Source organism: Pseudomonas sp. (assembly GCF_002796985.1).
Taxonomy (GTDB): Bacteria; Pseudomonadota; Gammaproteobacteria; order Pseudomonadales; family Pseudomonadaceae; genus Pseudomonas.
Window position 1 is genome coordinate 344,283 of record NZ_PEKX01000020.1, and the last position, 56,131, is coordinate 400,413.

50 protein-coding genes (2 of these 50 only partly in view) are annotated in these 56,131 nt (G+C 65.7%); 15 read left to right on the forward strand and 35 right to left on the reverse strand.

Annotated features, from left to right (window positions below):
• Positions 1-778 carry the 5' portion of a prolyl aminopeptidase gene (pip, locus tag CTR55_RS23915; protein WP_296289988.1) on the reverse strand. Its footprint begins 194 nt before the window's first position, so only the first 778 of its 972 coding nucleotides appear in the window; it begins with the start codon at positions 776-778; its stop codon lies beyond the left edge, outside the window.
• A gap of 178 nt (positions 779-956) precedes the next feature.
• On the opposite strand from pip, the gene CTR55_RS23920 reads away from it, so the two are divergent.
• Entirely contained in the window at positions 957-1,385 is a 429-nt protein-coding gene (locus tag CTR55_RS23920) for a hypothetical protein (RefSeq protein ID WP_296289990.1), read from the forward strand.
• Entirely contained in the window at positions 1,382-1,858 is a 477-nt protein-coding gene (locus tag CTR55_RS23925) for an NUDIX domain-containing protein (protein ID WP_296289992.1), read from the forward strand. Before CTR55_RS23920 ends, CTR55_RS23925 begins: the two co-directional genes overlap by 4 nt.
• 5 nt (positions 1,859-1,863) lie before the next feature.
• On the opposite strand, the gene CTR55_RS23930 is transcribed toward CTR55_RS23925, so the two are convergent.
• The 3 genes from CTR55_RS23930 to CTR55_RS23940 are packed head-to-tail and all read right to left on the reverse strand — an operon-like array spanning position 1,864 to position 4,425.
• Positions 1,864-2,763 carry a transporter substrate-binding domain-containing protein gene (locus CTR55_RS23930; protein ID WP_296289994.1) on the reverse strand — a complete coding sequence of 300 codons (900 nt, stop codon included), beginning with the start codon at positions 2,761-2,763 and terminating at the stop codon, positions 1,864-1,866.
• A gap of 41 nt (positions 2,764-2,804) precedes the next feature.
• Positions 2,805-3,155 (reverse strand): RidA family protein, encoded by a 351-nt coding sequence (locus CTR55_RS23935; protein WP_296289995.1) that lies wholly within the window; start codon positions 3,153-3,155, stop codon positions 2,805-2,807.
• 25 nt (positions 3,156-3,180) lie between these two features.
• Complete coding sequence (locus CTR55_RS23940; protein WP_296289997.1) at positions 3,181-4,425, reverse strand: D-amino acid dehydrogenase; 1,245 nt, start codon at positions 4,423-4,425, stop codon at positions 3,181-3,183.
• Between the two features lie 132 nt (positions 4,426-4,557).
• On the opposite strand from CTR55_RS23940, the gene CTR55_RS23945 reads away from it, so the two are divergent.
• Positions 4,558-5,469, forward strand: a complete 912-nt coding sequence (locus CTR55_RS23945; protein WP_296289998.1) for a LysR substrate-binding domain-containing protein — start codon at positions 4,558-4,560, stop codon at positions 5,467-5,469.
• Between the two features lie 97 nt (positions 5,470-5,566).
• On the opposite strand, the gene hutG is transcribed toward CTR55_RS23945, so the two are convergent.
• The 9 genes from hutG to CTR55_RS23990 all read right to left on the reverse strand — a co-directional run bounded on the left by hutG (position 5,567) and on the right by CTR55_RS23990 (position 16,846).
• Positions 5,567-6,370: an N-formylglutamate deformylase gene (gene hutG, locus CTR55_RS23950; RefSeq protein ID WP_296290000.1), complete on the reverse strand. Its 804-nt coding sequence runs from the start codon at positions 6,368-6,370 to the stop codon at positions 5,567-5,569.
• A 134-nt stretch (positions 6,371-6,504) separates the two neighbouring features.
• Positions 6,505-7,701 carry an imidazolonepropionase gene (hutI, locus tag CTR55_RS23955; RefSeq protein WP_296290001.1) on the reverse strand — a complete coding sequence of 399 codons (1,197 nt, stop codon included), beginning with the start codon at positions 7,699-7,701 and terminating at the stop codon, positions 6,505-6,507.
• A complete protein-coding gene (gene hutH / locus CTR55_RS23960; protein ID WP_296290003.1) occupies positions 7,698-9,230 on the reverse strand; it encodes a histidine ammonia-lyase in 1,533 nt (510 codons plus the stop codon). Before hutH (CTR55_RS23960) ends, hutI begins: the two co-directional genes overlap by 4 nt.
• Positions 9,231-9,298: 68 nt before the next feature.
• Positions 9,299-10,114, reverse strand: a complete 816-nt coding sequence (locus CTR55_RS23965; protein WP_296290004.1) for a glycine betaine/L-proline ABC transporter ATP-binding protein — start codon at positions 10,112-10,114, stop codon at positions 9,299-9,301.
• Positions 10,111-10,965: a proline/glycine betaine ABC transporter permease gene (locus tag CTR55_RS23970; protein ID WP_296290005.1), complete on the reverse strand. Its 855-nt coding sequence runs from the start codon at positions 10,963-10,965 to the stop codon at positions 10,111-10,113. Before CTR55_RS23970 ends, CTR55_RS23965 begins: the two co-directional genes overlap by 4 nt.
• 65 nt (positions 10,966-11,030) lie before the next feature.
• Entirely contained in the window at positions 11,031-12,002 is a 972-nt protein-coding gene (locus CTR55_RS23975) for an ABC transporter substrate-binding protein (protein WP_296290006.1), read from the reverse strand.
• Between the two features lie 79 nt (positions 12,003-12,081).
• A complete protein-coding gene (locus CTR55_RS23980) occupies positions 12,082-13,494 on the reverse strand; it encodes a cytosine permease (RefSeq protein ID WP_296290007.1) in 1,413 nt (470 codons plus the stop codon).
• Between the two features lie 213 nt (positions 13,495-13,707).
• Positions 13,708-15,390, reverse strand: coding sequence for a urocanate hydratase (gene hutU / locus CTR55_RS23985; protein WP_296290009.1), 1,683 nt, complete (start codon positions 15,388-15,390; stop codon positions 13,708-13,710).
• A gap of 442 nt (positions 15,391-15,832) precedes the next feature.
• Positions 15,833-16,846, reverse strand: coding sequence for an ABC transporter substrate-binding protein (locus tag CTR55_RS23990; protein ID WP_296290010.1), 1,014 nt, complete (start codon positions 16,844-16,846; stop codon positions 15,833-15,835).
• Positions 16,847-17,080: 234 nt separating this feature from the next.
• Between CTR55_RS23990 and hutH (CTR55_RS23995) the strand changes: the two genes are divergently transcribed.
• Complete coding sequence (gene hutH, locus CTR55_RS23995; protein ID WP_296290012.1) at positions 17,081-18,610, forward strand: histidine ammonia-lyase; 1,530 nt, start codon at positions 17,081-17,083, stop codon at positions 18,608-18,610.
• A 449-nt stretch (positions 18,611-19,059) separates the two neighbouring features.
• On the opposite strand, the gene CTR55_RS24000 is transcribed toward hutH (CTR55_RS23995), so the two are convergent.
• Both CTR55_RS24000 and hutC read right to left on the reverse strand, forming a co-directional pair.
• Positions 19,060-19,650 (reverse strand): HutD family protein, encoded by a 591-nt coding sequence (locus tag CTR55_RS24000; protein ID WP_296290015.1) that lies wholly within the window; start codon positions 19,648-19,650, stop codon positions 19,060-19,062.
• Positions 19,647-20,357 carry a histidine utilization repressor gene (hutC, locus tag CTR55_RS24005; protein WP_296290363.1) on the reverse strand — a complete coding sequence of 237 codons (711 nt, stop codon included), beginning with the start codon at positions 20,355-20,357 and terminating at the stop codon, positions 19,647-19,649. Before hutC ends, CTR55_RS24000 begins: the two co-directional genes overlap by 4 nt.
• A gap of 236 nt (positions 20,358-20,593) precedes the next feature.
• On the opposite strand from hutC, the gene CTR55_RS24010 reads away from it, so the two are divergent.
• Positions 20,594-21,958, forward strand: coding sequence for a formimidoylglutamate deiminase (locus CTR55_RS24010; RefSeq protein WP_296290017.1), 1,365 nt, complete (start codon positions 20,594-20,596; stop codon positions 21,956-21,958).
• Between the two features lie 131 nt (positions 21,959-22,089).
• On the opposite strand, the gene CTR55_RS24015 is transcribed toward CTR55_RS24010, so the two are convergent.
• The 9 genes from CTR55_RS24015 to thiI form a co-directional block, all read right to left on the reverse strand.
• Positions 22,090-22,359 (reverse strand): lipocalin family protein, encoded by a 270-nt coding sequence (locus CTR55_RS24015; RefSeq protein WP_296290018.1) that lies wholly within the window; start codon positions 22,357-22,359, stop codon positions 22,090-22,092.
• A gap of 12 nt (positions 22,360-22,371) precedes the next feature.
• Positions 22,372-22,626: an outer membrane protein assembly factor BamE gene (bamE, locus tag CTR55_RS24020; protein ID WP_296290020.1), complete on the reverse strand. Its 255-nt coding sequence runs from the start codon at positions 22,624-22,626 to the stop codon at positions 22,372-22,374.
• 73 nt (positions 22,627-22,699) lie between these two features.
• On the reverse strand, positions 22,700-23,305 hold the full coding sequence (locus tag CTR55_RS24025; protein WP_296290022.1) for a DUF924 family protein: 606 nt from the start codon (positions 23,303-23,305) through the stop codon (positions 22,700-22,702).
• Entirely contained in the window at positions 23,305-24,318 is a 1,014-nt protein-coding gene (locus tag CTR55_RS24030) for a class 1 fructose-bisphosphatase (protein ID WP_296290023.1), read from the reverse strand. The genes CTR55_RS24025 and CTR55_RS24030 overlap by 1 nt, the downstream gene beginning before the upstream one ends.
• A 267-nt stretch (positions 24,319-24,585) precedes the next feature.
• Complete coding sequence (gene estP / locus CTR55_RS24035; protein ID WP_296290024.1) at positions 24,586-26,493, reverse strand: esterase EstP; 1,908 nt, start codon at positions 26,491-26,493, stop codon at positions 24,586-24,588.
• A 100-nt stretch (positions 26,494-26,593) separates the two neighbouring features.
• On the reverse strand, positions 26,594-27,958 hold the full coding sequence (locus CTR55_RS24040) for a DUF3999 domain-containing protein (protein WP_296290025.1): 1,365 nt from the start codon (positions 27,956-27,958) through the stop codon (positions 26,594-26,596).
• Positions 27,955-31,674, reverse strand: coding sequence for a DUF2339 domain-containing protein (locus CTR55_RS24045; protein WP_296290027.1), 3,720 nt, complete (start codon positions 31,672-31,674; stop codon positions 27,955-27,957). The genes CTR55_RS24040 and CTR55_RS24045 overlap by 4 nt, the downstream gene beginning before the upstream one ends.
• A 508-nt stretch (positions 31,675-32,182) precedes the next feature.
• Complete coding sequence (gene typA, locus CTR55_RS24050; RefSeq protein ID WP_296290029.1) at positions 32,183-34,000, reverse strand: translational GTPase TypA; 1,818 nt, start codon at positions 33,998-34,000, stop codon at positions 32,183-32,185.
• Positions 34,001-34,168: 168 nt separating this feature from the next.
• A complete protein-coding gene (gene thiI / locus CTR55_RS24055) occupies positions 34,169-35,623 on the reverse strand; it encodes a tRNA uracil 4-sulfurtransferase ThiI (protein WP_296290030.1) in 1,455 nt (484 codons plus the stop codon).
• Positions 35,624-35,954: 331 nt separating this feature from the next.
• On the opposite strand from thiI, the gene glnA reads away from it, so the two are divergent.
• Positions 35,955-37,364, forward strand: coding sequence for a glutamate--ammonia ligase (glnA, locus tag CTR55_RS24060; protein WP_296290032.1), 1,410 nt, complete (start codon positions 35,955-35,957; stop codon positions 37,362-37,364).
• Positions 37,365-37,554: 190 nt separating this feature from the next.
• On the opposite strand, the gene CTR55_RS24065 is transcribed toward glnA, so the two are convergent.
• Positions 37,555-39,723, reverse strand: coding sequence for a mechanosensitive ion channel family protein (locus CTR55_RS24065; RefSeq protein WP_296290364.1), 2,169 nt, complete (start codon positions 39,721-39,723; stop codon positions 37,555-37,557).
• Between the two features lie 233 nt (positions 39,724-39,956).
• Between CTR55_RS24065 and CTR55_RS24070 the strand changes: the two genes are divergently transcribed.
• The 4 genes from CTR55_RS24070 to ntrC all read left to right on the forward strand — a co-directional run bounded on the left by CTR55_RS24070 (position 39,957) and on the right by ntrC (position 43,805).
• Positions 39,957-40,505, forward strand: a complete 549-nt coding sequence (locus CTR55_RS24070; protein WP_296290033.1) for a DUF4124 domain-containing protein — start codon at positions 39,957-39,959, stop codon at positions 40,503-40,505.
• 2 nt (positions 40,506-40,507) lie between these two features.
• Positions 40,508-41,089, forward strand: coding sequence for a DUF4124 domain-containing protein (locus CTR55_RS24075; RefSeq protein WP_296290034.1), 582 nt, complete (start codon positions 40,508-40,510; stop codon positions 41,087-41,089).
• A 206-nt stretch (positions 41,090-41,295) separates the two neighbouring features.
• The gene (gene glnL / locus CTR55_RS24080; RefSeq protein WP_296290035.1) at positions 41,296-42,372 is read left to right on the forward strand and encodes a nitrogen regulation protein NR(II); all 1,077 of its coding nucleotides are present in this window, start codon (positions 41,296-41,298) and stop codon (positions 42,370-42,372) included.
• Between the two features lie 2 nt (positions 42,373-42,374).
• Complete coding sequence (gene ntrC / locus CTR55_RS24085) at positions 42,375-43,805, forward strand: two-component system response regulator NtrC (RefSeq protein ID WP_296290037.1); 1,431 nt, start codon at positions 42,375-42,377, stop codon at positions 43,803-43,805.
• Between the two features lie 401 nt (positions 43,806-44,206).
• Here ntrC and trmL read toward each other — a convergent pair whose 3' ends face one another.
• Positions 44,207-44,668, reverse strand: a complete 462-nt coding sequence (gene trmL / locus CTR55_RS24090; protein WP_296290038.1) for a tRNA (uridine(34)/cytosine(34)/5-carboxymethylaminomethyluridine(34)-2'-O)-methyltransferase TrmL — start codon at positions 44,666-44,668, stop codon at positions 44,207-44,209.
• Between trmL and CTR55_RS24095 the strand changes: the two genes are divergently transcribed.
• On the forward strand, positions 44,667-45,119 hold the full coding sequence (locus tag CTR55_RS24095) for a hypothetical protein (RefSeq protein WP_296290040.1): 453 nt from the start codon (positions 44,667-44,669) through the stop codon (positions 45,117-45,119). The two genes, trmL and CTR55_RS24095, sit on opposite strands and share 2 nt — an antisense overlap.
• A 593-nt stretch (positions 45,120-45,712) precedes the next feature.
• Here the strand turns inward: CTR55_RS24095 and secB are convergent.
• The 3 genes from secB to CTR55_RS24110 are packed head-to-tail and all read right to left on the reverse strand — an operon-like array spanning position 45,713 to position 46,911.
• Positions 45,713-46,195 (reverse strand): protein-export chaperone SecB, encoded by a 483-nt coding sequence (gene secB / locus CTR55_RS24100; protein WP_296290042.1) that lies wholly within the window; start codon positions 46,193-46,195, stop codon positions 45,713-45,715.
• A 37-nt stretch (positions 46,196-46,232) separates the two neighbouring features.
• Complete coding sequence (gene grxC / locus CTR55_RS24105; protein WP_296290043.1) at positions 46,233-46,487, reverse strand: glutaredoxin 3; 255 nt, start codon at positions 46,485-46,487, stop codon at positions 46,233-46,235.
• 1 nt (position 46,488) lies between these two features.
• On the reverse strand, positions 46,489-46,911 hold the full coding sequence (locus CTR55_RS24110; RefSeq protein ID WP_296290045.1) for a rhodanese-like domain-containing protein: 423 nt from the start codon (positions 46,909-46,911) through the stop codon (positions 46,489-46,491).
• 146 nt (positions 46,912-47,057) lie between these two features.
• On the opposite strand from CTR55_RS24110, the gene gpmI reads away from it, so the two are divergent.
• The 4 genes from gpmI (at position 47,058) to CTR55_RS24130 (ending at position 52,145) form a co-directional block, all read left to right on the forward strand.
• On the forward strand, positions 47,058-48,593 hold the full coding sequence (gene gpmI / locus CTR55_RS24115) for a 2,3-bisphosphoglycerate-independent phosphoglycerate mutase (protein ID WP_296290046.1): 1,536 nt from the start codon (positions 47,058-47,060) through the stop codon (positions 48,591-48,593).
• Positions 48,594-48,731: 138 nt separating this feature from the next.
• Positions 48,732-50,021 carry a murein hydrolase activator EnvC gene (locus CTR55_RS24120; protein ID WP_296290048.1) on the forward strand — a complete coding sequence of 430 codons (1,290 nt, stop codon included), beginning with the start codon at positions 48,732-48,734 and terminating at the stop codon, positions 50,019-50,021.
• 27 nt (positions 50,022-50,048) lie between these two features.
• The gene (locus tag CTR55_RS24125) at positions 50,049-51,359 is read left to right on the forward strand and encodes a S41 family peptidase (protein WP_296290050.1); all 1,311 of its coding nucleotides are present in this window, start codon (positions 50,049-50,051) and stop codon (positions 51,357-51,359) included.
• Positions 51,360-51,362: 3 nt separating this feature from the next.
• A complete protein-coding gene (locus CTR55_RS24130) occupies positions 51,363-52,145 on the forward strand; it encodes a divergent polysaccharide deacetylase family protein (protein ID WP_296290052.1) in 783 nt (260 codons plus the stop codon).
• Positions 52,146-52,271: 126 nt separating this feature from the next.
• Here CTR55_RS24130 and CTR55_RS24135 read toward each other — a convergent pair whose 3' ends face one another.
• The 6 genes from CTR55_RS24135 to hisH form a co-directional block, all read right to left on the reverse strand.
• Complete coding sequence (locus CTR55_RS24135) at positions 52,272-53,027, reverse strand: ABC transporter substrate-binding protein (protein WP_296290365.1); 756 nt, start codon at positions 53,025-53,027, stop codon at positions 52,272-52,274.
• 152 nt (positions 53,028-53,179) lie between these two features.
• Positions 53,180-53,938, reverse strand: a complete 759-nt coding sequence (locus CTR55_RS24140; protein ID WP_296290053.1) for an ABC transporter substrate-binding protein — start codon at positions 53,936-53,938, stop codon at positions 53,180-53,182.
• A 227-nt stretch (positions 53,939-54,165) separates the two neighbouring features.
• Positions 54,166-54,936: an imidazole glycerol phosphate synthase subunit HisF gene (gene hisF / locus CTR55_RS24145; protein ID WP_081515340.1), complete on the reverse strand. Its 771-nt coding sequence runs from the start codon at positions 54,934-54,936 to the stop codon at positions 54,166-54,168.
• Between the two features lie 112 nt (positions 54,937-55,048).
• Positions 55,049-55,786, reverse strand: a complete 738-nt coding sequence (gene hisA / locus CTR55_RS24150; protein WP_088420217.1) for a 1-(5-phosphoribosyl)-5-[(5-phosphoribosylamino)methylideneamino]imidazole-4-carboxamide isomerase — start codon at positions 55,784-55,786, stop codon at positions 55,049-55,051.
• A 40-nt stretch (positions 55,787-55,826) separates the two neighbouring features.
• The gene (locus CTR55_RS24155) at positions 55,827-56,087 is read right to left on the reverse strand and encodes a DUF2164 domain-containing protein (RefSeq protein WP_296290058.1); all 261 of its coding nucleotides are present in this window, start codon (positions 56,085-56,087) and stop codon (positions 55,827-55,829) included.
• 3 nt (positions 56,088-56,090) lie between these two features.
• Positions 56,091-56,131, reverse strand: partial view of an imidazole glycerol phosphate synthase subunit HisH gene (hisH, locus tag CTR55_RS24160; RefSeq protein WP_081515338.1) — the end only. Its footprint extends 598 nt past the window's final position; 41 of the gene's 639 nt are visible here — the last part of the coding sequence; its start codon lies off the right edge, out of view; its stop codon occupies positions 56,091-56,093.

The following is a 56,131-nucleotide window of genomic DNA, read 5'->3' on the forward strand; positions in this document are numbered from 1 at the left end:
CGATCACGCCCGGCAGGTGGGCGATCTTGTGCATGTCACGCAGCAACTGGTTGGGTTCCAGGAAGCCGTCGTTGACGAAGTAGTGGTTCTCGATGCGGGCGATGGACAGCGAGCGGTGCGGGTCGGCGAAGCGTTCCACCACCGCCGGATTCGGCCGCAGCGTGGCGGTGCGCCCCTCCCACGTGGACCAGGCGCGCGCGGCGTGCATCTGGGCGATCTGATCCGGGCCGGTCAGACGGCGATGGAAGGCGTGCAGCAGGTCGTCATGTTCGTCGGCCGGAATCGGCGCCAGGTAGTCCTCCCAGTAATCGGGGAACAGGCGGCTCGCGCCCTCCTGGTAGAACCAGCGGATTTCCTGCGGGCGGCAGAGGAAAATGCCACGCACGATCAGCGCCAGCACACGCTCGGGATGGGTCTGGGCGTAGGCCAGCGACAGGGTCGAGCCCCAGGAGCCGCCGAACAGCACCCACTTGTCGATGCCCAGGTGCTCGCGGATGCGCTCGATGTCCTGCACCAGGTGCCAGGTGGTGTTGTTCTCCAGGCTGGCGTAAGGCGTGGAGCGGCCACAGCCGCGCTGGTCGAAGGTGACGATGCGATACAGGTTGGGGTCGAAGAAGCGCCGCGACATGGCATCGCAACCGGAGCCCGGGCCGCCATGGATGAACAGAACCGGCAATCCGTCGGGTGTGCCACTCTCATCCACATAGATGACGTGCGGCTCCTCGACGGCCAGTTCATGGCGGGCGTAGGGCTTGAGTTCCGGATACAAAGTTTGCATGGCTCGCTCCTGGATCAGTGCGTACGGTCGCTCCGGACCAGTAACCATCCTAGGGCCTGTCGCCTACTTATAGAAAGTCGCGTTGCCGCAGCACGACTTCCATCGAAAGTCTTCGGCCCCCACGGTGTCGGGCATGATACTCGGGCCAGCGAAAAACCCATAAGGGAGTTAGTGAGCCATGCCACGGAAGTTGTTTCTTTCTCTGTTCCTGCTGCTGTTCGCCCTGAGCGGTTGCGGCCGGGACGACCCGCGCACGCAACAGGACGCCGCCGTCAAACAATTGCAGGACAACCTCGAAGCCAAGAATAGCGGGGCCGTGATCGATCAGCTGGCCGGCGATTTCCGCGCCAACGGCGAGTTCGACCGCAACTGGGCCAAGCGCACCATGACGCTGATGTTTCTGCGCCACCAGCAGGTCAAGGTGATCCTGCTCAGCAGCGAGAGCCGGATCGACCCGACCTACGCCAATCGCGGCCACACCGACGCGCAGGTGGCCCTCACCGGCGCCGAGAACCTCATCCCCGACAGCGCCGGGCATTACGCCGTGAAGCTGGAATGGTGGCGCGACGGCTCAGACTGGAAACTGGCGAGGCTCGACTGGCAATGACTTCCCCCCTGCAACACCGAATCCGCGCCGCCGGCCTGCTGCTGCGCAACGACGAAATCCTGCTGGTGCGCCACGAGGTGGCCGGCGACGTGTACTGGATTCCGCCGGGCGGCGGCTTCGAGTCGGACAAGGACGACTCCACCCGCGACACGGTGCGCCGCGAGTGCCGGGAGGAAACCGGGCTGGCGGTGGAAGTTGGCCCGCTGGTCTACGTGCGCGAGTTCGCCGAGCCGGTGGCCGGGCGCTTCCACATGGAACTGTTCTACCGCGTAGATGCCTGGGACGGCCGGGTCAGCCTGGACAACCTGCGCGGCATGGGCGGCGACGAATTCGACATCCGCGAGGTCGCCTGGGTGCCACGCCAGGAGCTGCCGCGCCTGCCCTCCTACTACCCCGCCGAATTGCTCGACGACGTCTGGGAACGCCTGGCCGAGGCGCAGCCACTGATCCGCCACCTCGGCCTGCAACGCTAGCGGCGTTACTGCACCGGCTCGCTGGTGGGCTTGGCGATGATCGCCTGCAGCTCGGCGGTCATGGGGAATTCCAGGTTGAGGTTCTTCGGCGGGATCGGCTGCTCGAACCAGCGCTGGTAGATGCCCTTGATCTCGCCAGACGAATACAGCTCGGCCAGGGTCTGGTTGACCAGGGCGAGGAACTGCGGATCGTCCCTGCGCACCATGCAGGCGTAGATTTCCCGCGACTGCGGCTCGCCCACCACTACCCACTGGTGCGGATCGCGAGCCTTGGCCTTCTCGCCGTAGAGCAGCGCGTCATCCATATAGAAGGCCACCGCGCGGCCGGACTGCAGCATGAGGAAAGCTTCGCCGTGGTCCTTGGCGCTGACCACGTTCATGCCCAGCTTGTGCTCGGCGTTGTAGGCCTTGAGGTAGCGCTCGTTGGTGGTGCCGGCGGTGGTCACCACATTCTTGCCCTTGAGATCGTCGAACCCCTGGATGCCGCTGTCCTTGGCGGTGAGCAACTGCCCCTTCACGTAGATGAAACCGTAGGAGAAGGCGACCTGCTTCAGGCGCTCGGCAGTGACGCCGGTGGAACCGCACTCCAGATCGACGGTGCCGTTCTGCACCAGTGGGATACGCGTCTGCGAGGTCACCAGGTTGTACTTCACCGCCAGGTCAGGCTTGTCGAGCTTCTGCCGGATGCGCTCGACCACCTTGCCGGCCAGGTCCACCGAGTAGCCCATGGGCTGGCCGCTGTTGTCGCCCAGGTAGGAAAACGGCACCGAGGCGTCGCGATAACCCAGGGTTATCGTGCCGCGATCGGCGACTTTCTTCAGCGTGCCGTCCAGCGCTTCGTTCGCCTGCGCCAGCGCGCAGACCAGGCTGGACGCCGCCAGCATTCCCAGTGCAAGTCGTTTCATGGATTGCGTGCCTCTCTTGTTGTTGTCAGTCGGATTGAGGTTCAGGGCCGCGCGGCGATCACCGTGATTTCCACCAGCACTGAAGGTCGCGCCAGCAGCGCCTGCACCGTGGTACGTGTCGGTGCGCAGCCTTCGGGCAGCCAGGCGGACCAGACACCGTTCATGGCCTCGAAGTCGGCCGCGATGTCCTTCAGGTAAATGGTCGCGCTGAGGATGTTCGCCTTGTCGGTGCCGGCTTCGGCCAGCAATGAGTCGATCTTCGCCAGCACTTCGCGGGTCTGGCCCTGGATATCGGTGGCCTGACCGGGCACCTGCCCAGAGAGGAACACCAGCGAGCCGAAGACCATAGCGCCGGAGAGGCGGTCGTTGGTGGCGATGCGTGTGAGTTGCATGGTGAGTCTCCTAAATCCGATGGAATCAGCCAGCCAGCCGCTCGGGCGTCAGGCCGCTGGTGTCGATAGCCGGCCGGCGCCCGGCAATCTGCGCGGCGATCAGTTGCGCGCTGCCGCAGGCCAGGGTGAAGCCCAGCGCGCCGTGGCCGAGGTTGAGCCAAAGCCCGCGCGGCCCGCAGGCACCCACCAGCGGCACGCCGGTGGGCGTGGCCGGGCGCATGCCGGCCCATTCGATGGCCGCGCCGTAGTCGCAGGCATCGGGCAGGGTGTCCGCCGCCTGCTGGCGGATCAGCGCCAGCCGCTTGGGCTCCAGGCGCGGGTCGAAGCCGACGATGTCGACCATGGCGGCGATGCGCAGTTGCTCGCCAATGCGCGCATAGACCACCTTGCGGTCGTAGTCGGTGAGGCTCACGTCCGGCGCGTGGTCGCCGCTGCGGATCGGCGCGGTCAGGCTGTAGCCCTTCAGCGGATACAGCGGCAAGCGCGGCCCACCCGGCAGCAGCGCGGCGCTGCGGTAGCCGGCGGCGAGCACGACGTGATCGGCCTCGAAGCTTTCCACACCCGCCTCCACGCCCGCCACGGCGCCGTTGCGCAGGATCAGCCGGGACGCCGGATGGCCGTAGACGATGCGGCAACGACCGGACGCCTCAAGCCGCTCGGCCAGCCGCTGGCAGAACAGGAAGCAGTCGGCGACCTCCTCGTCCGGCGTGTGGATGCCACCGACGAAGGGCGCGCGCTCCAGCGCCGGGTCCAGCTCGCGGCACTGCTGCGCCGAGAGCACAAACTGCTCGGAGGGATCGGACAGGTTCTGCCGCGCGCTGCGGAAGCTGCCTTCATCGCGGAAGGCCACCAGCTTGCCGTTGCGCCGCCAGTCGAAACCGTCCAGCCCGTCTTCGCGCCACTGCGCCAGCGTAGCCTGGCTGAACAGCGCGAGACGCAGCAGGTGTTTGGCATTGGCCTGGTTCACCGAGCGCCGGCAAGCGGCAGTGAACTCCAGCAGCCAGCGCCACTGCGCCAAGTCCAGGCGCGGGCGCAGGCGCAGCGGCGAGTCCCCACGCAGCAGCCAGCCCAGCGCCTGCTGCGGCACGCCGGCATCGGCCAGCGGCGCCACGTAGCGGTACGACAGTTGGCCGCCGTTGGCGAAGCTGGTTTCCAGCCCGGCCCGATCCCGCGCTTCCAGTACGGTCACCTCGAAGCCTTCGAGGACCAGCGCCTGCGCCGTGGCCAGCCCGACCACGCCCGCGCCGATGATGCAAACCCGCTGTGCCATTGCCGTCTCACTGCCAATCCAATCCTGGCCTCGACCTTAGGCCCGGGTGACAGACGGCGAACAATGAATAAACATGGGCAACCCATAACCTTGCGTTATACGCGCAGGTCACTCACACAAGGGAAGACGCCCATGCGCCTGCGCCATATCGAAGTGTTCCAGGCCATCCGCGAGACCGGCTCGGTCAGCGGCGCCGCGCAACTGCTACACGTCTCGCAGCCGGCGGTGACCAAGGTGTTGCAGCACGCCGAGCAGCAACTGGGCTTCCCACTCTTCCTGCGCGTGCGCGGAAAGTTGCAGGCGACGCCCGAGGCGCTGGAACTGGAGCGCGAAGTGGCCAAGGTCAGCGAAAGCCTGCAGGGCGTGCGCCGCCTCGCGCAGAGCCTGCGCGGCCAGCCGGAGAATCGCCTGCGCGTGGGCGCCACACCGGCCATGGCGCTGTCGCTGCTACCGCCAGTGATCCGCGAATGGACCGACCGCTACCCGCAGAGCAGTTGCGAGCTGGCCACCCAGCACTCCCGCGAACTGGTGCAGAACCTGCTGATGCGCGAACTCGACCTCGCCCTGACCCTGCAACAGACCGACCACCCCGGCCTGCGCTCGCAGCCCATCGCCAGCGGCCCGCTGGTCGCCCTGGCACCGCGCGGCCACTGGCCGGCGGAGCGTTTGGGGCAGCCGCTGACGCTGGACGAACTGGCCGGCGAACCGATGATCGGGCTGTCCACTTCCGACCCGCTGTCCGCCCGCCTGGAAAGCCATCTGGCCAACGTCGAACCGCCACCGCGCGTGCGCATCGCGGTGCAGACCTATGCGCTGGCGCGCACGCTGGTGGAGGCAGGAACGGGCTTGGCACTGGTCGACCCCTTCACCGCGCTGGGCGCCGACGAACGCCTGACAGTGCAGCGCACCCTGACACCCGTTGTGAAGGTCACGCTCTACGCCCTGACCCGCGCCGACGAAACGCCGCCGCACACCCAGGCGCTGCTGCTGGAGATGCTGGTGCGGCACGCTGAGAATCAGCTGGCGCAGCACCGCTTCGAATAAAAGACAGCCCCCTGCCACACCAGGGAAGCGCCGCCGGGATGCGTGGTCCGGCGGCGCCGCGCCGACAATCCCGGCGCGGCAGGAAGCTGCGTAAAACTCAGCGGCCGTAGCGCTCGCGGCCCCAGGCGATGAAGGTTTCCAGCATGCGCCGGAGTACCTGGGCGGTCGGCGCGGCGAGGTCTTCGCGGTAGCCGAAGGGCGCCTGTTCATCCATGTAGTTGCACTGCGCGAGTTCCAGTTGCACCGCGTGCACGTTGTCCTGCGGCTGGCCGTATTGACGAGTGATATGCCCACCCTTGAAGCGGCCGTTGAGGATGTGCCGGTAGGCCGGGGCATCGGCGCACACCGCGACCAATCGCTCGGCCAGCTCTGCATCGCAGCTCGCGCCGCTGTTGGTGCCGATGTTGAGGTCCGGCAGCTTGCCGTCGAACAGGTGCGGGATCACCGAGGCGATGGAGTGGGCATCCCACAGCAGTGCGTAGCCGAACTCGGCCTTCAGGCGCGCCAGCTCGTCGGCCAGGGTGCGATGGTAGGGCGTCCAGATTTCGGCGAGGTAACGCGCGCGCTCTTCGGGCGAAGGCGTCTGGCCGCCCTTGAATAGCGGGCGGCCGTCGAACAGGGTGTCCGGGTAGAGGCCGGTGGTGGCGGTGCTGTACAGCGGTTTGTCGTCGGCCGGGCGATTGAGGTCGATGACGTAGCGCGAGTAGCCGGCGGCCAGGGTGCTGGCGCCCAGTTCCTCGGCGAAGGCGTAGAGCTGCGGGATGTGCCAGTCGGTGTCGGCCAGTTCGCGGGCCTCGTCCACCAGGCCGTTTTCCACCGCTGGGGTCAGGCGGATGCCGGGGTGCGGCATGCTGATCAGCAGGGGCACGCGGCCGCGTTTGAATTCGAGAACCTTGTCCATGAAGGGCTATCTCCAATACGGGCGAGATGTACGCATTGCGTGTAGGAGCGAGGGGGACGCCATCGTTATTGCTCGCGAACCGGACTCCGCAGCGGGGCTGTTCGCGAGCAAGCTCGCTGCTACTAAGAGCAGATTCACAGCTCTTCGCCGTGACGAATGACGCGCTTGGGCAGGTCGCCGCCGAGCCAGTAGGCGAGTTCGGCGGGGCGCTGGATGTCCCAGGCGATGAAGTCGGCGACCTTGCCCGCTTCCAGGCTGCCGTGGCTGTCGGCCATGCCCAGCGCCCGCGCGGCGTTGAGGGTGACGCCGGCCAGTGCTTCTTCCGGAGTCAGGCGGAAGGCGGTGCAGGCCATGTTCAGCATCAGGCGCAGGGACAACGCTGGCGAGGTGCCGGGGTTGAGGTCGCTGGCGATGGCGATGTGCACGCCGTGCTTGCGCAGGGCATCCATCGGCGGCAATTGGGTTTCGCGCAGGACGAAGAAGGCTCCCGGCAGCAGCACGGCGACGGTGCCGGCCTCGGCCATGGCGATGGCGTCGCTCTCGTCCATGAATTCCAGGTGATCGGCGGACAGCGCGCCATAACGTGCGGCAAGGCTGGAGCCATGCAGCGAGGACAGTTGTTCGGCGTGCAGTTTCACCGGCAGGCCCAAGCGCTCGGCAGCCTGGAATACTCGCTCGACCTGCGCCGGGGAGAACGCCAGGTGCTCGCAGAAGGCGTCCACGGCGTCCACCAGCCCCTCTTCGGCCAGCGCCGGGAGAATGTGATTGCAGACCTGCTCGATGTACTCGTCGGCGCGGCCGGCGTATTCGGGTGGCAAGGCGTGGGCAGACAGGCAGGTGGTGCGCACCGTCACCGGCAGCTCCTGCTCCAGGCGGCGGGCCACGCGCAGCATGCGCCGCTCGCTGTCCAGGTCCAGGCCGTAGCCGGACTTCACTTCCAGCACCGTCACACCATCGGCCAGCAGCGGGCGGGCACGCTTGATCGCGCTGGCCAGCAGTTCGTCCTCGCTGGCCTCGCGGGTGGCGCGCACGGTGCTGGCGATGCCGCCGCCAGCTGCGGCGATCTCGGCGTAGCTCACGCCATTCAGGCGCTGCTCGAATTCGCCGCTGCGGTCGCCGCCGAATACCAGGTGGGTATGGCAGTCGATGAAGCCGGGCGTGACCCAGGCGCCGCCCAGGTCGGTGCTCTGCACCGGGCGCTCGGGCAGTTCGGCGCGCGGGCCGATCCAGGCGATGCGCTCGCCTTCGGTGATGATCGCGGCGTCCTCGATGATCGAGTAGCGCCCGTCTTTCAGGGTCGCCGCGTGGCAGTGCTGCCAGAGGTGTTTCATTGCAATCTCCCGATGCTCGCGCCGACGCTGTGCAGCGCCGCCGGGTTGGCCAGCAGCTCGGCCGCGCGGGCGATGTCCGGCGCCAGCCAGCGGTCGCTGTCATAGGCCGGCACCTGCTCGCGCAGCAGGCTCCAGGCGCAGTCGGTGCCGCTGCCGAAGCGCTGCGGCTTGAGGAATTCGAAGGCCTGGGCGGCCAGCAGGTATTCGATGGCGAGGATGCGCCGGCTGTTGTCCAGGGCGCGGCCGAGCTTGAGCGCGGCACTGGTGCCCAGGCTCAGGTGGTCTTCCTGCAGGCCGGAGGTGACGAAGTTATCCAGCACGGCGGGTTGCGCCAGCTGGCGGTTCTCGCCGGCCAGGGAGGCGGCGACGTACTGGGCGATCATCATTCCCGAGTTGACGCCCGGCTGGCTCACCAGGAAGGCCGGCAGGCCGCTGACCAGCGGGTTCACCAGGCGGTCCAGGCGGCGCTCGGAAACCCCGCCCAGTTCGGCCACGGCGATCGCCAGCAGGTCGGCGGCCATGGCCACGGATTCGCCGTGGGGGTTGGCCTGGGACACCACGCGGTAGTCGTCCGGGGTGCCCAGCACCAGCGGGTTGTCGGTGGCGGAATTGAGCTCGGTCTCGATCTGTTTCGCTGCGTGTTCCAGCTGGTCGCGGCAGGCGCCGTGAATCTGCGGCATGGAGCGAATGCTCAGGGCGTCCTGGGTGCGGATGCCCTTGCTGCTGGCGACGACTTCGCTACCTTCGAGCAGCGCGCGCAGGTTGGCGCCGACCTTCTGCATGCCCGGGTGCGGCTTGAGCGCGATGATCTCGGCGTCGAACGCGTCGATCTGACCGCGCAGGGCCTCGAAGCTCATGGCGCCGATCACGTCGGCCCACTGCGCGAGGCGGGTCGCCTCGTCGAGGGCAAGGCAGCTCAGGCCGGTCATGCACGGCGTGCCGTTGACCAGGCAGAGCCCGTCCTTGGCGCCCAGCTGCACCGGTTCCAGGCCTTCGTCGGCCAGGGCGCGGGCAGCGGGAACGACCTCGCCGCGATAGCTCACCTCGCCGATGCCCAGCAGCGCCACGCCGACGTGGGCCGTGTGGGTCAGGTAGCCGACCGAACCTTGCGATGGAACGCGCGGGGTAATGCCGTGATTGAGCAGCGCCAGCAGCGCTTCCACCACGCGGCGGTGCAGGCCGGATTTGCCATGGCTGTAGTTGACGATGGCGGCGGCGATGATCGCGCGGGTCTGTTCGTCCTTCAGCGGCTCGCCCACGCCGCAAGCGTGACTGAGCAGGGTGTTGCGCGAGAGCTGCGCCAGTTGCTCGCCCTGCAGCACCACGTTGCACAGCGCACCCAGGCCGGTGCTGATGCCATAGGCCCGCTCACCCCGGCTGACGATGCGCTCGACGATGCCATGGGCGTTTTCGATACGCGCCCAGGCGGCTGGCGCCAGTTGCAGTGAAGCGCCGTGGCGCGCCACTGCAACGAGATCCTGCCAGCGCAGCGGGCCGTTGCCGAAGGTGACGATGGAGGGGGACGACATGCAGAACTACTCCTTGAGATCAGCGGACAAGGGAGCACCCTCCCCCGTCCGATGGCACCGATGGGGCGTCAGATCGCCGCGACGCGACGCTGGACGAAGCGGTCGACGTACTCGTCGGCGGGCTTGTGCAGGATGTCGGCGGGCGCGCCGACCTGGATCAACTGGCCGTCCTTGAGGATGGCGATGCGGTTGCCGATGCGCACGGCTTCATCGAGGTCGTGGGTGATGAAGACGATGGTCTTGTGCAGGGTTTTCTGCAGCTCCAGCAACTGGTCCTGCATGTCCGCGCGGATCAGCGGGTCGAGGGCGCTGAAGGCCTCGTCCATGAGGATGATGTCGGTGTCCGCGGCCAGTGCGCGGGCCAGGCCGACGCGCTGGCGCATGCCACCGGAGAGCTGATGCGGGTAGGACTTCTCGTAGCCCTTGAGGCCCACGGTATTGATCCAGTGCAGCGCGCGCTCCTGGCACAGCGCCTTGCTCTCGCCACGGATCTTCAGGCCGTAGGCGACGTTGTCGAGCACGCTCTTGTGCGGCAGCAGGCCGAAGCTCTGGAACACCATGCTGATCTTGCGCCGGCGGAAGTTCTCCAGCGCGGCGGCGTCGTAGGCGAGCACGTCTTCGCCATCCACCAGGATCTGCCCGCTGGTGGGGTCGATCAGGCGGTTGAAGTGGCGCACCAGGGTCGACTTGCCGGAGCCGGAGAGGCCCATGATGACGAAGATTTCCCCGGCCTCGATGGACAGCGAGAGGTCGTTGACGCCGACCACGCAATCGGTGGCGGCGAGCACCTCGGCCTTGCTCTTGCCCTGGCGGATCATCTCCAGCGCCTTGTCGGCGCGGGCACCGAAGATCTTGTAGACGTTCTTGACCTGGATCTTGCTCATTTGCTGGCCTCATGGTGGCGCGAGCGGCCGTAAGCCTGGGTGATGCGGTCGATGACCACGGCGAGGATGACGATGGCGAGGCCCGCCTCCAGGCCCTTGCCGACGTTGAGCGTCTGGATGCCCACCAGCACGTCCTCACCCAGGCCACGGGCGCCGATCATCGAGGCGATGACCACCATCGACAGGGCCATCATGGTGGTCTGGTTGATGCCGGCCATGATGCTCGGCAGCGCCAGCGGCAGCTGCACCCCGAACAATTGCTGGCGGCGGTTGGCGCCGAAGGCGGTGATGGCTTCCATCACCTCGCGGTCGACCTGGCGAATCCCCAGGTCGGTGAGGCGGATCAGCGGCGGCGCGGCATAGATCACGGTGGCGAAGATCGCCGGCACCTTGCCCAGGCCGAACAGCATCAGCACCGGGATCAGGTACACGAAGCTGGGCATGGTCTGCATGATGTCCAGCAGGGGCAGCAGCACGGCGCGGAAGCGGTCGCTGCGCGCGGCGAGGATGCCCAGCGGGATGCCGATCAGCACCGAGATGAGGGTGGCGACCATCATCAGCGCGAGGGTCTGCATCAGCTTGTCCCACAGGCCCACGGCGCCCACCAGGAACAGCAGCCCGACGATCACCACGGTCGGCAGGATGCGCCGGGTGGCGTGCCAGGCGATACCGGCGACGATGGCCAGCATCAGCCACCAGGGAGTGGCCCGCAGCACGCTCTCCAGGTTGACGATGGCCCACAGCAGGGTGTCGGAGATGTGGCGGAACACGTCGCCGTAGTTGGTGACCAGGGCATCGACCCAACCGTTGACCCAGTCGGCGATGGAGAAGGTGAAGCGTTCGGGAAACATGGCACGTACTCGTCAGGAGTGGGCATCACCGCAAGGAGCCGGGGCTCCTTGCGGGTTCGGCAGCGTCAGAGCGCGGCCTGGACCTTCTTCGCAGCGTCCTCGCTGACCCAGGTGCTCCACACTTCCGGGTGCTCCTTGAGGAAGGCCTTGGCCAGTTGCTCGGAGGTGAGTTTCTCCTTGGCCATCTTCGCCAGGTTCTGGTTCAGCAGGTCGATGGGCAGGTTGACCTTCTCCAGCACCGCCACCAGTTCCGGGGCCTGATCGTGGAAGGCCTTGGACAGGCCGACCTGGATCTTCACGTCCTTGTTCACGCCCGGCTCCTCCAGCTTGACCAGGTCGGCCTGGCCCATCAGCGGCGTCGGCGACCAGTAGTAGAAGAGGATAGGCTCCTTGCGCTTGTAGCTCGACAGCACGGCGGCATCCAGGGCCGGGCCGGTGCCGGGGCGGAAGTTGGTGTATTTGTCCTCGAGGCCGTACTTCTTCAGCATCTCGGAGTTTTCCAGCTCACAGGTCCAGCCGGCCGGGCAGTTGTAGAAGCGGCCCTTGCCCGGCTCTTCCTGGTCGCGGAAGACTTCGGGGTACTGCGCAAGATCAGGAATAGTCTTGAGTTTCGGCGCGCTGGCTTCGATGCCTCGGGCCTTGTCGCCCTCGATCACGAAGCGCGGCACGTACCAGCCTTCGGTCGCACCAACGATGGGCGCACCCACGCCGACCACCTTGTTGGCGGCGGCGGCCTTGTTCCAGGCGTCGCTGCGGCCAACCCACTCTTCGCTGAAGATCTGGATGTCGTTGTTCGCCAGCGCCTGCTCCATGGTGATGGAGTTGCCCGGCAGGCTGTCGGTTTCACAGCCATAGCCGTTCTTCAGGATGATCTGCATGAGGTCGGTGAGCAGCATGCCGCTCTCCCAGTTCAGCCCGGCGAACTTTACCGGCTTGCCACTCTCGCACCAGCCGGCGGCCTGGGCCGAAGCCACGGTGCCGCCCAGCAACCCGGCGGACAGGAACAGGCCCAGCAACGTCTTCTTGGTGGTGTTCATCTGATGCTCCTAAACGTGAATGAGGTTGGGCAGTCCAAGGGCCGCGCGTGCTTGTGGCCGCGCGGCCGGGCCGGTCTGTTCAGGTGCGGGCCGGCAGGATCAGCCGGTCCGGTACTGCGCGCGTAACGCGGCGGGCGACCAGGTAATAGAGAACGGCCGGGACCACGAGGCCGATGATCCAGGAGATATCCACGCCGCCCAGGGCATCCACCAGCGGGCCGGTGTAGAACTTGGTGGAAATGAACGGCAGCTGCACCAGCACGCCGATCACATAGACGCTGATGCCGGGGATGTTCCAGCGACCGTAGCGGCCGTCCGGATCAGCCAGCGCCGGCACGTCGTAGTGCTCGCGGGTGATGCAGTAGTAGTCCACCAGGTTGACCGCACTCCACGGAGTGAAGAAGGCCAGCAGGAAGAGGATGAAGGACTTGAATGCACCGAGGAACGAATGCTGGCCGAGCAGCGCGATCAGGGTCGCGGCGCCGACGATCAGCAGGACGAACACCAGGCGCTGCACGCGGCTCACTTCCAGGTGGCCGCGGAAGCCGCTGATCACCGTGGCGATGCACATGAAGCTGCCGTAGGAGTTCAGCGTCGAGATGGTGATCTTGCCGAAGGCGATGCTGAAGTACAGCAGCGCGGCGACGGCGCCACTGCCGCTCAGGCCGACGATGTAGGCCACTTCGTGGCCGGCGAATTGCCCGTTGGCCCCGGCCGCGGCGAACACGCCAAAGATCATCGCCACCTGCGCGCCGATCACCGAGCCCGCACCCACGGCGAGGAAGGTCTTCACCGGGGAAGTCTTGCTCGGCAGGTAGCGCGAGTAGTCGGCCACGTAGGGGCCGAAGGCGATCTGCCAGGAAGCGGCCAGGGATACTGCGAGCAGGAAGCTGCTCCAGGTGAAGTGGCGGATTTCCAGCAGCGCGCCGACGTCGGTCTGGCTGACCAGGCGGCTGAACAGGTAGACGAAGGCGATCACCCCGATGACGCTGGCGATACGGCCGATGACGTGAATCACCCGGTAGCCGAGCACGGTCACCAGCACGATGACGCTGGCGAACATCAGGATGCCGACGCTGTCGCTGACGCCGAACAGCTGGCCCAGCGCCTGGCCGGAGAGCACCGTGCCGGTGGCGGTGAAGCCCAGGTACATCAGGCACACCAGCACGATCGGGATGGCCGCGCCATAGACGCCGAACTGCACGCGGCTGGAGATCATCTGCGGCAGGCCGAGTTTCGGCCCTTGCGCCGCGTGCAGCGCCATCACGCCGCCGCCCAGCAGTTGGCCGATGAGCAGGCCGATCAGCGACCAGAACACATCACCGCCCAGCACCACGGCCAGGGCGCCGGTGACGATGGCGGTGATCTGCAGGTTGGCACCCAGCCACAGGGTGAACTGGCTGTAGAGCTTGCCGTGGCGCTCGGCCTCGGGGATGTAGTTGATCGAACGCACTTCGATCAGGGGTTTGGAGCTATCACTGGCCTGGGACATCGTTATTGTTCTCCCGAAGGGATTTATTGTCTGTCGATGTACTGCTTCTTTAAGGACCGAGCCGCCGCACCCAGCGGTGCGGCGGCCCTTTCCATGGTCCTGATTTGCTACTGCGCTACAGGTACGTAGGACGCATAACCTGGAACAGGTTATGCGCCGTTGTTCCGGCGGATAACGCTGGCGCGTTATGCGCCCTACGTTTTTCGCCGCGCCTTACTTGCCGGTGATCATCGGCAGGTTCAGGCCCTGCTCCTTGGCGCAATCAATAGCGATCTGATAACCCGCGTCGGCATGGCGCATCACGCCGGTGCCTGGGTCGTTGGTCAGTACGCGGGCGATACGCGCAGCGGCCTCGTCGGTACCATCGCAGACGATCACCATGCCCGAGTGCTGGGAGAAGCCCATGCCCACGCCGCCGCCGTGGTGCAGCGAGACCCAGGTGGCGCCGCTGGCGGTGTTCAGCAGGGCGTTGAGCAGCGGCCAGTCGGACACGGCGTCGGAGCCGTCCTGCATGGCTTCGGTCTCGCGGTTGGGGCTGGAAACCGAGCCGGAGTCGAGGTGGTCGCGGCCGATCACGATCGGCGCCTTCAGCTCACCACTGCGGACCATTTCGTTGAACGCCAGGCCGAGCTTGGCGCGCTGGCCCAGGCCGACCCAGCAGATGCGCGCCGGCAGGCCCTGGAAGCTGATGCGCTCGCGGGCCATGTCCAGCCAGCGGTGCAAGTGGGCGTCGTCGGCGATCAGCTCCTTCACCTTGGCGTCGGTCTTGTAGATGTCCTCGGCGTCGCCCGACAGCGCGGCCCAGCGGAACGGACCGACGCCACGGCAGAACAGCGGGCGGATGTAGGCCGGGACGAAACCGGGGAAGTCGAAAGCGTTGGACACGCCTTCTTCCTTGGCCATCTGGCGGATGTTGTTGCCGTAGTCGAAGGTCGGCACGCCCTGCTTCTGGAACTCCAGCATGGCTTTGACGTGCACGGCCATGGACTGCTTGGCGGCTTTCACCACGGCAGCCGGTTCGGTCTGCGCGCGGTCGCGGTACTGCTCCCAGCTCCAGCCAGCCGGCAGGTAGCCGTTGAGTGGGTCGTGGGCGGAAGTCTGGTCGGTGACCATGTCCGGGCGCACGCCACGCTTGAGCAGTTCCGGGAGGATTTCCGCAGCGTTGCCCAGCAGGGCGATGGAGATGGCCTTGCCTTCGGCGGTGTACCGGGCGATGCGCGCCAGGGCGTCGTCGAGGTCAGTGGCCTGCTCGTCGACATAGCGGCTGGCGAGGCGGAAGTCGATGCGGCTCTGCTGGCACTCGATGTTCAGCGAGCAGGCACCGGCCAGGGTCGCGGCCAGCGGCTGGGCGCCGCCCATGCCGCCCAGGCCGGCGGTGAGCACCCAGCGGCCCTTGAGGTTGCCGTCGTAGTGCTGGCGGCCGGCCTCGACGAAGGTTTCGTAGGTGCCCTGGACGATGCCCTGGCTGCCGATGTAGATCCACGAGCCGGCGGTCATCTGGCCGTACATGGCCAGGCCCTTGGCATCCAGTTCGTTGAAGTGTTCCCAGTTGGCCCAGTGCGGCACCAGGTTGGAGTTGGCGATCAGCACGCGCGGGGCGTTGGTGTGGGTCTTGAACACGCCGACCGGCTTGCCGGACTGCACCAGCAGGGTCTCGTCTTCATTCAGCTCTTTCAGGGTCTCGACGATCTTGTCGTAGCACTCCCAGTTGCGCGCGGCACGGCCGATGCCGCCGTAGACCACCAGCTCCTTGGGGTTCTCGGCGACTTCCGGGTCGAGGTTGTTCATCAGCATGCGCAGCGGCGCTTCGGTCAGCCAGCTCTTGGCGTTCAGTTGGGTGCCGCGCGGGGCACGGATTTCGACGTCGCGGAATTTGGTCACGGAAGGCTCCTTCACTTGCTCGGATCGGTGGCCATGGGGGCGGCCTGGCGGTTCGTTCGAAGGTGCCGAGGGGCTCGCCACCATCATGTCTATGCTTGTATGTACAAGTATAAGCAAAGCAAAGGCCAACCTTGGTTGGCGGGATGTTCCACCCGCCATACTCATCGATCAACTGATTGATTTATAAGAAATAAAATATGAATAGTGAGAGTCGTGATCGACTGACAAAAACTGCCGCCTTTCAGACAACTGCACCAGAAGAAGGCTTCGCTGCACCGTTTCGTGGCGTTCGGTAACACCGCTCGCTACCGAGGGACACAGGTTGTATAGACAAGCTATTTTCGGGCAGTAAATGGGAGTCCGCAGCGGCACTGTTCGCGAGCAAGCTCGCTCCTACAGGTGTGCAGGGTGCGCTCTTTGTAGGAGCGAGCCTGCTCGCGAACCTCAATCAGAAGCGCTACTTCAACGCCGCATCGATCCTCGTCGCCGCTTCTGCCGACACCCACGTCGACCACAGCTCCCGGTGCTCTCGGAAGAACTTCGCCCGCACGTCCGCCACGTCGCGGTGGTGCTCGGCCATGTCCGCCAGCAGCGCGTTGAACATTGGCAGCGGCAGCTCGACCTTCTCGAACACCTGCACCAGCGCCGGCGCCTTGTCGTGGAAGTCGCGGGACACGCCGATGCTGATCTTCGCCGGCAGCGAGCGCGAACCCTTGGGGTTGGGATCGTTGGCGTCGGTCAGGGTCTTCCAGGCCGCCTCGCTGAACGGCGGCTCCTCCAGCTGCACCAGCTTGAAGCGCCCCAGCAGCGGCGTCGGCGCCCAGTAATAGAAGAGCACCGGTCGGCCCTGGGCGATGGCCGAGCTGATCGCCGCATCCAGCGCGGGGCCGGCGCCGGTGCGGAAGTTCACGTAGCTGTCCGTCAGGCCGTAGGCCTTGAGCTTCTGCGTGTTGACGATCTCGCAGGTCCAGCCGGTGGGGCAGTTGTAGAAGCGGCCCTTGCCCGGCTCTTCGTCGTCCTTGAACAGCGCCTTGTACTTCGGCAGATCGCTGACCGATTTCAGCTCCGGTGCGGAAGCCTTGATACCGCGCGCGGCATCGCCATGCACCACGTAATCGGGCACCCACCACCCTTCGCTGGCACCCTTCACCGTTTCGCCGACGGAAAACACCTGGCCAGCCTTCTCCGCCTGCAGCCACACGGTGCTGCGCCCGGCCCACTGCTCGCCGGTGACCTGGATATCGTTCTGCTTCAGCGCGTTCTCCATGGTCACGGTGTTACCCGGCAAGGCGTCGGTCTGGCAGCCGTAGCCCTGTTCCAGGATGAAGCGCAGCACCTCGGTGGTGAACATGCCGCTCTCCCAGTTCAGCCCGGCGAACACGACGGGTTTCGGGTAGGGGCAGGCGGCGAAAGTCTGCGCGCACAGGCCGAAGGCCAGCAGCAGCGCGAACAGGCAACGTGGGGCGGACATGGGCGGTCTCCGGGCGCGTTGGTGTCCCATTGGGTTTAGCCGCCGATCCGCGATTTGCCCACGACCATCGGACTGGAAATGCCACCGGCGGTGACATTCACTTCATTCACGCACCACCGCACACCAAGGTGAGATGCCGAACCACGCGCCCCGGCACGCATGGCACAGCGATTGCTATACCTGTATATACAGGAACGATCCACGGTAACACTTTCACCGAACCAGGATGCTGACATGTCCGAAACCCTGCTCCTGACGCCCGGCCAGTTCGACCTCGACCAGCTGCGCGCCATCTACCAGTCTCAGCCCGAGCTGAAGCTCGCCGAGGATTGTCGCGAGGCCATCCTGCGCAGCGCGCAGACGGTCAGCCAGATCATCGCCGACCAGCGCACCGTCTACGGCATCAACACCGGCTTCGGCCTGCTGGCGCGCACCTCCATCGCCGAGGGCCAACTCGCCACCCTGCAGCGCAACCTGATCCTCTCCCACTGCACCGGCACCGGCCCGCTGCTGGACGACGCCAGTGTGGCGCTGATCATGGCGTTGAAGATCGGCTCGCTGGCGCGCGGCTTCTCCGGCGTCGGTCTGCCGGTGATCGAGACGCTGCTCAAGCTGTACCGGGCGCGGGTTTACCCGTGCATCCCGTCGCAGGGCTCGGTGGGTGCCTCGGGCGATCTCGCTCCGTTGGCGCATATGTCCGCCACCCTGCTGGGCGTCGGCCAGGTACGCCATGAAGGACGCATCCTCGAAGCCACCGAGGGCCTCGCCATTGCCGGCGCCGAGCCGCTGGTACTGGGGCCGAAGGAAGGCCTGGCGCTGATCAACGGCACCCAGGTGTCCACCGCACTGGCCCTGCGCGGGTTGTTCGCCACCGAGAGACTGTTCATCTCGGCAGTGGTCGCCGGCAGCCTGAGCGTGGAGGCCCTGAAGGGCTCGTTCGTGCCCTTCGATGCGCGCATCCAGGCAGTGCGCGGCCAGCCGGGGCAGATCGCGGTCGCCGCGCTGTACCGCGAGCTGCTGCACGACAGCCCGATCAACCAATCGCACATCGACTGCAAACGTGTGCAGGACCCCTACTCGCTGCGCTGCCAGCCACAAGTGATGGGCGCCTGCCTGGATCACCTGCGCTTCGCCGCCGGCGTTTTCCTGCGCGAGGCCAACGCGGTTTCCGACAACCCGCTGGTGTTCAGCGCTGACGGCGATGTGCTGTCCGGCGGTAACTTCCACGCCGAACCGGTGGCCATGGCCGCCGACGTGCTGGCGTTGGTGATCGCCGAAATCGGCGCGCTGTCCGAGCGGCGCATCGCCCAGTTGGTGGACCCGGCGATGTCCGGGCTGCCGGCCTTCCTGGTCAAGGAAGGCGGTTTGAACTCCGGCTTCATGATCGCCCAGGTCACCTCGGCGGCCCTGGCCTCGGAGAACAAGACCTGGGCCCACCCGGCCTCGGTGGACAGCCTGCCGACCTCGGCCAACCAGGAAGACCACGTTTCCATGGCTACCTTCGCCGCCCGCCGCCTGCAGGACATGGCCGGCAACAGCGCTGGCGTGGTCGCCATCGAGCTGCTCGCCGCCGCCCAGGGCGTGGACTTCCATGCGCCTCTGCAAAGCTCACCGCAGCTGCAGGAAGTGCGCACGCTGATCCGCAGCCAGGTACCGCACTACGAACAGGACCGCTACTTCGCCCCGGACATCGCCGCGGCGCGGGCGTGGGTGGAGGATGGTCTGATGAGCCGGTGGATCGGCTATTCGCGGCTTTACACCTGATGTCGCGGTGACGCGAACGAAGCCTGCTGCCACAGGTAAATCTGCGCTCGGGACAGCCCTCACCCTAACCCTCTCCCAAGGGGAGAGGGGACCGTTCGGTGCAGAAGAAAACCACAGCATCAGCCGCCACGGTCTGCCCCCTCTCCCTGAGGGAGGGGGTGGGGTGAGGGGATGCCCAAAGCACGGATTCACCCGAAAGAAACCAAGTAGGGCGCATAACGCCTAAGGCGTTATCCGCCGCTCGGCCGTGATGGTGGATAAAGCGTTCCGCCTTATCCGCCCTACGGGTGCCCCCCGCACGAATGAACTGGACGGCGTGAAGCGCAGCGATACCCATGCGGATCGCCGTGCGCTAATTGATGGGTATCGCTTCGCTCCACGCCATCCTACGAAGAGCGCCCCCGACCACCCCCGAATAAGAAAGGGCGCCTTTCGGCGCCCTTTTCTGTTCAGCGTGCATCGAGTTCGATCACGCAGATATCCGCACTGCCCGCGACCTTCAGCCGCCACTCGCGCAGCGCGCCGTCGCCTTCGGCGATCAGCGTGTCATGCAGCCCCAGCACACCGCTGGCCGCGCCGCTCAGGCTGGCGTGGATGCCCTCGCCGGCGCTGAACAGCAGCACCGTCGAAGCGCTGCTGAAGAAGTGTGCCGAGCCATCCAGCTTCAACCACTGCAGCCGCGCCCGGTAGCGAGCGGGCGAGTAGATCAGATTGAAGTCGCGGATTGCGCCGCCCAGCAGCGTGCACTCCACTGCGCTTGCGCCATCGAAGGCGAAGGCATCGAGCGCACGCAGGTCGCGGGAGTCGGAGCCAGCCACCTTCAGCCGCATGCCCTCGCCTTCCAGCACGCTGATGACCCGCTGGTAGCCGGTGAACGCGGAGAACGGCCCCGGCGCGCCAACGTCGGCAATCGACACGCGCCAGCCGAAACCTTCCAGGCCGTCGCCGGCATCGCGGACGATCTCGCGGGTGGTGCCCGCGCCGTTCTTCCAGGGCATCGCCGGGTAGTCGGCGGCGCGCAGCAACTTCACATCGATCATGAACTGAAACGTCCTTCCAGACGGTAGCGCGAGCCCGGATAGAGCAGGCGCGCGCTGGTGACGGTATTGCGCCCCGACCAGGTGCGCCGGCGGATCAGCAGGCAAGGCTCGTGGCGGTCAATGGACAGCAGCTTGCATTCCTCGGGGCTTGGCAGCACCGCCTCGACCACGTGCTCGCCCTCGCTCAGCGGCGCGACCTGGGTGAGGTAGGCGAACGGCGTCTGCCCGGTGAAGTCCTGCTTCAGGTACTCCGGAGCGGCAGCGGCATTTACATAGCGGTCTTCGATCTGCACCGGGATATCGTTCTCGAAGTGCACGAGGATCGAGTGGAAGATGCGCTGCCCTTCACGCACGTCCAGCGCCAGCGCGCGCTCGGCGCTGGCGTTCTCTTCTTCCAGGCGCACCACCACGCAGTGATGCTTGTGGCCGCGGGCGGTGATCTCCTCGGCGATGTTCTGCACCTGGAACAGCGCCGACTGGCCCTTGGGCTCCGCCACGAAGGTACCCACGCCCTGCATGCGCACCAGCAGGCCGTCAGCGGTCAGTTCGCGCAGCGCGCGGTTGATGGTCATGCGGCTGACGCTCAGCTCGTCGACCAGCTCCGCCTCGGAGGGCACGCGGTGGTGCGGCGGCCAGGTGCCAGACTGGATCTGCTGGATGATCAACTGCTTGACGCGGGCATACAGCGGCGCGGGAATTTCCCCCATCTGCGCGGCGAGCGACGAACCCTCGGTGGGCGAGGTAGGCGTGGGCGATGCGGGCACGGGAAACTCCTTGTCTGGGCGACGATGGGCGAAGGCCTGAAGTCTGCCTCCGGCATGTACCGGATTCGACCGGTGCATACAAGTCCTCTGACGACCGTCGGGTGTCTTGCAGTTTACGGCCCCGGGAAACGTCTGTATATGTATATACAAATTCCAAGAAGCCCGCGAGGACCCCGCGCATGTCCGCCCTGTTCGCCGAATCCGCCCTGCTGCCCTCCGGCTGGGCGCGCAATGTCCGCTTCGAGATCGATGCCGACGGCCTGTTCACCGCGATCACCCCGGACGCCAGCGCGGAGGGCGCCGAACGGGTTTCCGGGCCGCTGCTGGCGGGCATGCCGAACCTGCATTCGCACGCCTTCCAGCGTGCCATGGCGGGCCTGGCGGAAGTCGCCGGCAACCCCAAGGACAGCTTCTGGACCTGGCGCGACCTGATGTATCGCCTGGTCGGCCGCCTGTCGCCCGAGCAGGTCGGCATCATCGCCCGCCAGCTGTACATCGAGATGCTCAAGGCCGGTTATACCGGCGTCGCCGAATTCCACTACGTGCACCACGACGTCAACGGCCAGCCCTACGCCAACCCGGCCGAGCTGGCCCTGCGCGTCAGCCAGGCGGCGACGGATGCCGGTATCGGCCTGACCCTGCTGCCGGTGCTCTATTCCCACGCAGGCTTCGGTGGCCAGGCGCCCAGCGAAGGCCAGCGCCGCTTCATCAACAGTACCGAGCAGTACCTGAAGCTGATCGACGGCCTGCGCGCGCACCTGGCAACGCAGCCGCAGCAGAGCCTCGGCCTGTGCTTCCACTCCCTGCGCGCAGTGACGCCGCAGCAGATTGCCGAAGTGCTGGGCGCTGATGCCAGCGGTTGCCCGGTGCACATCCACATCGCCGAGCAGCAGAAGGAAGTCGACGACTGCCTGGCCTGGAGCGGCCGGCGCCCGCTGCAGTGGCTGTACGAGAACGTCGCGGTGGACGAGCGCTGGTGCCTGGTCCACGCCACCCATGCGCAAGCCGACGAAGTGACCGCCATGGCCCGCAGCGGCGCGGTGGCCGGCCTCTGCCTGACCACCGAGGCGAACCTGGGCGACGGCCTCTTCCCGGCCGTGGATTACCTCGCCCAGCACGGCCGCTTCGGCATCGGCTCGGACAGCCATGTGTCGCTCAGCGTGGTCGAGGAACTGCGCTGGCTGGAATACGGCCAGCGCCTGCGCGACCAGCGCCGCAACCGCCTTTATGGCCAGGACCAGCCGATGGTCGGCCGCACCCTGTTCGATGCCGCCCTCGCTGGTGGTTCCCAGGCCCTCGGCCAGCCCACTGGCGAACTCGCGGTCGGCAAGCGCGCCGACCTGCTGGTGCTCGACGGCAGCGACCCTTACCTGCAGACCGCCCGTGGCGATGCCATCCTCAACCGCTGGCTGTTCGCCGGCGGCGATCGCCAGGTACGCGACGTGATGGTGGCCGGGCAATGGCGTGTGCGCGGTGGCCGGCATGCGCTGGAAGAACAAAGCGCCCGCGAATTCGCCGGCGTGCTCCGCGAGCTGCTGGGCTGACAGGACCTTGTAGGAGCGAGCTTGCTCGCGAACCTGCACGGCACGGAGCTATGCGGTTCGCGAGCAAGCTCGCTCCTACGAAAAGCACTCGAACATGCCCCATGAAAAAACGCCCCTCGGGGCGTTTTTTGTCAGGGCGCGGTAGAGGTTTCCGCCGCCCGCCAGATCAGGTCTTCGGTCTGGCAACCCCACTCGTGGGCCAGCGCCAGCAGTCGCGTGCGGGTCGTGTCCGGCACCACGGGTTTGCGCGAGAGCAGCCAGCGGTCGTCGCCAATGGGGTTGCCCACCCGCGCGGTCTGGTCGTCGTCGATACCTCGTCGTTGCCCGGCAAGACGGAGAAAGGTGCCGCCAGGCAGGCCAGGTCGCGGATCGACTGACGTATCGACGTATTCGCTCCTCACCTGCCGGGCGGGTTACTTCAGGCCCTGGGCGGAGAACAGCAGCACTTTGTCGCCAGCGTACTGGATGCTGATGAAGGCCTTGTCGTCACCCCAGGTGCAACTGGAAACGCCCAGTGCGCCGGAGCATTCGGCGGGTTTGCCGAGCAGGCTTTCCACCTCGGCCTTGGTCATGCCGGTTTTGATCTTCGAATAGTTTTCCTGGTTCACTTTGCTGCAAGCGGCCAGGGCGACACAGAACGCGACGAGCGCGAGGCGGCGGAAGGACATCGACAACTCCATTGTTTGGGGGGCAGGCCAACAAGCTTGGCACAGGGCGACCGGTTCGGCCGCCGGGTTGGAGTCAGAAACGTGAGCCAGGTTCCGTGAGGAACTGCGTTTCTTCAGCCGAGGATTGGCGGCCGAGGATAGCGTTGCGGTGGGGGAAGCGGCCGAAGCGCTCGATCACCACCTGGTGCTTGCGCGCGTAGGCGAGGTAGCCGGCGAACAGAACTTTCTCGCTGTCGCTGGATTCAGCCTGCAATGCTTCGTACAGGCGCACCGCCTCGTTCTGGCTGGCCAGGTCCTCGGCGTGTTCCAGCACGATATAGACGAATACCCGCTCGATGCGCGGCAGCTGACGGTCAAAACCAGCGGCGAGGCCCTGGCGCACCAGTTGCTGGGCACGGGCGTCACCGGCATAGGCGCGCGGGGTATCGCGGAAGATCATCCGCGGCAGCTGGTCCAGCAGCAGGATCAGCGCCAGCCAGCTCTGCGGCTCGCGCTCCCACTCCTGCAGACCACCGTCCAGGGCCTGGCGCACCAGGCCGCCGAAACGGTTGTCCGAGTCCACGTCCTGGCAGCCGCTCTTGCCGAACCACAGTGCGTTGCGCTGGGCGGCGACTTCATTGGCATCCAGCGCAGTGCCGAACCACCAGTCGAGCAGGGTCTGCCAGGGCGCGGTAGTCATCAGCCTTCCTGGTGGTAGGCGGTGGCGCGCTCGACTTCTTCCTTCGAGCCGAGGAACACCGCAACGCGCTGGTGCAGGCTGTCGGGCTGGATGTCGAGGATGCGCTGACGGCCGTTGGTGGCAGCGCCGCCGGCCTGCTCGATGATGAACGACATCGGGTTGGCTTCGTACATCAGGCGCAGCTTGCCGGGCTTCTCCGGCTCGCGGGAGTCACGCGGGTACATGAACACGCCACCACGGGTCAGGATGCGGTGTACGTCGGCCACCATGGAGGCGATCCAGCGCATGTTGTAGTTCTTGCCCAGCGGGCCTTCCTTGCCGGCCAGCAGTTCGTCGACGTAGCGCTTCACCGGGGCTTCCCAGTGGCGCTGGTTGGACATGTTGATGGCGAACTCGGCGGTGCTGGTGGGCACGGTGATGTCGTCGTGGGTCATCACGAAGCTGCCCAGCTCGCGGTCCAGGGTGAAGCCTTTCACGCCGTTGCCCAGGGTCAGGATCAGCATGGTCTGCGGGCCGTAGATGGCATAGCCGGCGGCGACCTGGGTGGTGCCCGGCTGGAGGAAGGCTTCCTCGCGCAGGCTGTCGTTCTGGCTCAGGTATTCGTGCGGGCAGCGCAACACGGAGAAGATGGTGCCGACGGAGACGTTGACGTCGATGTTGGAGGAGCCGTCCAGCGGGTCGAAGACCAGCAGGTAGGCGCCTTTGGGGTACTTGCCCGGAATCTGGTAGGGGTGGTCCATTTCCTCGGAGGCCATGCCGGCCAGGTTACCGGCCCACTCGTTGGCTTCCAGGAGGATTTCGTTGGACAGCACGTCCAGCTTCTTCTGCACCTCGCCCTGCACGTTCTCGGTTTCCATGCTGCCGAGTACGCCACCCAGCGCACCCTTGGACACGGCGTGGCTGATTTCCTTGCACGCGCGGGCCACCACTTCCACGAGGTGACGCAGGTCGGCCGGGGTGTTGTGGCTGCGGGTCTGCTCGATCAGATAGCGGCTCAGGGTAACGCGGGACATGGAAGACTCCAGGGGAGAAGATGGAAAAAATCAGGGCGCATTCTAGCGTGGAAACGAGCGCGACGCCTCCTTGCGCAGAGGCTCGCCGAATGCTTGGAGCCCGCCGGGTGCGGGCAGTTCCCCGGCGGCGACAGACGCCGCGACCTTCAGCCGCGTCCAGACGCCTGGCTGCGTCGAATTCGACTGCGCGTGGTGGAGAGAGCGAGCGAAGGGACCGGGGAGCGGGAAGCCCGGCGAGCGCCGGCACTTCCCTCCCCGTTCAGACGGTCAGAAGTCCAGGCTCAGCGCCAGGTTCACGCCCTGGGCCAGGTCGTCGCTGCTGCGGTGCGCGCTGTAGCCGCCGCGCAACGACAGCTCCGGGGTCAGCTTCTGGGCGAAGCCGATGGTGGCGCGCTGCTGATGGCTCTGCGGGGTGTAGCCCTGCAGGCTGAAGCCAATGTCCGGCAGGCTGGTGAAGTTCATTCCGACGTTCTGGGTGTCGTCTGCGTACTCACGCTCCACGGCGACCTCGCCGAACAGCTGGGTTTCCTGCGACAGGTCCAGCTTGCCCTGCAGGCCGACGCCGAGGCGGCGGGAATAGCGGTTCTGCTCCTCGAAGGCCAGCGCGGTGGAGCGCCCGCTGTCCTCTTCATAGCTATCCACTTTCACCCGAGCCCAGTCAGCGCTGACGAAGGGCGACAGGTGCCAGTTCTCGCCACCCTGGGCGATGTCGTAACCGATGCGGCCGCTGAAGGCCAGCAGGCTGCCGTCGGTGTCGGCCTTCTCCTCGACCTCGTGGTTGATGATGGAGAACTTGCGGTTGGCGTCCTCAAAGTCGAGCTTGCCGCCGGTCACCGCGGCATCGGCCCACCAGCGGTTCTGCTGGAACTGCACGAACAGGCTGCCCAGGTAGCTGTTGAGCTTGTAGTCGGAGTCGTCGGAGCCCAGCTCCAGTTTCTGCCGGTAGAAGCCCAGCGAGCCGCCGACACGCCAGGCATCATCGAGGCGGTAGCTGGTGCCCAGGGTCAGGTTCGCGCCATTGCCGTCGCCGTCGGCCGCGCTGTCCTGGTCGTCATAGTTCAGGTGCTGCGCGCCGCCCGTCACGAAGCCACGCCACTGGCCAGTGGCCTGCCAGTTTTCCCAGTCCGCCAGCCATTGGCTGCGCAGCTGGTCCTGGTAGGCGCTGTAAGTACCCAGGGCCATCTCCGGCAGCATGGTCGCTTCCCACGGCGCGGAAAGCACCGAGTAGGCGTAATCGGAGATCAGGCGCTGGCCGGCGATGGTCGGGTGCACGCCGTCGTTGAAGATCAGCTTGGTCGGATCGGGGCTGGTGCCGTGGCGGCCGTAGACCGGGTTCTCGGGGCAGTTGTTACCGCTGAAGCAGGTGCCGACCAGGTTCTGGTCGGCGGCCAGGCCGTAGGCGCCCGGACTCGCCAGCACTTCCTTGAACATCGCCGGGATGTTCAGCGGGATGACGTTGGCGTTGCTCGCCGCCAACTGGGCGGCCAACTCCTCGTTGAAGATGCCCGACAGTTGGGTGCCGAAGGATTCCAGCGCAGTGCCGTTGGTGGCCGGGGTCTGGCCGAGGTCGGGCAGCAGCCAGACCATGATGTAACGCGCGCCTGCGTTGTGCAGCGCATCGACGCTGTCCACCAGGCGGCCGGCAGCCGCGCGGGCGGTGGGGTCATCGGTGATGCGCAGCTGGAGGAAGTCGTTGCCGCCGCCGGTGAGGTAATAGAGCGCATTCGGGTCGGCGCGGTTGTTCACCAGGTAGCCGTCACGGGTGCGGCTGTCGGAGCCGGCGGTGACCACCGAGCCGCCGGCAGCGGTGATCGAATCGTAGATCTGGTCGGTGCGGTAGCCGCCAACGGCCCAGTTGTTGCCGTCCACGGTGCCGGGGACCAGCGAGGTCGAGGGGTTCAGGTCGGTGCCACTGATACCCAGCTTGCCGCCCAGGATCATCGGTGCGGTGGGGCCGAAGATCTCGCCGCTGCCGTCCAGGTAGGTCGGGCCGACGCGGTTGGTGAAGCGGGTGCTGGCGCCGGCCGGGCCGCCGGCATCGGCGAACTGTCCGGAATCGCTCAGGCTGTCGCCGAAGACGACCAGGGTGGAATACGGCGAAGGGGCTGCGGAGGCCTGCGCGGCAATGGCCAACGCACACGCAGCCGCCAGCGGGGTGAGCGCCTTTCTGATCATTCTGCTACTCCATGCTTTGTTGTTATTGGCAATCAGAACAACCAAGACAGTATCAGAATTTATACAGGCGACACCCCTATCTTGCGGCGATCCGCGTCGATCAGCTCGCCTGGCGGTTACTCCGCAGCAGGCTCAGCGCCATCAGCGCGAGCAGGCCGACGCCCGCCAGCAGCAGCCCCCACAAGCCGTAGCGTTTCCACTGGGTATCGGCTTTCGCCGCATCGGCCGGCAGTTGTGTCGCCGGCACCTGCAGAGCGCCCTTGAGCCGCGCCTCGCCCAGGCTCGCCAGGCGCTTGGGCTCGTAGCCGGGCACCAGGGTAGTCAACGGCAGGCTGCCATCGCTGATCGAGCCGTTGCCGATGGCAAGCTCATACGGTGCGCCGCCACGGGCAAGGAACACCAACTCGGTCGCACGCACGCCCACACTCAGGTGCGCCGTCGAACCGCCGAGGCCACCGCCGCGGGAGTCCACTTGCAGACGCAGCTGGCTCAGGGTGCCGCCGGGCAGCTCCAGCTCTTCCTGGGTGATTTCGCCGCCCTGCCCCGGCAGGCGATACAGCACGCCACGCGCCAGTGGCGTCCATTGCACGTTGCCGTCGTGGCGGCCGGAGATCACCACCGGGGCCAGGGTGTTGTCCTGTTGCAGCGGGATCCGCACGCGTTCCACCGGCAGCGCCAGCGGCAGGCTCCAGCTGAAATCACCATTGTTGTCGGCCTTCGCCACCAGCGGCTCGGACCAGAGCATCGGCACCGGGCCGGTGCTGCTGCGGCTACCGCTGAGCGTGGCGCCGACCAACTGCGCGGCCTGCTCCGGCGACTCCCACCACAGGCGCAGGTAGCGCGCCGTCTCACCGGGCAGCGCGATGTCGTTCTGTTCGATGCGCTGGCCGTTGAAGTCCAGCCGCGCCAGTTGTCCTTCGCCGAGGGAGCGCCAGTGCTTCAGATCGTCGCTGGCTTCGATGCGCAGGCGCTGGAAGCCGTCGCCGTCGGCCGTCCAATCAAGCTGCAGGCGGTCCAGCGGCAGGTCGCCGGAACCGGTTTCCAGCAGCCAGCCGCGCAGTACCTGGGTCTTGTCCTGGGCCGGCGCGTTGGGGGTGATTTCGAGGATGGTGCCGGTGGTGCTGCGGACGATCTTCAGGTTGTCGCCTGCCGCGCTGCCGGAGGCGCCGCGCAGCGGGAAGATGCGTGCCTGCACTTCGCTGCGCACCTGCTTCGCGCTGGCAGCACTGGTGCGCAGGCTGTAGGGCAAAGCCTCACCCTCGGCATTGAAGATGCGCACGTCGCGCAGGTCGCCCTGGCGGGCGGCGAACAGCACCTCGATGGGCAATTGCACGCGATACCACGGGCCGTTGCCGGACACCTCCAGCGGCACGCGGCTGGCGAAGTCCGCCGGAGTGGGCGCGGCACTGGCCTGGTTGCCCAGCAGGCAGGCACCCGCAAGCAGGACGAGGGTATTGAGCTTCATGCGGAGGGTTGCTCCTGTTGCGGTTGCTCTTCGGGTACCGGCCGACGCGGCGGCAGCGGCGCGAAGTAGCCGACGATCAGCATCAGTACACCGACGCCGATGAAGGAAACTATGCGTTCCAGGCTGCCACCGCTGGCGCGGTCGACCAGGAACAGCTTGAGCACGACCACGGCCAGCAGCACCGCGCCGACCAGCCAGAAGTCGCGGCGGCCGCGCAGGTGCCCGGCGATCATCAGCCCCAGGGCAATCAGCGCCCAGACGATGGACAGACCGGCCTGCACCAGCATGGACTGGCTCAGGGAGTCGAACTCGAACGGCACGCCGCCCCAATGGTGCGCGGTGCGGCACACGGCCATGGTCAGCAGGGCGAACAGCGAAGCGCCCAGCACCGCCTGCACCGGCAGGCGCAGGGTCGACTCGGCCACGCCCAGTTGCGGAAGCCCCAGGCGCGTCCACTGGAAGATCGCTGCCAGCACGATGAGCATGCCCAGTTCCAGCGGGTTCACCAGCGGCAGGTAGGGCAGCGGGTCGGCCGCGCCATTGCTGAACAGGTTGACCAGCCAGAACCAGCCCAGCAGCGCCAGGGCCACGGGCGCTGCGGCAATGGCGCGGTACTCGCGCTCGAAGGCCGCCACCGGCCACGGCAGGCGCGCGACGCCGCCCATGAGGATCAGGAACAGGCTCGGCACCAGCGCCCAGCCCAGCCAGCGCCAGGCGTTGTAGTGCTCGGCCAGGGCGAAGAACAGGTAGCGCAGCTCCAGCGCCAGCACGCCGAGTATCAACCAGCAACCCAGTACGTGGGCTGCCTGCGCGGCGACGCGCGGCAGCAGTTCATCGAGGCGGCGCAGCACCAGGAAATGCACCACGAACACCGCCAGCCAACCGAGCCAGCCCAGCTCTGCCAGCGGGTGGTACTGCAGGTTCCAGGCACTGGCCAGGGCCACCAGCGACACCGGCACCAACGCCAGGCACAGCAACGCCAGCGCGCGCCATTGCTCGCGTCGGGCCAGCAGCGACCAGAGGCCGACGCTGACCGCCGCCACCAGCAGCGCCACGTGTTCACGCATCTCGCTGGGCACAAAGCGGGCGATCTCCCACAGCGCGGTCAGCGCCCACCAGCCGGCGCCCCACACCAGCAGCAGTTGCGACAACTGCTCCAGGCCCAGGCCGCCCAGCGCCAGGTTGCGCTCGCGCTCGCTGGCCCGCTGCAGACGCCAGGCGCCTACCAGCGCGGCCAGTGCCAGCACCGCCGGAGTCCAGAAGCCCATGTGCGCCAGCGGCTTCAGTCCTTCGCTGGGCAGGTCGCCGAACAGCGCCGCGCCGCCGAAGAGGAAGGCGCCCGCGCCGATCACTTGCAGCACCAGCCCGAAGACGAAGGCTGCGCGCTGCTGCAATTGCAGGCTCAGCCAGAGGATCAGCAGGCCGCTGCCGGCCCAGACGGCGGCGGCGGTCTGCCACGGCAGCACGAACAGCACCGCGAGGTTGATAAAGGCCAGGCCGAGCAACAGGACCACACTCAGGCCGAGCATCAGCCGGCGGTCGTCGCGCACCAGGGAATCGCGCGCGGCGATCAGCATGCCGGCGATCAGCGCCAGGCCGATCAGCGAGGCGGTCACCAGCCCGCGCCAGCCGGAACCCAGGACGCTACCGCTCTCCTCTGCCCCGTTCAGCCCCAGGAGGAACACGGCGCCACCCAGCAATTGCACCGCAAAGGCGCAGGCGAGGAAGGTTCGCGAGCGCAGGCGCAGCCCGATAAATACCGTGGCAACTCCTGCCAGCGCCCAGACCGTGGCGGTGCCATCGATGCCCAGGCACAGCGGTGCGATCAGGTAGAGGAACGCCAAACCCAGGGCCGCCAGAATCGGGCACGCACGCGGTTCCCAACTGCGCAGTGCCTGCGGACCGGCATTGCGCAGGTTCCAGAAGCTGAACAGTAGCGCCGCCCCCAGCATCAGCGCACCGAGCGGCGCGCCATCGAGCAGCGGGTTCCTGATCCACGGCGACCAGCCCAACCCAGTGACAAATACCCACGCCGCCCCGCCTTGCAGCAGCAGCGCGAAAGCCCGCGCCAGCGGCCGCTGTTGGCGCAAGCCGAGCCAGAAGATGCCGGCGCCTTCCACTGCCCAGGCGGCGGAGGTCCAGCGCACATCCAGGCCCAGCGGAATCGCCAGGGTGCCGAACACCACGCCCAGCGCCAGGCAGGTTTCCACCAGCAACAGCGCGCGGCCGGCGGTGCGCCCGGCCAGCAGGCGGGCGAGGACCATGTAGAACAGGCCCAGCGCCAGCGCGCTGAAGGCCGCGCCGAACTCCAGGTGCTGGATGACCGCGTACTGCAGGCCGAAGCCCACCAACGGCGTGCCGAACAACACGGTGCCGTCGACGTAGTCGGTCTGCCGCGCCGACCAGCGCAGCAGCGCCTCGCGGGAATCATCTTCCGGCGCCCCCGCAGCCTCGCGCAGACGACGGCGGGCGAACAGCAAACCGATGGCGACGTAGGTGAGGAAGAACAGGATCAGGAACGGCTCGGTCGTCTCGAACAGCTCCGGCCTGTAGGACCGCAGCCCCCAGGCGAGGCCGATGCCGAAGGTGCCGAAGAAGCCGATCAGGTTGAGCAGCCGCCAGGCCTTGAACCAGGCGATGGCGAAGATGCCGGCGTTGAGCAGGGCGAAATAGCTGAACAGCGCGACGTGGCTGCCACCGCCGGTGGACGCCAGGATCGGCGCGGCGAAACCGCCCAGTGCCGCGGCAGCGGCAAGCCCCAGGGCGTCCTGCAGGATGGCGAGGATCGCCGAGAACAGGGTGACTGCCACCAGCAGCACGAAGCCGGCCTTCGGGTCGATCAGCACTTCGCCATGGTTCATCGCCGGGTACAGCTTGATGCTGGCGAACACCGTCAGGTAGAGCACCGCGACGCCGGTGCCCTGGAGGATCAGCGCATAGGCCGGGCGTCGCTGGCGCAGCCACCAGCCGAGCCCGAGCAGCGCCAGCGCGGCAGCGGCGGTGCCGAGGTACGGCCCCTGCGGCGGCATGGTCATGCCCTCGGTGGCGTAGCGCAGCAGGAAGGCCAGACCAAGGAACAGCAGCACCACACCGACGCGCAGCACGGTGTTGCCACCCAGCAGCCAGTCGCGGGCGGCGCCGAAAGCACGCTCGAACAGCGAAGGCATCGGTGGTGACGGCGGTACGGGGGGCGCGGCGGGAGCGACCTGCGGCTGAATCTCGGGCGCTTCGACGCGAGCCTGGGCCGCTGGCCTTTCCATTGGCTCCAGCACCAGGTCCGACCACTCGATGGGCGCTTCCGCTCGTGCAGCAGCGGCGGGAGCCGTCACGGGCTGGTCGGCAGGTAGCTCGATGTTCCAGTCCAGCTCGGTGGCCGCGGGTTCGCTGGCCGATGCTTCATCTTCTGGTGGCGCTGCATCGACTGGCGTCACCGGCATCGGCGGCGCGACGTACTCGGCGCTTGCCGGCGGCGCCGGCTCGGCGGCGCGGCGCTCCACTTGCAACAGTCGCTCGTACAGGGCTTTGGTGCCCTGGTCGAAGCGCTTGCCGAACACCTTCAGCTCACTGCGAAGGCTGGCGTTCTCCCGCTTCAGGTTTTGCAGCGCAAGGGTCTGCCCCAGCGCCAGCCCGAAGGCCGCGCCCAACACCGCCCCGGTGATCGACTCGCCCGCAGCGGCGCCGATGACCAGGCCGACCAGCATGAAAATCCATTGCATGCTTTCGAGTCCTTGAAGTTCTGTGCGAATCCATCCCGAACCGGACGGTAACGTCCGGAAAGCTGAGTATATCGGCCCGACTCCCTGGCCTGCGTCCACTATCTCTCAGCTTCACAGGATCAGACGCCGCAATCCCCCTCTCCAGCCACGTGATGCGCTTCGATTTGTTGCCGCGTGCCATCCCGTCCAGCGCCGGCGCTGTCGGGTGGTCCGTTCGCGAGCAAGCTCGCTCCTACAGGCAGCCGGACCCACTCGGCGGAAAAAAGGCCAGGCATTTGCCAGCTTTTCGCAGGAGCGAGCTTGCTCGCGAACCCGCCTAGCCCTGAGGCCTCCGGGTGATCCGCTCGCTTTTCGTAGGGCGCATCACCCGGAACGGGTTATCCGCCGGGCAACTGACGGCGGATAACGCTGGCGCGTTGTGCGCCCTACGGTCAGCCCCCGCCCAGCACCTTGCCACAGGCAAAAAAAAGCCGGGCATAAGCCCGGCTTTTTCGTGCGGCTGGTCGAGTTAGACCTTGCTGCGCTCGTAGCGCTTGCGGTCGTTCTCGTCGAGCAGCTTCTTGCGCAGACGGATCGACTTCGGCGTCACTTCCACCAGCTCGTCATCGGCGATGAATTCCAGCGCCTGCTCCAGGGTGAAGCGGATCGGCGGAACCAGGGCGATGACTTCGTCTTTGCCCGAAGCGCGCATGTTGTCGAGCTTCTTGCCTTTGGTGGGGTTGATCACCAGGTCGTTGTCGCGGCTGTTGATGCCGGCCAGCTGGCCTTCGTAGATCTCGTCGCCTGGGCCGAGGAACAGTTTGCCGCGGCTTTGCAGGGTTTCCAGCGAGTAGGTCAGCGCGGTACCGGTGGCCATGGAGACCAGTACGCCGTTCTGACGGTTGGTCACCTCGCCAGCCTTGATCGGGCCGTAGTGGCTGAAGGTCGAGGTCAGGATGCCGGTGCCCGAGGTCAGGGTCAGGAAGTTGTTACGGAAGCCGATCAGGCCACGCGCCGGGATGGTGTATTCCAGGCGCACGCGGCCCTTGCCGTCAGGGATCATGTTGGTCAGATCGCCCTTGCGCAGGCCCATCTGTTCCATCACCGAGCCCTGGTGCTGCTCTTCGATGTCGATGGTGACGTTCTCGTAAGGCTCCTGCTTGTCGCCGTCCTTCTCGATGATCACCACTTCCGGACGGCCGACGGCCATCTCGAAGCCTTCACGGCGCATGGTTTCGATCAATACCGAGAGGTGCAGTTCGCCACGGCCGGAAACCTTGAACTTCTCCGGGCTGTCGCCTTGCTCGACGCGCAGGGCCACGTTGTGCAGCAGTTCCTTGTCCAGACGCTCCTTGATGTTGCGGCTGGTGACGAACTTGCCTTCTTTACCGGCGAACGGCGAGTCGTTGACCTGGAAGGTCATGCTCACGGTCGGCTGGTCAACGGTCAGCGGCGGGCGGGCTTCGACGTTCTGCGGGTCGCACAGGGTGTCGGAGATGAACAGCTCGTCCATGCCCGAGACGCAGACGATGTCGCCAGCTTCGGCGTCGGCAACTTCAATGCGCTGCAGACCCGAGTGGCCCATGATCTTCAGGATGCGGCCGTTGCGCTTGCTGCCGTCGTCGCTGATGGCGACGACCTGGGTGTTGGCCTTGACCTTGCCGCGAGCGATACGGCCGATGCCGATCACGCCGAGGAAGCTGTTGTAGTCCAGCTGCGAGATCTGCATCTGGAACGGGCCGTTGACGTCGACATCCGGAGCCGGAACGTGGTCGATGATCGCCTGGAACAGCGCGTCCATGTTGTCGTCCATCTTCTCGTGGTCCATGCCGGCGATGCCGTTCAGGGCGCTGGCGTAGACGATCGGGAAGTCGAGTTGCTCGTCGGTGGCGCCGAGGTTGTCGAACAGGTCGAAAATCTGGTCGATAACCCAGTCAGGACGCGCGCCCGGACGGTCGATCTTGTTCACCACGACGATCGGACGCAGGCCGGCCTTGAACGCCTTCTGGGTCACGAAGCGGGTTTGCGGCATGGGGCCGTCCTGGGCGTCGACCACCAGCAGCACGGAGTCGACCATCGACATCACGCGCTCAACCTCACCGCCGAAGTCGGCGTGGCCGGGGGTGTCGACGATGTTGATGCTGTAGTCGTTCCACTTCAAGGCGGTGTTCTTCGCCAGGATGGTGATGCCACGCTCTTTTTCCTGGTCGTTGGAGTCCATCACGCGCTCGTTTTCCGCTTCTTTGCGGTCGAGGGTGCCGGACAGGCGCAGGAGCTTGTCTACGAGGGTGGTTTTGCCATGGTCGACGTGGGCGATGATGGCGATGTTGCGCAGTTTTTCGATCACAGTGTCAGTCTCGATAGTGAATCTTCGGCTGCCTTTTCGGCAGCGGAGCCGGGCCTGGGCGCGGCGGTGCAAAAGGTCTGGGCGTGAGCCTACGCACCGAATGTGTCGGGAGGTCGGTGGCGGATACTGCCGCCGAACAGTCCGGGCTGGCGGCGCTGGTCTGCGCCTTTATTGCGGACGGTAAACACGCACATTGGTGTGCCCTTCGTTGACCAGGTGGTGGGCGTGCAGGCGACTCATCACGCCTTTGTCGCAATACAGAAGGTACTGGCGGTTGGGGTCCAGTTCCTTGAATTTGCTGTTGATCGCGTAGAACGGCATGGCCAGGACTTCGATGCCTTCGATGGCCAGCGGTTCATCTTCCTGGGCATCCGGGTGGCGAATGTCCACCACGATCTGCCCGGCCAGCACTTCGTCGACCATCTCCACCGACAGGTCCTGGCCCAGTTCGTCGATCACGCGATCGACGGTCATCTGGGTGGAACGCTCCAGGGCGCGGTCGAGCACGGCCATGTCGAACTTGGTTTCTTCGTGGTCGACACGGTGCGGCTTGGCCTGGGTGGTCGGGTTCACCGAGATCACGCCGCAGTATTCTGGCATGTGCTTGGCAAACTCGGCGGTGCCGATCTTCGTCGCGGTGTCGATGATGTCCTGCTTGTGGCTGACGATCAGCGGGCGCAGGACCAGGGTATCGGTCACCCGGTCGATGACCGAGAGGTTCGGCAGGGTCTGGCTGGAAACCTGGGAAATCGCCTCGCCGGTCACCAGCGCATCGATCTCCAGGCGCTCGGCCACGCGGCTGGCGGCACGCAGCATCATGCGCTTCAGGGTCACGCCCATGTAGCTGTCGTCGACCTTGGTGAGAATCTCGCCGACCACTTCCTCGAAGGGCACGCTGACAAACAGCACGCGCTGGGAACTGCCGTACTTCTTCCACAGGTAGTGCGCGACTTCCATCACGCCCAGTTCGTGGGCACGGCCGCCGAGGTTGAAGAACACGAAGTGGCTGATCATGCCGCGGCGCATCATCTGGTAGGCCGCCACGGTGGAGTCGAAGCCGCCGGACATCAGCACCAGCACCTGCTCCAGCGCCCCCAGCGGGTAACCGCCAAGGCCATCATGCTGGGCATGGATTACATAGAGGCGGTCGTAGCGGATTTCCACGCGCACCTGCACTTCCGGGTTCTTCAGCGAAACGCCTGCCGCGCCGCAATGCTGGCGCAGGCCGCCGCCGACGTAGCGTTCCACGTCGATGGAGGTGAAGGGGTGCTTGCCGGCGCGCTTGCAGCGCATGGAGAAGACCTTGCCCGGCAGCTTGTCGCCGAAGTGGGTCTTGCACTTCTCGAGGATGTCGTCGAAATCGCCCAGCGGGTACTCGTGCACTTCGAGGAAGTGGCCGATGCCCGGCGTGCAGGTCAGCCGCTCGATCATCTCGCGCAGGACTTTCGGGTCGGTGACCTGGGTCTCGACCTCGAGGTTGTCCCATTCGCCTTCGACCAGCAGCTCAGGGTCGAGGTCGCGGAGCACCGTGCGAATATTCTTCGCCAGCTGGCGGATGAAGCGCTTGCGCACCGGCCGGCTCTTGATGGTGATTTCCTGGAAGACCTTGACGATGAGTTTCATGCGAATCGGGCGACTGCCATGGGACTGAAAAAAAGGGGCGGAATTATATCCGAAATTGCTCAAGACTTGAGCAGAAATCGGAGACTTTCTTTTTGGCGCACCAAAATGGACTCATGCACCACGATGAAGCACCGAAACAGTGCACGATTTTCGTGCAATTCCCTGTAGCAGCCACTACAGCCCCTGAAATCAGGGCCTCTGCCCGAATACGGGCACTGGCACGCAACTTGCTCTCTTGTGAGGCAGGTTGCCCTGGCCGACTATGCCGGCCGGCATCACCCGTTACTGGGGCACAGAAAGCTCCCAGCTCTAATCCCTCCTGGAGGACAGCATGTCGTACAAGTCGCAACAACTGATCAAAGATCATGACGTGAAGTGGGTTGACCTGCGCTTCACCGATACCAAAGGCAAGCAGCAGCACGTCACCATGCCCGCCCGCGACGCGCTGGACGACGAGTTCTTCGAAGCCGGCAAGATGTTCGATGGCTCCTCCATCGAAGGCTGGAAGGGCATCGAAGCCTCCGACATGATCCTGCTCCCGGACGACAGCACCGCCGTGCTCGACCCGTTCACCGAAGAGCCGACCCTGATCCTGGTTTGCGACATCATCGAGCCGAGCACCATGCAAGGCTACGAGCGCGACCCGCGCAACATCGCCAAGCGCGCCGAGGAATACCTGAAGTCCACCGGTATCGGTGACACCGTATTCGTCGGCCCGGAGCCGGAGTTCTTCATCTTCGACGAAGTGAAGTTCAAGTCCGACATCTCTGGCTCGATGTTCAAGATCTTCTCCGAGCAGGCTTCCTGGAACACCGACGCCGACATCGAGACCGGCAACAAAGGTCACCGTCCGGGCGTCAAAGGCGGCTACTTCCCGGTACCGCCAGTCGACCACGACCACGAAATCCGTACCGCCATGTGCAACGCCATGGAAGAGATGGGCCTGGTCATCGAAGTTCACCACCACGAAGTGGCGACTGCCGGCCAGAACGAAATCGGCGTGAAGTTCAACACCCTGGTTGCCAAGGCTGACGAAGTTCAGACCCTGAAGTACTGCATCCACAACGTTGCCGACGCCTATGGCAAGACCGTGACCTTCATGCCGAAGCCGCTTTACGGCGACAACGGCTCGGGCATGCACGTACACATGTCCATCTCCAAGGATGGCAAGAACACCTTCTCTGGCGAAGGTTATGCCGGCCTGTCCGACACCGCCCTGTACTTCATCGGCGGCATCATCAAGCACGGCAAGGCCCTGAACGGCTTCACCAACCCGGCCACCAACTCCTACAAGCGTCTGGTTCCGGGCTTCGAAGCCCCGGTCATGCTGGCCTACTCGGCCCGCAACCGTTCCGCCTCGATCCGTATTCCGTACGTCTCCAGCCCGAAAGCCCGCCGTATCGAAGCTCGCTTCCCGGACCCGGCTGCCAACCCCTACCTGTGCTTCGCCGCACTGCTGATGGCTGGCCTGGACGGCATCCAGAACAAGATTCACCCCGGCGATGCTGCGGACAAGAACCTGTACGACCTGCCGCCGGAAGAGGCGAAGGAAATCCCGCAGGTTTGTGGCAGCCTGAAAGAGGCGCTGGAAGAACTCGACAAGGGCCGCGCGTTCCTGACCAAGGGCGGCGTGTTCACCGACGATTTCATCGATGCCTACATCGAGCTGAAGTCGGAAGAAGAAATCAAGGTGCGCACCTTCGTGCACCCGCTGGAATACGACCTGTACTACAGCGTCTGATCCACGAATACCTATAAATAGCGGCAGTATTAAGGCCTCCTTCGGGAGGCCTTTTTTATGGGCGCAGGCAAAGCGATGTGGCAGCTAATTTTGTGGGCGCGGGCCATGCGCGCGATCACGGGCATGGCCCGCGCCTACCGGTAGGCTCAGGATTGCTCGCTCCTACGAAGGTCCGTCAGGCGAAGCGGGATCAGATCCCGCCGTCCACCGGCGCTGCGTGCTCTTCATCGTCCTCACGACGCGATTTGCGCATGCGCGAGAGCTGCACGTTGAGGCGCGGCATGGCGAGTTCCAGCCCGGCCTTGTCGAGCTTCTGCCGCAGGCGCAGGTTGAACGCACGTTGCACTTCCCACTGACGGATCGGCGCGGTCTTGAAGCGGAAGCGCAGGATCGCCTGGCCGGCGTCGAAGCTCTCGACACCCTGGATTTCCAGCGGCGACCAGATGGCGCGATTGATGGTGCGGTCGCCGCGCAGCTCGCCGGAGACTTCCTTGATCAGCGCCAGCGCGTCATCGATCGGCATGCTCGCCGGCACCGGCCAGCGGAACATGGCGTAGCCGAACTGCCGCGAGTAGTTCTTGATGCTCTTGATCTCGCTGAACGGGATGGTGTGCACCACACCGTCCAGGTCGCGCAGGCGCACGGTGCGGATGGTCAGGCCCTCGACCGTGCCGAGGTGGCCGCCAACGTCGACGTAGTCGTCGATGGACAGCGAGTCCTCGATGATGATGAACAGGCCGGTAATCAGGTCCGCCACCAGCGATTGCGCACCGAAGCCGATGGCCAGACCGATGACACCGGCACCGGCCAGCAAGGGCGTGACGTTCATGCCCATGTTGGCCAGGGCGACGATCAGCGCGATCACCGCAATGGTGACGAACAGCACGTTGCGGATCAGCGGCAGCATCGTCAGCGCGCGGGTGTTGGCGCTCTTCTTGCCGCCCAGGCCGAGGCTGTGCTGCACCGCGGTGTCGGTGAGGATCCAGACCAGCCAGGCAACCAGCAGGGTGGTGCCGAAGCTGAACAGCTTGAGGCTGATCTGCGAGCCGTCGCCCTCGGCGAAGCCAATCAGCGACATACCCCAGACGCGCAGGCCGACTTCGAGGAAGAACAGCAGGCTGGCGAGGTGCAGCAAGGTGTAGCCGAAGCTCTGCAACTGCTCGATATAAGGTGCATGACGACGCGCTCCGCGCCGCGCCGAACGCAGATGGGCACGACGGATCAGGCCGTTGGCGGTCATTGCCACCACCGCCACGGCGGCGCAGACCAGCGCACGACGCAGGGCGTAACTGCTGTCGCCGGCGGTGACGACAGTGGCGAACAGCGAGATGCCGACCAGCACCAGCACCGGCAGGAACCAGATCGAGCCGATCAGCTCGACCAACTCGTTCAAGCCCCGGCGTTTGAGGCGGCGCTCCAGCGGCTGGTTGCGGATCAGGTGGCCGATGGGCCGGCGGAACTGCAGGACGAACAAAGCGGTGAGCAGCCCCGCGCAGATGTTGGCCACCGAGCCGACGAACAGCGCGATGTTGTGCCCCAGGCTCTCGATGACACGCGGGTCGTGCAGTGCCTCGCCCAACGCCGCCAGGCTGCCGATCAGCCAGAGTGGACGGAAGGCACGGCGGCGCAGGATGTCCAGGGCGCGCATGCGGTGCGGCCCGCTGAGCAGCGAGAGGGAGATCACGCACAGCGCGGAGAACAATGTACCGCACACCAGGGTGTAGGCGATCACCATCGCCACCAGCTTGCCCAGTGAGCTGGGCAAGACCACCGAGAGGTAGACGGTGATCAGGAAGGCGACCAGCCAGGGGCCGAGCTTGCGCAGGGCGAACAGCATCAGGTCGCGGGTCTTGGGATGTTGCGGTAGTTCGCCTTCGAGGCCGAAGCGCTTGCGCATACGCCCGGCGACCCAGCGCAGGCCGATGGCGACACAGGCCCAGACGAGGATCACCAGGGCGAAGTCGAGGATCATCCCCGGCCATTCCGCCAGCGAGGGAGTGCGCGCGTCCAGCTCGTAGCCGGCGCCCTGGAACAGCTCGGACCAACGCACCAGCGGGCTGTTGGCGCCCTCGAACTGTTTCTCCAGGCTGCCCAGGGTCTCGCCGATCAGGCCGAGCACACCGCCCTGCTCGTCCGAGCTCTTCTGGGTGGCATCGCGCAGCTGTTTGAGCTTCTTCAGCAGGTCGGCGCGCTGCTGATCGTTCTCCAGGGTCATGATCACCTGATTCAGCGACTGCTCCAGCTGGGCGTCGCTGACCTTGGCATCGCCACTGCCCGTCACCCCGGCCAGCGGCCCGGGAAGCGCCGCCAGCGCGGGCCCGGCGACGGCCAAGCCGAGACCCAGACAGCACAGCAGCAGCCATTGACGAAGCAGGTAACGAATCAGAATCACAGGCACACCCCACAACGATGGAAAATGACACTCGCCCGCATCATACAGACGACGCCCCCAGGCTCGGACCCAAGCCGCACAGGAAAGGTCCGCTCACGAGCAGCAGCGCACAACGCGCGGAGCCCTGCTGAAAGACAATAGGCAACTTGCCAGCTGCCGTCGGCAATGCAACGCTTGGCTAGACCCTCCGGAGATTCTTCATGCGCCTGATCCTCACCGCCCTGCTGCTCGCCGCCGCATTGCCAGCCAGCGCGCAGATCTACAAGTACACCGACGCCAACGGCAAGACGGTGTTCACCAACCAGCCACCCACCCATGTCGACGCCAAACCGGTGGAGCTGCCACCGACCAATACCGTCGGCCCGCAGGCGCCCGTCACCTCCCCCGCCGACAGCGGCAGCGAGAACCAGGCCACCAGGGCCTATGCCATTCTCGCGCTGAGCAACCTGCCGGATGACGAAGCGCTGCGTGAGAACAATGGCACCTTCAGCGTGAACGTCGTGGTGCAGCCCGCACTGGCACCGGAGCACCAATTGCAACTGGTGCTCGACGGGCAGCCCTATGGCGCGCCAACCAGCAGCACCAGCATCGGCCTGCAGAATATCGACCGTGGCGACCATACCCTGGCCGTTCAGGTCCTGCAGGGTAGCCGCGTGATCCAGGCCAGTACCCCGGTAGGCTTCACCCTGCAGCGCATCAGCACCCACAGCCCGCAGCGGCCCAAGGTCCAGCCCAGGACGGGCGGCTGACAATGCGGCAACTGCTGATACTCCTGTTGTCGGCGCTGTGCTGCCTGTCGGCCAGCGCCGAGGTCTATACCTACATCGACAAGGAAGGCAATCGCGTCTTCACCGACCAGCCACCGCGCGGCAACGCGCAGAAGCTGAACCTGGCGCCGCCCAACGCGATGCCCAATGCCCTACCCAATGGCAAAGGCCAGTTGATCATGCCGCCGCCGCTGTACATGCCGGCGGCGCCCTCCGGCCCACCGGCCTACCAGTTGCTGCGCATCATCGTGCCGGAGCCCGATGCCACCGTGCGGGCCAATGACGGTGCGCTGATCGTCTCCGCCACCAGCGACCCCGCCCTGCTGCCCGGTCACCTCTACCGCCTGCTGCTGGACGGCAAGCCGATGGGCGAGCCGGGCCGCAGCCCGGTGTTCCCGCTGAACAATGTCGAGCGCGGCACCCATCAGCTGTCGGTGGAAATCATCGACACCCTCGGCCGCACCATCGAGCAGACGCCCAACCAGCCCTTCCACATGTTCCGCGTCTCGGTGGCCGAAGCCTCCGACCTGGACACCTCCCACCCGCTCAGCGCCGCCAGCCGCTGACGCGGCGTGCAGCTCGGCACAAATGCACCATATCGGTGCATTCGCCTGCACCACTTTCTATACTCTCCCCATTTCGGGTCACTTCCTTTGACCGGATCGGCCGCTTGCGCACCGCAATTCAGCGCAACAGGCCGGAATACGCGTCTTTTCAGGGCCTGGTTTGTTTTTTGCATTTTCCCGCACAGTCTTGGGACATCTCCTACGCCATGCCTACAGAAACCCAGCTCCGCCTGTTGCTCGACAACCTCACCACGGCGGTGATCCTGCTCAATGCCGAGCTGCGCCTGGAGTACATGAACCCGGCGGCGGAAATGCTCCTGGCGGTCAGTGGCCAGCGCAGCCACGGGCAATTCATCAGCGAGCTGTTCACCGAATCGCCCGAGGCGCTGCAGTCGCTGCGCCAGGCGGTGGAAGAGGCACACCCCTTCACCAAGCGCGAAGCGACCCTGACCTCGCTGACCGGCCAGACCATTACCGTGGACTACGCGGTGACGCCGATCCTCGACCGCCGCGACACCCTGCTGTTGCTGGAGGTCCACCCGCGCGACCGGCTGCTGCGGATCACCAAGGAAGAGGCGCAACTGTCCAAGCAGGAAACCACCAAGCTGCTGGTGCGCGGCCTGGCCCACGAGATCAAGAATCCGCTGGGCGGCATTCGCGGTGCGGCGCAGTTGCTTGCGCGCGAGCTGCCGGACGAATCGCTCAAGGACTACACCAACGTCATCATCGAGGAAGCAGACCGTCTGCGGAATCTGGTGGACCGCATGCTCGGCTCCAACAAGCTGCCGCAGCTCTCGGTGACCAACGTCCACGAGGTGCTGGAGCGCGTCTGTAGCCTGGTGGACGCCGAAACCCAGGGCAGCATCCCGCTGGTGCGCGACTACGACCCGAGCATCCCCGACCTGCTGATCGATCGCGAACAGATGATCCAGGCGGTGCTGAACATCGTGCGCAACGCCATGCAGGCAATCACCGCGCAGAACGAACTCAAGCTCGGCCGCATCACCCTGCGCACCCGCACCCTGCGTCAGTTCACCATCGGCCACACGCGCCATCGCCTGGTGTGCAAGGTGGAGATCATCGACAACGGCCCGGGCATCCCGGCCGAACTGCAGGACACCATCTTCTACCCCATGGTCAGCGGCCGCGCCGACGGTACCGGGCTCGGCCTGGCCATTACCCAGAACATCATCAGCCAGCACCAGGGCTTGATCGAATGCGAGAGCCATCCCGGCCACACCGTGTTCAGTCTGTTCCTGCCCCTGGAACAAGGAGTGCATTGACCATGAGCCGATCAGAGACCGTCTGGATTGTCGACGACGACCGCTCCATCCGCTGGGTACTGGAAAAAGCCCTGCAGCAGGAAGGCATGACCACCGTCAGCTTCGACAGCGCCGACAGCGTGATGAGCCGCCTGGGCCGGCAACAGCCGGACGTGATCATCTCCGACATCCGCATGCCCGGCGCCAGTGGCCTGGATCTGCTGGCACAGATCCGCGAAGTGCACCCGCGCCTGCCGGTGATCATCATGACCGCGCACTCGGACCTCGACAGCGCGGTCGCGTCGTACCAGGGCGGCGCTTTCGAGTACCTGCCCAAGCCGTTCGACGTCGACGAAGCCGTCTCCCTGGTCAAGCGCGCCAACCAGCACGCCCAGGAGCAGCAGGGCCTGGAAGCGCCAGCGAACCAGACGCGCACCCCGGAAATCATCGGCGAAGCGCCGGCGATGCAGGAGGTATTCCGCGCCATCGGTCGCCTTTCACACTCCAACATCACCGTGTTGATCAATGGCGAGTCGGGCACCGGCAAGGAGCTGGTCGCCCACGCCCTGCACCGTCACAGCCCGCGCGCGACCTCGCCGTTCATTGCGCTGAACATGGCGGCGATTCCCAAGGACCTGATGGAATCCGAGCTGTTCGGCCACGAGAAAGGCGCCTTCACCGGCGCGGCCAACCAGCGGCGCGGCCGCTTCGAGCAGGCCGATGGCGGCTCGCTGTTCCTCGACGAGATCGGCGACATGCCGGCCGACACCCAGACCCGCCTGCTGCGCGTGCTGGCCGATGGCGAGTTCTACCGCGTGGGTGGCCACACTCCGGTGAAGGTGGACGTGCGGATCATTGCCGCGACGCACCAGAACCTGGAAAACCTGGTGCGCGAGGGCAAGTTCCGTGAAGACCTGTTCCACCGCCTGAACGTCATCCGCGTGCATATCCCGCGCCTGGCCGACCGACGTGAGGACATCCCGGCGCTGGCCCGGCACTTCCTCGCCCGCGCTGCGCAGGAGCTGGCCGTGGAGCCCAAGCTGCTCAAGCCGGAAACCGAGGACTACCTCAAGCACCTCGGCTGGCCGGGCAACGTGCGCCAGCTGGAGAACACCTGCCGCTGGATCACCGTCATGGCTTCCGGCCGCGAGGTCCACATCGACGACCTGCCGCCGGAGCTGATGACCCAGCCGCAGGACAGCGTACCGGCCGCGAACTGGGAACAGGCCCTGCGCCACTGGGCCGACCAGGCGCTGGGGCGCGGGCAGTCCAGCCTGCTGGATACCGCCGTGCCGGCTTTCGAGCGGATCATGATCGAGACCGCGCTCAAGCACACCGCCGGCCGCCGCCGCGATGCCGCCGTGCTGCTGGGCTGGGGGCGCAACACCCTGACCCGCAAGATCAAGGAACTGGGCATGAAAATCGACGGCCCGGACGACGACGGCGAGGACTGAAGTACTTCCACGAAAAAGGGGCCGAGAGGCCCCTTTTTTTGCTCACGGCTCTTCGTAGGAGCGAGCTTGCTCGCGAATGGACTCGACGGCCGGTAGTGGAGTTGAACGGTTCGCGAGCAGGCTCGCTCCTACCCAAACGGCCCAGAGCCGAGAGCAACACTCAACACGAGCAGTCACAATCCCGCAACATCCATCCCCAGAGCCTGTGGATAACCCTGTGCACGGAACGGGGAAAGAACGTGCTACAGCCCAGAGCACGCACGGTCTGCGGGTTTGCGTGGTTTCTGTGCAGGAAATTCCAGCTTGCCCACATCCACTGTGTGCCCGCCTGTGGATAAGCTTGGGGCAAGCTGCTGCGCCACCCGCCTGGCGCGGGTTTGCGCGGGTCGATCAGAAAACACTCAATCCAGGGTGAAGCCGTGCTGACGCCAGGCTTCGTAAACGGTCACGGCCACGGTGTTGGACAGGTTCAGGCTTCGGCAGCCCGGGCGCATTGGCAGGCGCACGCGATGCTCCGGCGGCAAGGCATCGCGCACCTCCTCGGGCAGGCCCCGGCTTTCCGGGCCGAACAGGAAGGCGTCGCCGCGCTGGTAGGCCACTTCATGGAATGGCTGCGAACCCTTGGTGGTGAAGGCGAACACACGCGGCTGGCCGAGTTGCTCCAGGCATTCCTCGAGGCTCGCGTAGCGGCGCACGCTGGCGTACTCGTGGTAATCCAGCCCGGCGCGGCGCAGGCGCTTGTCGTCCAGCTCGAAGCCCAGCGGCTCGATCAGGTGCAGGCTGCAGCCCGCATTGGCGCACAGCCTGATAATGTTGCCGGTGTTGGGGGGGATTTCCGGTTGAAAAAGGATTACGTGGAACATGCAGCGCTCCGAGCCTGAGAACGGCGGGCATTCTACCTCCGCCAAGGAGCAAATGCGGCCCAGGCCCTGGCTGAAGGTGCTGGTATCGCTGTGTGTGCTCGGCCTGCTGCTGGGCCTGATGCTCGGCCGCCTGGTCAATCCGCCGCACGCGGGGCCACCGCAGATCCTTGCCGTAGAGCCCTCTGCCGATGGCTTGGTGCTCACCCTGGACGCGCAGCCCGGCGTTCGTGCCGGCCATCTGGACGGCGCCCTGGCGGTGCAGATCGACGCCAGCGGCAAGGCCCAGCAAGGCCAGTTGCGGATCGGCGATGCGCCGGTGCGCTGGAAGCTGGAGCCAAGGGAGCGCGGGGTTCTGCTGACACTGCTGTCGACCCGGCGCCTGCAGGGCACCTGGGACAGCGCCGAGGTCGGTGGCCGGTGGCGGCTGACCATCAGCACGCGGCCCGAATAAAAGCGGGGTTTTCCCGGCCTGCCTGGTCCGGGGCCCCGAAGCGGGAAGCGAACCCTCCGAGTGGGAGGGTCGCGGGCATAAAAGAGGGGTTTACCCGGCCTGCCTGTACCAGGACCCCTGAACCGGCTGCGACGGCCACCACTTCGGGCGACACGCTCGCAAGTTGTAAAAGAGGGGTTACCCAGCCTGCCTGTACCGAGGCCCCTGAAATTGCTGTTGTCAGGGGTATTGCAGAGGGCGTGCCAAGATTGTTCAAAGGGCCACCAGCTTCGATTCGAATCCACCCCATGACTGGCTGAAAGCCCCGCAGCCAAAGGCCTCCATGGATATCCAAATCCGTTCGAAGCAGCGCACGTCAGCGTCTGCGCCGGGGATTCCAGGGTCTCTCCACCGCGCCGCCTCTTGCGCCCTGCTAGTGCGCACGCACCAAACTTGAACGTCGCGCAGGAGCGGACTCTGTCCGCGACAGGTTCGCATCACGCCGGATGCCATCGCGGACGGAGTCCGCTCCTACGCCCAGGCTCGACCTCGGCAGCAAACGCCAGACAAAGAAAAAGGCGCCCGAAGGCGCCTTTCTCGTTCGGCGTCAGTGATTACTGGGCCGGGATCTCGCCGGATGCCTGCATGCGGGCGAGTTCCTGCGCGTACAGCGCATCGAAGTTCACCGGGGACAGCATCAGCGCCGGGAAGGAGCCACGGACAACCAGGCTGTCCAGGGTTTCACGGGCGTACGGGAAGAGGATGTTCGGGCAGAAGGCGCCCAGGGTGTGGCTCATGCTGGAAGCGTCCAGACCCTTGATCAGGAAGATGCCGGCCTGCTGCACTTCAACGATGAAAGCGGTTTCCTCGTTGTTCTTCACGGTCACCGAAACGGTCAGGACCACTTCGTAGAAGTCGCCATCGAGCTGCTTCTGACGGGTGTTGAGGTCCATGGCGATGCTCGGCTGCCACTCCTGACGGAAGATTTCCGGAGCCTTGGGGGCCTCGAAGGAGAGGTCGCGCACGTAGATGCGCTGCAGCGAGAACTGCGGGTTGTTGTCTTGTTCGGCTGCGCCGTTGCTGGCTTGTTCAGTCATTTCGGGACCTTCTTGTGCATCGTTTCAGAATGAGGGATTACGCCGAGAGCAGCGTATCCAGCTTGCCCGCGCGTTCCAGCGCGTAAAGATCGTCGCAGCCGCCGATGTGGGTTCCGTCGATCCAGATCTGCGGCACCGAAGTGCGACCCGCCTTGCTGGCCATCTCGGCGCGCACGCCAGGCTTGCCGTCCACGGTGATTTCCTCGTAGGCGACACCCTTCTTGTCCAGCAGGGCCTTGGCGCGGATGCAATAAGGGCACCACGCGCTGGTGTAGATCAAGGTCGACGACATCTCACTTCACCAGGGGCAGGTTGTCACCACGCCAGCTGCCGATACCACCGGAGAGCTTGGCAGCGTTGTAACCGGCCTTCTGCAGCACGCTGCACCAGGTGCCCGCGTGCTGGCCCATGCCGTCGACCACGATGAGGGTCTTGGCCTTGTGCTTGTCCAGCTCGCTCATGCGGGCGTTCAGCTTGTCCGCCGGGATGTTCAGTGCACCGACGATGTGGCCGGCGGTGAACTCCTTGGCCGGGCGGATATCCAGCACGACAGCCTGCTCGGCGTTGACCATGGCGGTCAGCTCGCGGGTGGACAGCGCGCGGCCGCCCTTGCGCATTTCGTGCAGGGCCAGCAGCACCAGCAGGATGACCAGGGCCCCCACCAGCAGGTAATGGTGGGTGGCGAATTCGATCAAACGAGGAAGAAATGAAGGCATGGCACAGGACATCCAGACGTAAAAATGCCGGCCAGTATACACGCGCGTATCTGACGGCTGTACCCTGCGAATCATGGCGTCTGTCGGCACCAACCGGTAAAATGTCGGTCCTTTTCTGACCCCTATTCTCGGAAAGAGCCGTACCTATGACTGCAACGCGCAAACCGCTGGTCCTGATCATCCTGGACGGCTTCGGCCATAGCGATAGCCCTGAATTCAACGCCATCTACGCCGCGAAGAAGCCCAACTGGGACCGCCTGCTGGCCAGCCAGCCGCACGGCCTGATCTCCGGCTCGGGCATGGACGTCGGCCTGCCTGACGGGCAGATGGGCAATTCCGAGGTGGGCCACATGAACCTGGGCGCCGGCCGTGTCGTCTACCAGGACTTCACCCGCGTGACCAAGGCCATCCGCGACGGCGAATTCTTCCACAACCCGGTACTGACCGGCGCAGTGGACAAGGCCGCCGGCGCCGGCAAGGCCGTGCACATCCTCGGCCTGCTCTCCGATGGCGGCGTGCACAGCCACCAGGATCACCTGATCGCCATGGCCGAACTGGCCGCGCAGCGTGGCGCGCAGAAGATCTACCTGCACGCCTTCCTCGACGGCCGCGACACCCCGCCCAGGAGCGCCGAGCCGTCGCTGAAACTGCTCGACGACGCCTTCGCCCGCATCGGCAAGGGCCGCACCGCCAGCATCATTGGCCGCTATTTCGCCATGGACCGCGACAACCGCTGGGACCGCGTCGAAGCCGCCTACAACCTGATCACCGACGGCACCGCCGAATTCACCGCCGACACTGCCGTGGGCGCGTTGAACGCAGCCTATGAGCGCGGCGAGAGCGACGAATTCGTCAAAGCCACCCGCATCGGCGCACAAGTACGCGTGGAAGACGGCGACGCCGTGGTCTTCATGAACTTCCGTGCCGACCGCGCCCGCGAACTTTCGCGCGCTTTCGTCGAGCCGGGCTTCAAGGAATTCCCGCGCCAGCGCGAGCTGCACCTGGCCGAGTACGTGATGCTGACCCAGTACGCAGCGAGCATCCCGGCGCCCAGCGCGTTCAAGCCTGAATCCCTGAACAACGTCCTGGGCGAGTACCTGGCCAAGAACGGCAAGACCCAGCTGCGCATCGCCGAAACCGAGAAGTACGCCCATGTGACCTTCTTCTTCTCCGGCGGCCGCGAAGAGCCGTTCGAAGGCGAAGAACGCATCCTCATCCCGTCGCCCAAGGTCGCCACCTACGATCTGCAGCCGGAAATGAGCGCGCCGGAAGTTACCGACAAGATCGTCGACGCCATCGAAAACCAGCGCTTCGACGTGATCATCGTCAACTACGCCAACGGCGACATGGTCGGCCACACCGGCGTGTTCGATGCCGCGGTGAAAGCCGTCGAGTGCCTGGATACCTGCGTCGGTCGGATTGTCGAGGCGCTGGACAAGGTCGACGGCGAAGCCCTGATCACTGCCGACCACGGCAACGTCGAGCAGATGGAAGACGCCATGACCGGCCAGGCGCACACCGCGCACACCTGCGAGCCGGTGCCGTTCGTCTATGTCGGCAAGCGCAAACTGGCCATTCGTGAAGGCGGCGTGCTCGCTGACGTGGCCCCGACCCTGCTGAATCTGATGGGTCTGGAGCAGCCAAAAGAGATGACCGGCAAGTCGATCATCACCCTGCTTTAAGGGTGACGATTCGACGGGAACGTGAGCCAGCTCCCGTCGGTCAGAGCAAACGCCCCACGCCATGCGGCCTGGGGCGTTTTTTTTAACGCCCGCCACGGGCATACTAGCCCGGTCCAGAATCCAGGTGCCCGCCACCCAATGCCTCGCGCCCTCCTCCCGCTGCTGCTGATCTGCCTCCTGTGCCCGCTCGCGGCCGTTGCCGACGAACGCGCCGACGCCCAGCGTCAGCTGGAGCAGACCCAGAAAGACATCAACGAGCTGAAGAAAAACCTGAAGAACATCCAGGACGAAAAGTCCGGGGTGCAGAAGCAGCTCAAATCCACCGAGACCCAGATGGGCGACCTGGAAAAGCAGATCAAGCAGATCCAGGACGACATGAAGAAGAGCGAGGAAGAGCTGCAGCGCCTCGATTCGGAGAAAAAAAAACTCCAGGGCGCGCGCCTTGAGCAGCAGCGCCTGATCGCCATTCAGGCCCGTGCCGCCTACCAGAGCGGCCGTCAGGAATACTTGAAGCTGCTGCTGAACCAGGAGCACCCCGAGAAGTTCAGCCGCACCCTCACCTACTACGACTACATCAACAAGGCGCGCCTGGAGCAGCTCTCGGCCTTCAACGAGACCCTCCGCCAGTTGAGCAATGTCGAGCAGGAAATCACCTCGCAGAAGGACGAGCAGGTCGCCCAGCAGACCGCCCTCGAAGCCCGCCGCCAGGAACTGGCCGACGCCCGCAAGGCGCGCCAGGAGACCCTGGCCAAGCTCAACAGCGAGCTGAAGGACAGCAGCGGCAAGCTGAAGAATCGCGAGCAGAGCCAGGAAGACCTGAACAAGGTCCTCAAGACCATCGAGGAAACTCTCGCCCGCCAGGCGCGTGAAGCCGAGGAAGCGCGCCAGCGCGCCCTCGCCGCCGAGCGTGAGCGGGTCAAGCGCGAGCGTGAGCTGGCCGCACGCGGCGAGAAGCCCGAGAGCCCCTCCAAGCGCCCCGATTACAGCGGCCCGCTGGTGTCCAGTGGCTCAGGTTTTGGCGGGGCCTTCAGTGCCACCAAGGGCAAGCTGCCCTGGCCGGTGGATGGCCGGGTGCTGGCTCGCTTCGGCAGCCCACGCGGCGACGACCCCCGCGCCACCTGGGATGGCGTGCTCATCGGCGCTTCCGCCGGCAGCACCGTGCGGGCTGTGCATGGCGGCCGCGTGGTATTCGCCGACTGGCTGCGTGGCTCCGGCCTGCTGGTCATTCTCGACCACGGTGGTGGCTACCTCAGCCTTTATGGGCATAATCAAAGTCTTCTGAAGGACGCCGGCGATACCGTCAAAGCGGGCGACCCCATTGCAACCGTGGGAGCCAGCGGGGGTCAGAGTACCCCGGCGGTGTATTTTGCCATTCGCCATCAGGGCCGCCCGGCGGACCCTTCGACCTGGTGTCGCACGCAGGGATAGGCGGCGAACACGCATTAGGAGCCAAACATGTCGCAAGCTTTCCGTCTCACTACCCTGGCCCTGGCCTTGCTGCTCGGCGTCGGTGCGGTCCAGGCCGCCGACGCGCCGGCCGCATCCCCCGCGGCCAACGGCAAGGAGGCTCCGCTGCCGCTCGATGAGCTGCGCACCTTTGCCGAGGTCCTGGACCGGGTGAAGGCGGCTTACGTCGAACCCGTGGATGACAAGACGCTGCTGGAGAATGCCATCAAGGGCATGCTCAGCAACCTCGACCCGCATTCGGCCTATCTCGGTCCGGAAGAGTTCGCCGAGCTGCAGGAAAGCACCAGCGGCGAGTTCGGCGGCCTGGGCATCGAGGTCGGCAGCGAGGATGGCTTCGTCAAGGTGATCTCGCCGATCGACGACACCCCAGCGGCCAACGCCGGCATCCAGCCGGGCGACCTGATCGTCAAGATCGACGGCAAGCCGACCAAGGGCCAGTCGATGAACGAGGCGGTGGACAGCATGCGCGGCAAGGCCGGCTCGCCGATCACCCTGACCATCGTGCGCGGCGGCGGCAAGCCGTTCGACGTCACCCTCAAGCGCGCCATCATCAAGGTCAAGAGCGTCAAGAGCCAGATGCTCGAACCGGGCTATGGCTACCTGCGCATCACCCAGTTCCAGGTCAACACCGGCGAGGAGACGGTCAAGGCGCTGTCCAAGCTGCGCAACGACAACAAGGGCAAGCTCAAGGGCCTGGTGCTGGACCTGCGCAACAACCCTGGCGGCGTGCTGCAGTCCGCGGTGGAAGTGGCCGACGCCTTCCTCACCAAGGGCCTGATCGTCTACACCAAGGGCCGCATCCCGAATTCCGAACTGCGCTTCTCCGCCGACCCGGCCGACCCGAGCGACGGCGTCCCGCTGGTGGTGCTGATCAACGGCGGCAGCGCCTCGGCGGCGGAGATCGTTGCCGGTGCCCTGCAGGACCAGAAGCGCGCGATCACCATGGGCACCGACAGCTTCGGCAAAGGCTCGGTACAGACCGTGCTGCCGCTGAACAATGATCGTGCCCTGAAACTCACCACCGCGCTGTACTACACCCCCAACGGCCGCTCCATCCAGGCCCAGGGCATCATCCCGGACATCGAGGTGGAACGTGCCAAGGTGACCCGCGAGAAGAGTGAGTTCGATGGATTCAAGGAAGCCGACCTGCAAGGCCACCTGGCCAACGGCAATGGCGGCAAGGATCGCCCGACGACCTCCGGCAAGGCGCCAGTGGATAACCCGCAGGATGGCGACTACCAGCTCAGCCAAGCCCTCAGCCTGCTGAAAGGACTCAGCGTCAGCCGCGGCAACAACTGACCGATGCGCCCGGCCCGGCTGCTGTTCGGCCTGTGCCTGGGCGCGCTGCTGTGCCTGCCGGCAGCCGCTGCGCAGCGGCCGGGCAGCCTCAAGCCGCTGGTCAGCATCGTCATCGACGACCTCGGGCAGAACCTGGCGCGCGACCGCCAGGTGCTCGACATCTCCCCCGCCATCGCCCTGGCAATCATCCCCGACACTCCCCACGCCGCCGAACTGGCGCGCGAGGCGCACCATCGCGGGCGCACCGTGATGCTGCACATGCCCATGGACCCGGCCGGCGGCGACTATGCCTGGCGCCCGGAGCTGACCCAGGAAGAACGCGCGCGCCGCCTCGACGCCGCACTGGCGAAGGTGCCCTACGTGCAGGGTGTGAACAACCACGAAGGCAGCCGCATGACCGCCGACCGCCCGGCCATGGCCTGGCTCGCCGCGGAACTGCAGCGGCGCCACCTGTTCCTGCTCGACAGTCGCACCAGCGCCGCCACTGTGGCCGCCGCCGAAGCGCAGAAGATCGGTCTCGCCAGCCTGTCGCGGGATGTGTTCCTCGACGACGACCCGAGCGAAGCGGCGGTGATGGAGCAGATGCAACGCGGCCTCGCGCTGGCACGCAAGCAGGGCACGGTGGTGATGATTGGTCACCCGAAGCCGGCGACCCTGGCCGTGCTCAAGCGCGTGCTGCCGACCTTGAAGGCCCAGGGATTCGAATTGGTGAAACCGGCCCTGATGATCGCCGAACGCGGCAACCGCGCCATGGCGGGGCATGGGCGGGACGGAATCTACCGCTAGACGCGGGCTTTTTCGTAGGAGCGAGCTTGCTCGCGAACAGCCCCGGCATCGAATTTCCCGAGAGCGGTTCGCGAGCAAGCTCGCTCCTACAAAACTGAGTCAGGCTTGGGCGCCCGGACTGCAGGCTTACAGGTAATTATTGGTCGCCTGCTCGATGAACCCATCCGCGCGCATCTCGTCCAGCGCCTTCTGCAACCTGGTCACCACCTCGTCCGGGGTGTCCTTGTTGATCGCCAGGTACAGCTGGGCCTCGTTGAAACGCAGCACCGTCTGCAGGCCGGACACGCCCTCCTGCTTGGCCAGGTAGCGGCCCACCGGGTCGGTGGTGGCCCACAGATCGATCTCGCCACTGGTCAGTTTCTTCACGTTTTCCTGGTCGCGCAGCGCGTTGAGCACCGGGATGCCCTGGCTTTCCAGGTTCTGGCTGACCGCGTCGTTCTTGTAGGCGCCGAGCTTGTACTTGGCGGCGTCCTTCAGGTCCTTGACCTTGATCGTGCTGCCCGGCGGCGCCAGCAGGACCCAGTTGGTCTTGGCGATCGGCCCGACCCACTTGAACAGCGGCACCCGCTCGGGCGTGTAAGTGGTGGAGAACAGCCCATAGTCGGGCTTGTCGAGGGCCAGCTTGTACAGGCGGTCCCAGGGGAAGCGCAGGCTCAGGCTGTACTGGATGCCGGCGCGCTTGAACATCTCGCGGACGATATCGGCGCTGATGCCGTCGATCCCGTCGTCGCGGGCGAAGTTCTTGTCGTCCACCGCCATGTTGAAGGGCGGGAAGTTCTCGGTGAGCAGCACCATCTTGTAATCGGCGGGCAACTCGGCGCGGGCCGTGGCGGCCCCCAGCAACAGACCCAGGGTCAGGGTCTTGATCAGGACTTTCAGCATGGTCATACCGCTCGCTTGGTTATCGTTATTGGGCTTGCGGCATCCCTGCAGGGGGGACGGAATACTTCGCTCGTCTGCCTTCCGTGGCAAAACCGGCGCCGAGGGATGTCGGCGCCAAACACGAAGGCCGGCGAGTGGCCGGCCTTCGGGTGTTACAGGTAACTGTTGAGCACGTCGTCGACGAAGCCCTCGGCGCGCATCTTGTCCAGCGCCGCCTGCAGCTTCTGCACCACGGCATCCGGAGTCTCGCGATTCAGCGCGAGGAACAACTGGTCGCTGTTGAAGCGCAACACGGTCTTCAGTCCAGTGACGCCGACCTGCTTGGCCAGGTAGCGGCCCGCCGGGTCACCGCTCGCCCACAGGTCGATCTGGTCGTCACGCAGCTTGCCGGCGTTCTCCTGGTCGCGCAGCGCCAGCACCGGCTCGAAGCCGTGCTCGGTCAGGTACTGGGCCATGGCATCGCCCTTGTAAGCACCGACGCGGTACTGCTTGGCTTCATCCAGGTTGTTCAGGCTGATCTTGCTGTCAGCCTTGGCCAGCAGCACCCAGTCGTCCGGGCCGATCGGGCCGACCCACTTGAACTGGCTCTCGCGTTCGGGCAGGCGCGCGGTGACGAACACGCCGTAGCCAGGCTTCTCCAGCGCCAGCTTGTAGATGCGGTCCCAGGGGAAGCGCAGGGTCAGGCTGTACTGAACGCCGGCACGCTTGAACATTTCCTTGACGATATCCACGGCGATGCCGTCGATGCTGTCTTCCTGGGCGAAGTTCTTGCCATTGATGGCCATGTTGTAGGGCGGGAAGTTCTCGGTGAGCAGCACCATGCTGTAATCCGAAGAATCCGTTTCGGCCCTTGCCGCGCTGGCCAGAAGCAGGCCGCAGCTTAGCCATGCGAGCAGAATGCGCTTCAGCATCGAGATATTCCCTGCGTATGACGTTTCTGAGAAGCCGCAGAGCTTACTCGGAGAATTGACGTCAATAAACCCTATGAATATGGCAATGAGACATGGATGCGCCAGCACCCTGACCGGAACCTTTGGCTAGCAAGCTTCGTGCGCAGAGAGAGGATGCGGCTACCGGCCGCAGCGGCGGGGGCTCGGGACAGAGCCAACGGGCCGGGAGAACCCCGGCCCGGAAAGGATCAGCGCACGACGATACCGCGGCTGGCCAGGTAGGCCTTGGCCTCCGGCACGCTGTACTCGCCGAAGTGGAAGATGCTCGCCGCGAGGACCGCGTCGGCCTTGCCCTCGATGATGCCGGCGGCCAGGTGCTCCAGGTTGCCGACGCCGCCGGAGGCGATCACCGGAACGCCCACGGCCTCACTGATGGCGCGGGTCACGCCCAGGTCATAGCCGCTCTTCACGCCGTCCTGGTCCATGCTGGTCAGGAGGATTTCACCGGCGCCCAGGCCTTCCATTTTCTTCGCCCATTCCACCGCATCCAGCCCAGTCGGCTTACGGCCGCCGTGGGTGAAGATTTCCCAGCGCGGCGCCTCGCCAGGGGCCGACACCTTCTTGGCGTCGATGGCGACCACGATGCACTGGGAGCCGAAGCGCGCAGCGGCTTCGCCGACGAATTCCGGGGTGAACACCGCGGCGGTGTTGATCGAGACCTTGTCCGCACCGGCGTTGAGCAGGTTGCGGATGTCCTGCACCGTCCTGACGCCGCCGCCCACGGTCAGCGGGATGAACACCTGGCTGGCCATGCGCTCGACGGTATGCAGGGTGGTGTCGCGGCCATCGACGCTGGCGGTGATGTCGAGGAAGGTGATCTCGTCCGCGCCCTGCTCGTCGTAACGGCGGGCGATTTCCACCGGGTCGCCGGCGTCGCGGATGTTCTCGAACTTGACGCCCTTCACCACGCGGCCGTTGTCCACGTCGAGGCAGGGGATGATGCGTTTAGCCAGTGCCATAGCGTTGCTCTCGTAGGATGGGTGGAGCGCAGCGATACCCATGCTGCCCAATCACCCCAGGTCCTCATCGCCGGGTTAAGCCGCCTCGCGGCACACCCGGCCTGCGTTCAGATCAGCCTTTGAAGCTGTCGCACAGCGCCTGGGCCTCGGCAACGTCCAGGGTGCCTTCGTAGATCGCGCGGCCAGTGATGGCGCCGACGATGCCCGGCGTACGAGCGTCCAGCAGCTTCTGAATGTCACCCAGGTTGTGGATGCCGCCCGAAGCGATCACCGGGATGCGCGTGGCGTTGGCCAGGGCGGCGGTGGCTTCGACGTTGCAGCCCTGCATCATGCCGTCCTTGGAGATGTCGGTGTAGACGATGGCGGAGACGCCGTCGGCTTCGAAGCGCTTGGCCAGGTCGATGACCTGCACTTCGCTCACCTCGGCCCAGCCATCGGTGGCGACGAAGCCGTCTTTGGCGTCGAGGCCAACGATCACCTTGCCGGGGAAGGCGCGGCAGGCTTCGCCGACGAATTCCGGCTGCTTCACCGCCTTGGTGCCGATAATCACGTAGCTGACGCCGGCGCGGACGTAGTGCTCGATGGTTTCCAGCGAGCGAATGCCGCCGCCGATCTGGATCGGCAGGTTCGGGTAGCGCTTGGCGATGGCAGTGACCACTTCACCGTTGACCGGCTTGCCTTCGAAGGCGCCGTTCAGGTCCACCAGGTGCAGACGGCGGCAACCGCCCTCCACCCACTTGGCGGCCATGGACACCGGGTCGTCGGAGAAGACGGTGGCGTCTTCCATCAGGCCCTGGCGCAGGCGCACGCAGGCGCCGTCTTTCAGATCGATTGCGGGGATGATCAGCATGGGTTGAACCTGCTCGAATCCAAAGATGAATGGGGTCGGGTCAGCTCTTCTCGAGCGCCCACAAGTCGCTTTCGATGCTCTCGAACCGGTCTTTCAGGTGAGATTGCACGTCGAAGATCGCCTTGTTGTAGAACAGCGGGCCGAACTCGCGCAGGAAGAAGTCCAGCGCCTCTTCGGCCTCGAAGGAGCCGACGTCCAGCTCGAAGCGATCTTCGAGGAAGCGCTGGACCGCCCGCGCCGCACTCTGGCGCTGGGCGCCGTCGAGTTCGAGGATCGCCGGCTTGTCCTTCTGGCGGGCCATGGCTTACCAGCGCCCGTCCCAGGCGGCGAAGTTCTGCAGCAGCT

Excerpts from the sequence above, each read along its gene's own strand:
- CTR55_RS23940 (WP_296289997.1), bottom strand. The coding sequence starts at position 4,425 with ATGGCACAGCGGGTTTGCATCATCGGCGCGGGCGTGGTCGGGCTGGCC.
- ntrC (WP_296290037.1), top strand. The coding sequence starts at position 42,375 with ATGAGCCGATCAGAGACCGTCTGGATTGTCGACGACGACCGCTCCATC.
- CTR55_RS24125 (WP_296290050.1), top strand. The coding sequence starts at position 50,049 with ATGTCGCAAGCTTTCCGTCTCACTACCCTGGCCCTGGCCTTGCTGCTC.
- CTR55_RS23930 (WP_296289994.1), bottom strand. The coding sequence starts at position 2,763 with ATGAAACGACTTGCACTGGGAATGCTGGCGGCGTCCAGCCTGGTCTGC.
- glnA (WP_296290032.1), top strand. The coding sequence starts at position 35,955 with ATGTCGTACAAGTCGCAACAACTGATCAAAGATCATGACGTGAAGTGG.
- thiI (WP_296290030.1), bottom strand. The coding sequence starts at position 35,623 with ATGAAACTCATCGTCAAGGTCTTCCAGGAAATCACCATCAAGAGCCGG.
- glnL (WP_296290035.1), top strand. The coding sequence starts at position 41,296 with ATGCCTACAGAAACCCAGCTCCGCCTGTTGCTCGACAACCTCACCACG.
- CTR55_RS23945 (WP_296289998.1), top strand. The coding sequence starts at position 4,558 with ATGCGCCTGCGCCATATCGAAGTGTTCCAGGCCATCCGCGAGACCGGC.
- CTR55_RS24030 (WP_296290023.1), bottom strand. The coding sequence starts at position 24,318 with ATGTCCCGCGTTACCCTGAGCCGCTATCTGATCGAGCAGACCCGCAGC.
- CTR55_RS24075 (WP_296290034.1), top strand. The coding sequence starts at position 40,508 with ATGCGGCAACTGCTGATACTCCTGTTGTCGGCGCTGTGCTGCCTGTCG.
- hutC (WP_296290363.1), bottom strand. The coding sequence starts at position 20,357 with ATGGGGGAAATTCCCGCGCCGCTGTATGCCCGCGTCAAGCAGTTGATC.
- hutG (WP_296290000.1), bottom strand. The coding sequence starts at position 6,370 with ATGGACAAGGTTCTCGAATTCAAACGCGGCCGCGTGCCCCTGCTGATC.
- hutH (WP_296290003.1), bottom strand. The coding sequence starts at position 9,230 with ATGTCGTCCCCCTCCATCGTCACCTTCGGCAACGGCCCGCTGCGCTGG.
- CTR55_RS24140 (WP_296290053.1), bottom strand. The coding sequence starts at position 53,938 with ATGCTGAAGCGCATTCTGCTCGCATGGCTAAGCTGCGGCCTGCTTCTG.
- bamE (WP_296290020.1), bottom strand. The coding sequence starts at position 22,626 with ATGTCCTTCCGCCGCCTCGCGCTCGTCGCGTTCTGTGTCGCCCTGGCC.
- CTR55_RS24045 (WP_296290027.1), bottom strand. The coding sequence starts at position 31,674 with ATGCAATGGATTTTCATGCTGGTCGGCCTGGTCATCGGCGCCGCTGCG.
- hisA (WP_088420217.1), bottom strand. The coding sequence starts at position 55,786 with ATGCTGATCATCCCCGCAATCGATCTGAAAGACGGCGCCTGCGTGCGC.
- CTR55_RS24135 (WP_296290365.1), bottom strand. The coding sequence starts at position 53,027 with ATGCTGAAAGTCCTGATCAAGACCCTGACCCTGGGTCTGTTGCTGGGG.
- CTR55_RS23975 (WP_296290006.1), bottom strand. The coding sequence starts at position 12,002 with ATGAACACCACCAAGAAGACGTTGCTGGGCCTGTTCCTGTCCGCCGGG.
- CTR55_RS23935 (WP_296289995.1), bottom strand. The coding sequence starts at position 3,155 with ATGCAACTCACACGCATCGCCACCAACGACCGCCTCTCCGGCGCTATG.
- CTR55_RS24000 (WP_296290015.1), bottom strand. The coding sequence starts at position 19,650 with ATGATCGATGTGAAGTTGCTGCGCGCCGCCGACTACCCGGCGATGCCC.
- hisF (WP_081515340.1), bottom strand. The coding sequence starts at position 54,936 with ATGGCACTGGCTAAACGCATCATCCCCTGCCTCGACGTGGACAACGGC.
- CTR55_RS23925 (WP_296289992.1), top strand. The coding sequence starts at position 1,382 with ATGACTTCCCCCCTGCAACACCGAATCCGCGCCGCCGGCCTGCTGCTG.
- CTR55_RS24120 (WP_296290048.1), top strand. The coding sequence starts at position 48,732 with ATGCCTCGCGCCCTCCTCCCGCTGCTGCTGATCTGCCTCCTGTGCCCG.
- hutH (WP_296290012.1), top strand. The coding sequence starts at position 17,081 with ATGTCCGAAACCCTGCTCCTGACGCCCGGCCAGTTCGACCTCGACCAG.
- CTR55_RS23970 (WP_296290005.1), bottom strand. The coding sequence starts at position 10,965 with ATGTTTCCCGAACGCTTCACCTTCTCCATCGCCGACTGGGTCAACGGT.
- trmL (WP_296290038.1), bottom strand. The coding sequence starts at position 44,668 with ATGTTCCACGTAATCCTTTTTCAACCGGAAATCCCCCCCAACACCGGC.
- CTR55_RS24010 (WP_296290017.1), top strand. The coding sequence starts at position 20,594 with ATGTCCGCCCTGTTCGCCGAATCCGCCCTGCTGCCCTCCGGCTGGGCG.
- CTR55_RS23965 (WP_296290004.1), bottom strand. The coding sequence starts at position 10,114 with ATGAGCAAGATCCAGGTCAAGAACGTCTACAAGATCTTCGGTGCCCGC.
- grxC (WP_296290043.1), bottom strand. The coding sequence starts at position 46,487 with ATGTCGTCGACCTTGATCTACACCAGCGCGTGGTGCCCTTATTGCATC.
- CTR55_RS24070 (WP_296290033.1), top strand. The coding sequence starts at position 39,957 with ATGCGCCTGATCCTCACCGCCCTGCTGCTCGCCGCCGCATTGCCAGCC.
- secB (WP_296290042.1), bottom strand. The coding sequence starts at position 46,195 with ATGACTGAACAAGCCAGCAACGGCGCAGCCGAACAAGACAACAACCCG.
- CTR55_RS23980 (WP_296290007.1), bottom strand. The coding sequence starts at position 13,494 with ATGTCCCAGGCCAGTGATAGCTCCAAACCCCTGATCGAAGTGCGTTCG.
- CTR55_RS23920 (WP_296289990.1), top strand. The coding sequence starts at position 957 with ATGCCACGGAAGTTGTTTCTTTCTCTGTTCCTGCTGCTGTTCGCCCTG.
- estP (WP_296290024.1), bottom strand. The coding sequence starts at position 26,493 with ATGATCAGAAAGGCGCTCACCCCGCTGGCGGCTGCGTGTGCGTTGGCC.
- gpmI (WP_296290046.1), top strand. The coding sequence starts at position 47,058 with ATGACTGCAACGCGCAAACCGCTGGTCCTGATCATCCTGGACGGCTTC.
- CTR55_RS24155 (WP_296290058.1), bottom strand. The coding sequence starts at position 56,087 with ATGGCCCGCCAGAAGGACAAGCCGGCGATCCTCGAACTCGACGGCGCC.
- hutI (WP_296290001.1), bottom strand. The coding sequence starts at position 7,701 with ATGAAACACCTCTGGCAGCACTGCCACGCGGCGACCCTGAAAGACGGG.
- CTR55_RS24110 (WP_296290045.1), bottom strand. The coding sequence starts at position 46,911 with ATGCCTTCATTTCTTCCTCGTTTGATCGAATTCGCCACCCACCATTAC.
- CTR55_RS24040 (WP_296290025.1), bottom strand. The coding sequence starts at position 27,958 with ATGAAGCTCAATACCCTCGTCCTGCTTGCGGGTGCCTGCCTGCTGGGC.
- CTR55_RS24130 (WP_296290052.1), top strand. The coding sequence starts at position 51,363 with ATGCGCCCGGCCCGGCTGCTGTTCGGCCTGTGCCTGGGCGCGCTGCTG.
- CTR55_RS24095 (WP_296290040.1), top strand. The coding sequence starts at position 44,667 with ATGCAGCGCTCCGAGCCTGAGAACGGCGGGCATTCTACCTCCGCCAAG.
- CTR55_RS24025 (WP_296290022.1), bottom strand. The coding sequence starts at position 23,305 with ATGACTACCGCGCCCTGGCAGACCCTGCTCGACTGGTGGTTCGGCACT.
- CTR55_RS23990 (WP_296290010.1), bottom strand. The coding sequence starts at position 16,846 with ATGTCCGCCCCACGTTGCCTGTTCGCGCTGCTGCTGGCCTTCGGCCTG.